We start from the raw sequence: 57,314 nt of genomic DNA, 5'->3' as shown, positions 1-57,314 counted from the left end.
GCGCGCATTCCGACTTCTTCGCTCAGCTCGCGCTGCGCCGCCTGCAAGTAGTCTTCATTGGGCTCGGCGCCGCCCTTGGGCAGGCCGAGAATGGTTTTTTCCACACCGACCGCGTATTCGCGCACCAGCAGCACATGCTCTGGATCGGGCATCGCCACCAGCATCACCGAGCGATAACCGGTGCCGCGCAGGCGTTCGTAGACCCGCTGCTGGCCGTTGCTGAATTGCAGGTGCAGGGCTTCGATCTGAAAGTGGCCGCTTTGCGCCAGCAGTTCAGTCTTGAGGATGGTTGGGCAGTTGCGCATGGGGCAGTCCCCTGTTTGGGATAAAGACACTGTGCGCTGTGCAACGGGAGCCGCCATCGTCCGAGCGGACGAGGGCGGCAATGAGGGCTAGCCGAGGGTCGCCACGCTGCGCAGGATCAGGCGCACCAGCATGGTCTGGCGGGTCACGCCGGTCTTGGAGAAGGTCGAGCGCAGGTGTGCCCGCGAGGTGTTGCGGCTGATGCCCAGCTCCTCCGAGGCTTCGTCGAGGGTCAAGCCGTTGGCCAGCAACATCGCCAGCTGGGTTTCCGCCGGGGTGAAGTCGAACAGCGCGCGAACGATTTCCTGCGGTGCGGTGGATTGTTGCTCCGGGTCGCTGATGAAAATCACCACGGTCGGGCACTGCTTGCCTTCGCTCCAGTCGGTCAATGGCACCGAGCGCACGATGATCCCCAGGTCCGCTTTGCCGGACGGCCGCTGCACGCGCAGGGCTTCGACCACCGATGGGTTGCTGCTTTTTTGCGACAGCAGCGACTGCTTGACCAGGCGACGGAACTCCTGGGTGTCCCGGGCCGTACCGACCTGCAGGCCATCGTTGACCAGTTTGATGCCGTCCTTTTCCTGGATCAGTCGGTCGGCGACCTGGTTGGTCTGCAGTACCTTGCCGGCCTCATCGAGGATGATCGTGCCGACCGCCATCTGGTTCACCGCACCGGCGTACAGATTGCGTTCGGCTTCGATGCGGTTGAGCTGCATGTGGATCTTGATCGAACGCTCCAGGTGCGCAATGAAATGCGTGAGCATGGCCTTTTCTTCGTTACCGAAAGGCTTGTCGTCACGCCCGCGACTGATGCGAATGCGGCACTGGGCGCCGTCGACGGTGTTGATGTCGGCACCAAGGATGTGGAACACGTCCACCGGTTCAAGGAAGTTCTTGTAGAACTCGGAATTCTGCCAGTCGTCGTTGGAGACGAACTCGGCGAGGGTCACCACCTGGCGGTTGGGCAGGTCGACAAACGGATCTAGGCTGAAAAAGTGTTTGTTGTACGACGCGGTCGCCTCGGTCGAGGTGCCGGTGGTGTTGACCATCAAGCCGTCCACGTGGGCGCTGGGCGGACGCAGGATGAAGGTCACGTACTTGCTGTTCAGATGCACATTGAGCTGATTGAGAAAAGTAGCCCAGGGAATGGTTTCCAGCGGACCCTGATAGAGGTTGCCGATCAAATCACTGAACGTATCGAGGCTGAGGCTCTGCTGCATAGGGAAAAACCGTTTTTATTATTAGCGTTGGCGGTGGCCGAGAATAAGCGCCGGTATCGACTCCTTGCAACGCTCGGGCTCAGGGCCTGACCGGCGGCTGCCGAACAGGCCCATGACGGGCGAAAAACCGCTGGCGTCAGACCCGTTCGCTGGCGCGCACGACAAACTTCTTGTGTTCGGCAACGTCCGCCGACAGCGCCTCGACGTCGGTGTAGAACTGCTCGTACCAACGGCGCAGCTGATAGACCGGACCGTCGCCGTCACACAACAGCGGGTTATCGACGCGGGTCTTGCTGTGCCAGATGGCCACGTCTTCGTAGAAGGCTGCCTGCGCCTGCGCGACGTAGGCCTTGGCCATCGCCTGGTTCTGCTCTTCGCTCAAGCCCGGGATCTTCTTCACCAGCACGCCGTAGCGCAGGGTGAAACTGTCGAGGTCGACCGGCACGTGGCAGTTGAGCAGGATCGAGTGGATCGGCTGGCCGTTCATGGCACCGTTCATCTCGGTGATCTGATAGGCCGGGCCGAAATAGGTGGCTTCGGTGGTCAGCACGCTGTCACCGGACAGGCGCTCACTGCGGGCGCGCATGATCTGAGTGGCCAGGTGGCCCTGGAAAATGTTGATGAACTCGTCGACCGGCGCGCCATGGACGGTGCCGAAGTGCGCCATATCGGCGATGTTGTCGATCAGTTCGCGGCAGTTGGTGTCAATCTGCAGCTCGGCGACTTCCCACGCCGCCCATTCGTCGCTGTAGCAGGCGTCGATGCGCGGAATGCGTTGTTCCGGCAGCGGGGGGTTGCCTTCGGGGTCATTCCAGACGAACAGCAACTGGTTCTCTTCCATGATCGGCCAGCTTTTGATTTTGGCCCGTGGCGGGATGCGCTTGGCGTAGGGGATGTCATCGCACACGCCATCGGCGCCCCAACGCCAGGCGTGGAACGGGCAGCGGATCGAGTTGCCTTCAACGCAACCGGTGCTCAGGTCGGCGCCCATGTGCGGGCAGTAGCCATCAAGAATATGCAGCTCGCCGTCTTCGCCCTGGAACGCCACCAGACGGGTGCCGAACACCTCCAGGCGATGGGCCTTGCCGTCGCGGTATTGCGCGGCCAGGCCCAGGCAATGCCAGCCGCGGGCGTAGCGGTCTTCCAGCAGTTTGGCTTCGATGCGGTGCAGGGTACTCATCTTATTATTCTCCCAAGGGATCACGGGGTTGGCGCATGTAACGGATTCTGCCGCCCCTGTAAAAGCGGGCATCGTCTGAATGGACGATGGCTGCTTTAAGTAGGCCCGCTCTACTGGCGCCATTGGACCCATGGCAGGAGTTGGCGATGAGTAATGAACAAGGGCCGGTAGCGGTGATTACCGGGGCCGCCAGTGGTATTGGTCGTGGCCTGGCCGAACACGCAGCGACACTGGGCATGCGCCTGGTGCTGGCGGATCGGGATGCAGCGGGCCTGCAAGCCCTGTGCGACGAATTGAAGGCCAGCGGTGTGCAAGCGATTGCCTGCGTCACCGATGTCGGTGATGTGAAACAGGTCGAGCGCTTGCGTGACCGGGCTGTCGAGCACTTCGGCGGGGTCGACCTGCTATTCAACAATGCCGGGGTGATGCAAACCGGCTTCAGCTGGGAAATCACCGAGGCGCAATGGCAGCGCATGCTGGACGTCAACCTCAACGGCGTTATCAACGGCATTCGCAGCTTTGTGCCGTTGCTGCTCAGTCAGGGCCGGGCAGCCCATGTGATCAACACCGCGTCCCTTGCCGGGCTGGTCAGCAGTCCGCTGATGGCGCCGTACAACGTGACCAAGCAGGCGGTGGTCGCGCTCTCGGAAACCCTGCATTACGAACTCGCCATGATCGGTGCGCCGGTATCGGTTTCGGTGCTGTGCCCGGGGCCGGTGGCCAGTGAAATCATGGCGTCGAACCAGGTGGTGGACACCGCCGGATCCGACTTCAGCCAACTGCTCGATAGCACCATTCGTCAGGGCATGACCCCGGCGGAATTGGCCGCGCAAGTGTTCGCCGCCATCGCGCAAAAACGCTTCTGGATCCTGCCCCACAAGGGTTTCAAGCCGGCCCTTGAGCGCCGGGTACAAAGCATCCTGGGCGAGACCAATCCGCAGTTTCAAATGGCCGACGTAGAGGACGATGCCCATGCCGCTCGATAAGCAGATCGCTGGGGTGCTCCAGCAATTTCGCGACATCCCCGAGCCCGATTTCAGCCAGGTCGATGCCGCTCAGTACCGGCAGTTCTCCGACAACCTGCTGCCGGCCATTCCCGGCGATCCGATGAGCGAAGTACGCGACTTGCGGGTGGCCGGCGCGGACGGTGAACTGGACGCACGGCTGTACCGGCCATCGGAAGAACCCGACCTGCCGTTGCTGGTGTTTTTCCATGGCGGCGGGTTTGTCATGGGCAATCTCGATACCCACGACAATCTCTGCCGCTCGCTGGCCCGCCAGACCGAGGCGGTGGTGGTGTCGGTCGCCTACCGACTGGCGCCGGAAAGCAAGTTCCCCGCTGCGCCTCTCGATTGTTATGCGGCCACCTGCTGGCTGGTCGAGCACGCGGCTGAACTGCGCGTCGATGGCAGCCGGCTGGCTGTGGCCGGAGACAGCGCCGGGGGCAATCTGGCGCTGGCGGTCAGTCAGTTGGCGGCACGACGCCAAGGACCGAAGATCAGCTATCAGTGCCTGTTTTATCCGGTCACCGATGCGGGTTGCGACTCTCAGTCTTTCGAAGACTTTGCCGAGAGCTATCTGCTTTCCGCCGCAATGATGCGCTGGTTCTGGCAGCAGTATCTGCAAGACGTCGGGCAGGCGGATGATCCATTGGCCTCGCCGTTGCGTGCCGAGAGCCTGGCGGGATTGCCGCCAACCACCCTGATGACTGCCGAATTCGACCCGTTGCGCGATGAGGGCGAGGCAATGGCCGAATGTCTGCGCGAGGCCGGCGTGCCTGTGCGCGTACAGCGTTGTGACGGCATGATCCACGGCTTTATCAGCATGGCGCCATTTGTCGAAGGGGCGGCACATGCCTTGTCCGATGCGGCGGCCGACCTGCGCGGGGCGCTCAAATGAACGGCCTGGCTTTCAACACGGTACCGCAACTGATCGAGGCTATCGGCGCCGGTCGGATGGTGGTGATCACCGACGACGAACACAACGGCGAAGGCTCGTTGCTGATGGCCGCCGAACAGGCCGGGGCCGAAGCCGTCACTTTCATGGCGGTGCAGGCACGCGGGCTGATTTGCCTGGCCCTGACCGAGCAGCGCTGTCGAGCGCTGGGCCTGGACCTGATGGTGCCCAACTCCCGGGCGCAACATGGCGTGGGTTTTACCCGCTCGATCGAAGCCGCCACCGGGGTGTCCACGGGTATCTCGGCGGCGGACCGGGCGCGGTCGATCCAGGTGGCGGTCGACCCGGCCAGCGTTCCGACGGACCTGGTGCAACCGGGGCATATCTTCCCGGTGCAAGCCTTGCCCGGTGGCGTGATGCAGCGGGCCGGACATGTCGAGGCCGCTTGCGACCTGACGCGACTGGCGGGGCTGCAACCGGCGGCAACCCTGGTGGGCATACTCAATGAGGACGGCGAACTGGCCCGTGGTGCCGAGTTGCATGAGTTCGCCCAACGTCATGGCTTGCGGATCGGCACCATTGCCGACCTGATTCACTACCGCATCCTGCATGAAGGCACGATCGAGCGCGGCGGCGAGTATCCGCTGCATACCCGCCACGGTGAGTTCCAGGTGACCACCTATCAGGACACCTACCAGGGCTCGCTGCACCTGGCGCTGGTCAAGGGCCGGATCGACAGCACGCAACCGGTGTTGGTGCGGGTGCAAAGCATCGAGACGTTGCGTGACGTGCTGGGGTGTGAAAGCGAAGGCGGGCCGCAACAGTGGACGCTGGAGCGTTCGCTGGCCAGTATCGCGGCGGCCGGTAGCGGTGTGCTGGTGCTGCTGGCGCAAAAGGAATCCGCCGAAGGCGTGCTTGAGCAACTGCGTCAGCGCAGCGGCGGCAAGCACCGGGCGCCACAGTTTCCGCAACGGACTTTGGGCATCGGCGCGCAGATCCTGCGCGACCAGAACGTGCGCAAAATGCGCCTGATGAGTTCGCCGGTGCCGTACACCGCCGTGTCCGGGTTTGACCTGGAAGTGACGGAGTTTGCGCCGTTTCAGCCGGCAGTCTGAAGCCAACACAAAACCCAGTGGGAGCAAGCTCGCTCCCACAATGATTTTTGGATACCCGCAGATGTTGCGTACACCCGGTAACCCTGTGGGAGCGAGCTTGCTCGCGATAGCTATCGATTGGTCACATCCGGTCAAAGGTTGACCCAACGCCCAAGCATCCACCGGTCTAGCCTTGCTCCTGAATTCACCATGGAGAGGGCAAAGGAATGCCTGATTTACCTGCTTCATTTCGTCTGCGCATCGGCCGCTATGCCGAGCCCAACCGGGTTTACCTGTTGACGAGCAATACGCTGGATCGAGAACCGGTTTTCAAGGATTTCGGTTTGGGCAGGCTGGTCGTCAAGCAATTTCAGTATGCACAGGAACAATACTGGGCGAACTCTTTAGCGTGGGTCGTCATGCCCGATCATTTTCATTGGTTGATCGAGTTGCAGCAGTGCTCACTCAGTCAGCTGATGCAAAAAACCAAATCATTGAGTACGCGGGCCGTGAACATGTCCGTCGGACGTAAAGGCAGTCTATGGCAGCAGGGCTATCACGATCGGGCGTTGAGGCGGGATGAGGACCTGGTCAAGCTTGCTCGATATGTTGTCGCGAACCCGTTGCGGGCTGGGTTGGTTGAGAAGCTTGGCGACTATCCGTTGTGGGATGCGATCTGGGTTTGATCCGTAACCGCGTAGCCACCATCGCGAGCAAGCTCGCTCCCACACTGGTTTTTGGTTAGCCGCAGATGTTGCGCACACCCGGTACCCCTGTGGGAGCGAGCTTGCTCGCGATGGCGGTCTGTCAGGCGAGTTTGATGTGGACTGGGCCGACCTCATCGCGAGCAAGCTCGCTCCCACAATGATTTTTGGATAGCCGCAGATGTTGCGCACACCCGGTACCCCTGTGGGAGCGAGCTTGCTCGCGATGGCGGACAGTCAGGCGAGTTTGATGTTGACTGGGCCGGCCTCATCGCGAGCAAGCTCGCTCCCACAATGATTTTTGGATAACCGCAGATGTTGTGCACACCCGGTAACCCTGTGGGAGCGAGCTTGCTCGCGATGGCGGTCTGTCAGGCGAGTTTGATGTGGACTGGGCCGGCCTCATCGCGAGCAAGCTCGCTCCCACACTGGTTTTTGGATAGCCGCAGATGTTGCGTACAACCGCTAACCCTGTGGGAGCGAGCTTGCTCGCGATGGCGGTCTGTCAGACGAGTTTGATGTGGACTGGGCCGACCTCATCGCAAGCAAGCTCGCTCCCACAATGATTTTTGGATAACCGCAGATGTTGCGTACAACCGGTAACCCTGTGGGAGCGAGCTTGCTCGCGATGGCGGTCTGTCAGGCGAGATTGATGTGGACTGGGCCGGCCTCATCGCGAGCAATGGCTTTGTGATTAACACCGCTCCGTGCTTGCTTAAGGCCTGACCCCGCGCAATATCTTCTTCGCCTGATCTTGCATCGCCTGCGGCGCGGTCATGTTGCCGTCGATCACGGTGATCACCGCGTGGCCTTGCCACAGTTGATAGGCATCGGCCTTTTGCTGGGTTTCGGTCGGTGTCGACGGGGCGGCCAGGTTGACGTGGACCACGCCGTCGGCGCCGCGCTGGGAGGTGAAGTTGACCCGATCCCAATTGCCGATCGGCGCAAAGCTCACGCCTTTGACTTCATCGGGTTTGAGGGGCGGGTAGTTGAGGTTCAGGCCGCTGACACCGGGCAGGCCGAGCACGTTCAGATCACACTGATGTTTGTTCCTTGCGCAGGCCTGTTTGGCGTCTGTACCGGCCAGGCCCGCCTGTTCGATGACCTTCACGGCAAAGCGCGCCGTGTCGTCCATGGCGCCGAGGGTCTTGCGGTAGCCGGCCTGCTGGTCGCGGATGATCAGGTCCATGTCGATACCCGTGGACACCGCCACCGCCGGAATTCCCTTGAACATCGCGCGAACGGCGGCGTTGAGGGTGCCGGACATCTGCGTCAGCGGGCCGACGTTTTCGCCGAAGTTGCTGCCTGACACCACCAGGTCTGGCGGCGAATCCTTGAGGATCACGTCGAGGCCGACGTTGACAGCATCCACCGGCGTGCCGATGGCGGAGGTCTTGCCGGCGGGCGGAGTGTAGTCCTGCGGCGGCCCGACGCAAAATTTGCCTGGCGCCAGTTCGGTCACCGCCAGGGCCTGGCCGGGTACGACCACGCTGGCGGCGCTGATGCCGCTGCTGTCGTTCAACGGGCCGACCAGGGTGACCTTGTGCCCGGCGGCGGTCAGCGCCCGGTACATCGCATCGATGCCGGGCGCGCGGCAGCCATCGTCGTTGGTCAGGAGGATGTTCAGGGCGTTGGCTTGCATCGACAGGCCAACGCTGGCCATGGCGATGATGCCGGTGAGGAGTTTTTTCATGGCGAAGTCTTCCGTGGGCGCAGCGGATTTTACAAAGCACAACGCCCCGACCGAATGATTCGGTCGGGGCGCGGTGAGTTTAGCGGGTGCCGAGTTTGCGCAGGTTGCCAGGGGTGAATTCGTCTTCAGTGAAGGCGGTGGCGTTGAGCTTGGCCGGCTTTTGATCGATCAGCATGCGGTCAACCAGGTAAGAGCCGGCGATCAGGTCGTGGTAGATGCCAAGGCGAGCGTGGTAGCGCTGCATCTCATAGGCGTAGATCGAGGTCTGCATGTTGGTGCGCCACAACTGGCCACGGCTGTCGTAGTTGTCGGCCATGGTCGCGGACCAGGTGTCCTCGTCCAGGTACAGCACGCGCTTGGCGTATACGTGGCGGGCACCTTCCTTGAGGTTGGCCTGCAACACCCAGACGCGGTGTTTCTCGTAGCGCATGTACTGCGGATCGACGTGGCCGGTGGTGTCCAGGATCTGGTCGGCCGTTACGCTCGGGTCGTCGATCTTGTAGTTGTGGTACGGAATGTAGATTTCCTTCTTACCGACGATGGTCCAGTTGTAGCGGTCTGGCGCACCGTTGAACAGGCGGTCTTCGTCGTACACCCGAAAGCCTCCCGCGCCGGTCGGCGAGTCATAACCCACGGTCGGCGCGCGACGTACCCGGCGTTGGCCGGGGCTGTACTGCCAGGCCTGGCGCGGGGAGGCGGTCGGATTGATGAACTCGTGACCGACCACGATCTCGCCTTTCTTGCGCACCGGTTCCAGGGTGGTGAGCAGGAAGTGGGTGGATACACCGTTCGCGGCCTCCAGGGTTTTGTCCGGGCTCGACCAGATCGAGAAGATCTTGTAGTTGACCTCTTCCAGCACCTTTTCCTTGTTGGAGTACACCACCGCCTGGCCGTAGTTGGCCTCTTCAGTGTTGGCGCGCCCCTGCAAGGTATGGTTGAACATCAACTCGCTGCCGTTCTTCGGGATCGGGAACGGCGAGGCACCCCAGGCGTTTTTGGTGTCGTTGTTGTCATTCTCGAGTTCGGCAGTGACGGCGTTTTTCTTGATCTGGTCTTCCAGGCGCTGATCAAGGCGGAAGTCGCGGTGGCTCGGGTAGACCGGGATCTTGAAGGTATCCGGATATCGCTTGAACAGCGCCTTCTGGCCATCGGTCAGGTTGTCGGCGTACTTGTCCATGTTCTTCGAATCGATCACGAACAGCGGTTTTTCCGCGGCGTACGGGTCCGGGTACGGCGTGCCGGGGCCGGCGTATTTGAGTCCTGGCGGCAGGCCGCGCCATTTGCCGGACCAGGCCGGGATGCTGCCGTCGGCGTTGCCGGCTTTTTCGGCGCCCATCGGGGTCAGGTCCTGGCCCAGGCGGGCGGCTTCTTCGGGGCTGACCTTGGCGTAGGCCAGGCCACTGCCGAGCAGGCCGACGGTCAGCGCAGTGCTCAATAATGTTTGGGTGAATCTGGACATGCTGTGCTCCTCCGACAGGGGAATCAGAACCGGTACTTGAAGTTGAGCGCGACGTTGTCGCGGTCGGCCAACGGGCTGTTGTTGGCGCTGCCGAGGTAGGCGTTGTAGCGGGCCTCGACGGTGAAGTTGCCCAGGTAGCGCCACGAACTGCCGATGCTGGCGCGGTTATCGTTCTGGCCGGCGTTGATCGAGCCGACCATCGAGCTGTCGCCGTGGGCGGCGGCGCTGAAGGTGACAGGCACCGACATGTCCCATCCGCTGAACACGTCGTTGTAGTCAAAGTTCGCCTGCACCGTGTAGCCCCAGGCATCGCGGTCATAGACCAGGCTGTCGGTGCCCGGCAGCGCAAAACCAGGGGCCAGGGTCACTGGCTGCGACTCGTCGTTGCTGACCACGGTGTTGTAGACCAGCTCGCCGGTCAGGCTGGTGTTGTCGGCGAAGGAGGTCGGGCCGAGCACGTAGATCATCGACGTTTGTGCTTGTATGGTCTTGCCGCGCACGGGGCTGGAGAAACCGTTGTCGACCATCACTGGCGTGCCGTCTCGGTAGCTGACTTCACCGGCCCAGCTGACATCGCCCAGCACCGTGGCGAAACTCGCACCGAACAGGTCGATATTGTCGAAGTAGCGCACCTGGTAGCGGCCCAGGTTCGTCGCAAAATCCAGCGACGGCGTCTTGTCGTGATAGCGCGAGTAGAAGAGGCCGAACTCGGTGTTGTTCAGCGACTCGGCGGCGTAGGTGAAGGCCACACCGTACTGGCCGCTGTCGCTCGGCTTGTCGTCCTTGAGGCGGGTGACGAAACCGGAGGCGTCGTTGAAGCCGCCCTCGTCGATGAAGTCGGTGGTGGAGAAGTAACTACCCACGCCGAACAGCTCGGTTTTCTCCCACTTGTATTGGTAGTAGGCCTGGATACCCAGGCTTTCGGTCAGGGCGAACTGGGTGAACAGTTGGCCGACCGGCAGCAGGATTTCCTTGACCTCGACGCCCGGGGTGGTCGCCTTGGTCGCGTCCACCGGGCTCTGGGCCGCGGAAATACCCGGATAGAACAGACTTTCACCCCAGCTCACCACCTGATTACCCAGGCGCGCGTTGAGGGCATGGCCGCTCACGTCCCAGGTGCCATAGGCGTAGTAGTCGAGCATGCGCAACTCATTGCGATGCTGGTCGATGGTGTCCTGGGAGAAACGGTCGGGTTTGCTGCAATGGCCGCCGGCGAAGCAGTTGGAAGTGCCGGTGGTGTTGTCGTTGTCCTGATCGTAGACGTTGTCGTAGAAGCCCGTCGCCCGGACGAACACGCCGTAGTCGTCTTGCCACTTGATGTTGGCTTCGGTGAGAAAGCCGCTGCGGTTGTTGATCAGGCTGCCTTTGTCGAACGCGTTGTCGCCGTCGTTGCCGTTGGCATTGGCGGTCAGCTTGTGATCGCGAGACTCGGTCCGCCAGGCGAGGCTGTAGGTCAGAGTGGTGTCCCAGTCGATGCTCAAGTCTTCGCTTGGCTGAAAGCTCATGGCGTTAACGTGAGCGCTAAGTCCACCAGCCAGCATCAATAGAACAAGCTGTGTGCGAGGGTGCTGTGTTGGTGGGGCGATTATTGTTTTTATCATGTCGTCCTCATGGCCCAGGTCAGACCTGCCCGACCTGCATTTCAGGGGAGTGATTGGTGCTGTGGGCGACTATGGAGTCACGACTTGCGCGCAACATCGTCCAAGCGGACTAAGCGATTTGTACGGGGCGGGCGCAGTCCTGGCCTTAGTCTTATCGGACGATGAACACCCGGCGCACGGGGCGAACAATCCCGAGACCGACTGCACCGGGCGAAGATCCGGCGGTGGCGGTTTCTGCCTGATGGGCGCTGAACAAGGGTGATCGCATGAACGCTGCCGGGATCAAATGGGACGAGTGCTGTGATGTGTTGGTGATTGGCTCGGGAGCCGGGGGCATGACCGCAGCGCTGCGCGCCCACGACCTGGGCCTGAATGCGTTGCTGATCGAAAAGAGCGGCGAGTACGGCGGCACCTCGGCGGTGTCCGGCGGCGGCATCTGGATCCCCAACAATCACCGGATCAACGCCATCGGCGGCAGTGATTCGGCGGCCGAAGCGATTGCCTACATCCGCGCCGTGACCCATGGCGAGATCGACGATGGGCGCATCGAAGCCTATGTCGAACACGGCCGGGAGATGGTCGAGTACCTGGAAAAACACACCCGCGTGCGCTTCGAGGCGCAACCGCGCTACGCCGATTACTACCCGGAAGTCGAGGGCGGAAAACCGGGCTATCGTTCGATGGATCCGCAACCGTTCGATGCCGCCGAACTCGGCGAAGAATTTTTGCGTATGCGCACACCGTCCCCCGGCACCCTGATGATGGGGCGCATGGCGATGACCATGAAAGAGGCGCAAGTGCTGCTGTGCCGTGGCCCCGGCTGGTTGCGCCTGACCCTGCGGGTGATGTGGCGCTACTGGCGTGATCGCGAGGGGCGGCGTTTATCCCGTCGCGACCGTTTCCTGACCCTGGGCAATGCCTTGATCGGTGCCTTGCGCTGTTCGTTGCAGGATCGCGGCAAGTCGCTGTGGCTCAATTGTGCACTCGAAGAGCTGCTGCTGGTCGGCGACCGGGTCGGCGGGGCACGGGTCAATCGCAATGGTCAGTTGCTCAACGTCAAGGCGCGCTACGGGGTGATCATCGCCGCCGGTGGTTTCGAGCGTAACCAGGAAATGCGCGAGCAGTACCTGCCGCAGCCATCCCGGGCCAACTGGAGTGCCACGCCACCCAACAATACCGGCGACGGTATTCGCGCCGGCCAGGCCATCGGTGCTCGGACCGCGTTGATGGAGCACAGCTGGTGGGCGCCGACCACTTACGTCAAGGGCGAAGAAAAACAGCGGGCGCTGTTCGTTGAACGCACCTTGCCGGGGTGTGTGATGGTCAACGCGGCGGGGGAGCGTTTCGTCAACGAGGCCGCGCCTTACACCGATATTGTTTACGCGATGTACGCCAACAACCGCGAAGGCGCCGCGAGCGTGCCGTGCTGGATGGTGTTCGACGCCGAGTTCCGCCGCAAATACCCGTGCGGCGCCTTGCTGCCGGGCTATGCCCAGCGCGATTGGCAATTGCCCGAGCATTTGCGTGATTACTTCCACAAGGCGTCGAGCCTGGAAGAACTGGCGACGAAAATCGGCGTCGACGCTGGCGGGCTGGTGCGCACCGTGCAGCGTTTCAACGGCATGGCCGTGCAGGGCGTCGACGAGGATTTCCACAAGGGCGAATCACTGTTCGATCGCTACTACGGCGACCCGAACGTGCAACCCAATCCGTGCCTGGCGCCGTTGCTCAAAGGGCCGTTCTACGCCGTGCGCATCGACGCCGGCGACATCGGCACCAAGGGTGGCCTGCTGACCGACGTGCACGCCCGCGTGTTGCATGAAGACGGCGAACCGATCAACGGTCTGTACGCCATCGGCAACAGCGCCGCCTCGATGATGGGCCGCACCTATCCGGGTGCCGGTTCGACCATCGGCCCGGCCATGACCTTCGGTTACCTGGCCGCCAATCACATCAAGCGCCAGAGCGAAACCGCTTCGGCGAAAACCTTGTCCGGGAGTGTCGAATGAACAACCAGCGTCCACAGATCGCCGTAGTGACCGGCGCCAGTCGCGGAGTCGGGCAGGGTATTGCCCTGGCCCTTGGGGCGGCGGGCATGACGGTGTATGTCACCGGTCGCGCCCCGGCGCAGGGCGGGTCGAATTTGTACGGGCATGCCTTGCGCGGCTCGCTGGAGGACACCGCCGCCGCGATCACCGACGCCGGTGGGCGCGGTATCGCGGTGGTCTGTGATCACGCCGATGACGCGCAGGTTCAGGCGCTGTTTACCCGTGTGGAACATGAGTGCGGGCATCTGGATCTGCTAGTGAACAACGCCGCGTTCATCCATGACCAGTTGATCGAACCAGGGCCGTTCTGGACTAAACCGCTGGACCTGGTGCGCATTCTCGACGTCGGCCTGCGCTCGGCCTACATCGCCAGCTTCTATGCCGCGCCGCTGTTGCTCAAAAGTGCCCAAGGGCTGATTTGCTTCACTTCGTCGTTCGGTGCCGGGTGCTACATGCATGGCCCGGCGTACGGCGCGCAAAAGGCCGGCGTCGACAAGCTGGCGGCGGACATGGCGATCGATTTCGAAGGGCAGGGCGTGGCGGCATTGTCGCTGTGGCTCGGCCCGCAACTGACCGAACGCACGAAGATTGCCGGCGAACAGCATGGCGAGCAGTACCAGGCGTTTCTGGCCCACGCCGAAACCCCGCAATTCAACGGGCGGGTGATTCATGCCTTGCTCAATGATCCGCAGTTGATGGCGTTGTCCGGGCAGACCCTGATCACCGCCGAAATTGCCCCTGGCTACGGCATCAGCGAAGCCGAAGGCCGCCAGCCGCCGTCCCACCGCGCCATGCTCGGCGACCCGCGTAAGCAGCATCCGGCGCGGGTGGTTTAACTACGTCATCTCGGCACACACAAAACCTGTGGGAGCGGGCTTGCTCGCGATGACGGAGTGTCAGCCAACATCTATGTCGACTGACCTGACGCTATCGCGAGCAAGCTCGCTCCCACAGTTGAGCTGTGTCGGACTCGAAACCTGTGTACACCCTCGAACATTGTGGGAGCGAGCTTGCTCGCGATGACGGAGTGTCAGCCAACATCCATGTCGATTGACCTGACGCTATCGCGAGCAAGCTCGCTCCCACAGTTGAGCTGTGTCGGACACGAAATCTGTGTACACCCTCGAACATTGTGGGAGCGAGCTTGCTCGCGATGACGGAGTGTCAGCCAACATCTATGTCGATTGACTTGACGCTATCGCGAGCAAGCTCGCTCCCACAGTTGAGCTGTGTCGGACGCGAAATTTGTGTACACCCTCGAACATTGTGGGAGCGAGCTTGCTCGCGATGGTCTATCAGTTGCATTGATGTCGACTGACACACCATCGCGAGCAGGTTCGCTCCTACAGGGATTGTGTTTAGTCGACTGGCTGCAATGCCCACTCGCGCAACACATTCTTGGTCACTTTCCCCGCCGCATTGATCGGCATCTTCTGCAGCACCTGCACCCGACGCGGAACCTTGTAGTTGGCCATCTGCTCACGGCACCAGGCGAGGAATCGGGTCTGCTCGATTTCCATACCCGGAGCAGGCAGCAGAAACGCCATCGCCACTTCGCCCAAGCGTTCGTCGGGAATCCCGATTACCGCTGCCTGGGCCACGCCCGGATAGGTCAGCAAACACTGTTCGATCTCCGCCGGGTACACATTGAAGCCACCGGTGATGAACATGTCCTTGAGGCGGTCGGTGATGCGCAGGTAACCCTGTTCGTCGAGCATGCCGATGTCGCCGGTGTGCAGCCAGCCGTCGGCGTCGAGTATTTCCTGGCTGGCTTCGGGGTTGTTGAGATAGCCCTGCATCAGGTTGTAGCCGCGAATCTGCACTTCACCGGGAATGTTGGCCGGCTGGCTGCGACCGCTGTTGCCGACACAGCGCACTTGCACCCCCGGCATCGCCCGACCACTGGTGTTGGCGACCAGTTCTGCCGAGTCGCCGGACCGGCAGATCGTGGCGAACCCGCAGACTTCCGTCAGGCCATACGCGGTGACGATGGTGGCAAAGCCCAGTTCGTCGCGCATGCGGTGGATCATCTCCACCGGAATTGCTGCCGCCCCGGTCACCGCCACGCGCAAGGAGCTCAGGTCGAATTCGTTGCGTTGCGGATGGGCAAGCAACGACTGATACAACGTCGGTGGCCCGGGCAACACGGTGATGCGTTCGCGCTGCACGCATTCGAGCACGGCCTGCACGTCGAACACCTGCTGCGGCAGGAGGGTGCAGCCACGCATCAGCGCTGCCAGCCAGCCGGCCTTGTAGCCGAAGGAGTGGAAGAACGGATTGACGATCAGGTAGCGATCGCTTTCGCGCAAACCGACGATATCGCTCCAGTCCCGCACGATTCGCAGGTTCTGGCCGTGGCTGGTCATCACGCCTTTGGGTTTACCAGTGGTGCCCGAGGTGAACAACACGTCGGACAAGGCCTGCGGGCCAACGCTCTGTTCGCGGGTGCGCAAGGCCAGTTGCGGCACATCGGCCGCCAGATCCATAAACCGATTCCACGCCAGGGTGCCCGAATTGGCACCACGCACGCTGACGATGTGGCGCAGGGCTGGCAGGTCTTCCGACGTCAGCATGCCGGGGTAGTCCGCGCCGAGGAATTCGCCGATGGCAAACAGTACGCAGGCGCCGCTTTCGCGCAGGATGTAGCCGGCCTCGCTGCCCTTCATCCGGGTATTGAGCGGCACCAGGGCGGCACCGACACTTTGCAGGGCGCCAGCCGCAACGATCCACTCCCACACGTTCGGCGCCCAGATCGCCACGCGGTCCCCGACCTGTACGTCGAGGGCCAGCAGTGCGCGGGCAGCCTGGCGGCGCAGTTGGTCCAGTTGTCGGTAGCTGATGGTGTGGCCCGCGTCCTCGATGGCCGGGCGGTCGCCGTAGGCCTGGGCCGCGTTGGCGAACAGTTGAGCAATGGTCAGTGCGGTGGCGACAGGCGGCATGGGGCCTCCCCGGTTAGAAGACAAGTACGAAAAAGGGAGTAGGCCGGGCAGGGCGCCCGGCCGGATTGCGAATTACTGGGCGGGCGGGGCGAAACGGCGACCGGCGGAGAAACCACCGTCCACGGCGATCATCTGGCCGCTGACAAAGGATGCTTCGTCGGACGCCAGGAACAGCGCAACGTTGGCCACTTCTTCCGGTTGCCCGGAGCGGCTGAGCATGTGCTGCGAGGCGAAGAAGGCGTGGAACGCGTCATTGTCACGGACCATGCTGGTCATCGGCGTTTCGATCAGGCCGGGGCACAGACCGTTGACGCGAATGTTGGCGTAGCCGTAGTCGATGGCCATCGAGCGGGTCAGCTGGTTGATGCCGCCCTTGGACACGTTATAGGCCACGTTGCCGTCGCAGCCTTGCAGGCCGAAGATCGAACCGACGTTGATGATCGAGCCATTACGTTGTTCAACCATCGACGCCAGCGCGTATTTGCTGGTGAGCATGCTGCCGGTCAGGTTGATGTCCATCACCCGTTGCCAGTTGGCGGTGGTGGTCTGGGTCACGCTGCCCTGGTCGGCGACGCCGGCGGCGTTGACCAGTACGTCGATGCGCCCGAAGCGGCTGATGACTTCTTGCATGACCTGCTGCACCTGCGCTTCGTCGCGCACGTCCAGGGCCATGAACAGGCCGGGAAAGTCTGCCGGTGCGCTGCCGATGTCCAGCCCGACCACTTGCGCACCTTCGGCCGCGAAACGGCGCACGCAGGCCAGACCGATACCCGAAGCGCCGCCGGTGACCACCGCGACCTTATTCTGCAAACGAGCCATAACTGCACCTCTTTATTTTTGTGGGCTAATGCTGTGGTCGAGTCTAACCGCAGACCCGGCCTGGGTGATCGTCCATTGGGACTAAGGCGACAGAGCGCCTTTGATCATGCCTTCCTGTAGGAGCGAGCATGCTCGCGAAAAATGCCCTGACAACGCGGGTATTCAGATACCCCGCGTTATCGTTGACGACCATCGCGAGCATGCTCGCTCCTACAGGGGGGAGGGTCTCAGTCGGGGAATTTAAGGCGTACCCGGGCACCGGTCGGTCGGCTCTGGCAGGCCAGTGTCCAGCCGTCGGCGAGTTCCTTCGGGGTCAAGACGTCGTTGCGCGCCAACTGGACTTCACCTTCCCTGACCATGCACATGCAGGCCCCGCAAAAACCTTCTTCACAGGACGACGGCACGTCCAGACCGGCGACCTTGCAACTTTGCAGCAGGGTGTCGCCGGGTTTGCAGGCAATTTCGTGTTGCTGACCATCGAGCTCGACGATCAGCGCTTCGCATTGCGAATCCATGGCCGCAGCTCGTGCCACGGCCTCTTCGGCCAGCAGTTCATCGGGGTCCGGCGGCGAGACGAAGCGTTCGACATGGATCCTCTCGGCCGCTTCGCCCACTGCCAGCAGCGTGCGCTCCACGGTGTCCATGAACGGTCCAGGCCCACAGATGAAGTAGTCGCCGCCGGCCGATCCGCGCAGCAGATGACGGACCTGATGGTCCGTCAGGAAACCCTGCACCGAATCGAGGACGTGCACCACGTGCAGTTGATCAGGATGCGCCTTGATCAACTGGCACAGCTCGTCCTTGAAAATCACCGACGCCTCATCGCGGTTGGCGTAGATCAATTTGATCGGTCGCCGACTGCTGTGCAGCACCGATTTGAGAATGGAAAACACCGGGGTGATGCCCGAGCCGCCCCCGAACAAGACCAGGGGCTTTTCGGTGTCCGCCTGCGGGTCCAGGCAGAAATGCCCGGCCGGTGGCAGCACTTCCAGCCAGTCGCCGACCTGCACTTCGTTCATCCAGTTCGACACCCGACCACCGTCGACCCGTTTCACCGTGACCTTGGGCAGCGCGTCCGCGAGGGGCGAGCTGGCCATGGAGTAGCAGCGGGTCAACAGTTTGCCGGCCAAGGGCACGCGAAAACTCAGGAACTGGCCCGGTTTGTAGCGAAAGCGCTCACGCAGGGCTGGCGGTACGTCCAGCACCAGCGAGCGCGCATCCAGGGTTTCGTCGATCACCGCGCACACTTGCAATGAGACGCTTGCCGTCGTGTGTTCGGCCGGGGTCAGGTTCTGTTGTTGCGTGCCCATGTTCACCTCGACCTCAGAGACTGCTGATCAGTTGGGCGTTGTCGACGCGAATCTCGGCACCGTTGACGAATCGCGACTCGTCGGTGGCCAGGAACAGCACCACGTTGGCAATGTCCCGTGGCGCGGCCATGCGGTTCATCGGGTCCTGGTCCAGCGCTTCCTGCGGGATCGGCTGACCACCGGCCAGGGCCTGGGTCATCGGCGTGTTCACGCCATCGGGGTGCACGCTGTTGCAGCGGATGCGGTAACCCTGCTGTTTGCAGTGCAGGGCAATCGAACGGGTCATCGCCGCCACCGCGCCTTTGGACGCCGAATAAGCGCAGAACATCGGCATCGCGCCCAACGCGGCCACCGACGACATGTTGATGATCGACCCGCCGCCGGTTTCCTTCATCGCCTGGATCGCGTACTTGCAGCCGAGGAAGTAGCCTTCGCCGTTGATCTTCTGCACCTTCTGCCACAGCTCCAGCGTGGTGTCTTCGATGCTGCCCAGGGCCAGGATCGCGGCGTTGTTGACCAGTACGTCGAGACGGCCGAAGTGTTCGACGGTGGTCTTGATCACCTGTTGCCAATCGCTTTCGCTGGCGATGTCGTGGCGTATGAACAGCGCGTTGGCGCCGATTTCTGCAGCCACCTGGCGACCGGCCTCTTCGTTGAGGTCGGTCAGTACTACTTTGGCGCCTTCGCGGGCCAGCAGCAGGGCGTCTTCGCGACCGATGCCGCTGGCGGCGCCGGTGATGATGCAGACTTTGCCTTCTACACGTTGCATTGTTGTTCTCCTGATCGTGCGGTTTGAAGTGCGAATTGGTCGGCCACGTGGGCGGCAGCCCGGCGACCGGAGTAAATGCAGTCGGCCAGGGACAGGCCGGAGACATACAGGTTGGAAGCGACCCCGACCGCATTGCGGCCGGCGCTGTACAGGCCCTGGATAGGTTGGCCGGCATGGTCCAGCACCCGACCGCTGCCCTCGCAGACCTTCAACCCGCCAAGGGTGATGACCGGGCAGGGGAACAGGCGGCTGGTGAAGGACAGGTCGAGGGCGTACCACGGGCCTTGTTCGAGATTGGCGAGCATCGCCGAGGACTTGCCGAACTCGTCGGCGACCTCACCGCGTGCCGCCCGGGAATAGCGTTCGACACTCTGGCGCAGCAGTTCCGGCGGCAGGTTGCAGCGTTTGGCCAACCCGGCCAGGCTGCTACTGCGTTTGGCGTTGAACAGCAGATTGAGCAGCACCGGCAGGCGCTGGAAATTCCACACCTTACCCGGGCCCACCTGACGCAACGCTTCGCGCATCAGCTCACGGTTGAGCACCAGGATCGCGCGACCGTCTTGTTCTTCGACCATGGCGTGGCCGAGGGTCGCACCGTAGATTTCTTCGTTGGCGTAACGCTGTCCACGGGCATTGACGATCAGCCCGCGGGCCCAGGCCAGTGGCGGATTGATGAAGCGCCAAGCGCTGATCTTGTCCATCCGCGCCACGCTGCCACCGGCGCTCTGGCCCAGGGCGATGCCGCTGCCATTGCACCCGGTGGCGCCCAGGGGCAACCCGGCCAGGTACTGCGGCGCGTGTTGGCGCACCAGGTCGCGATTGAAGATAAAACCGCCGCTGCTCAATAGCACCGCCTGTTCGGCGCGAATCAATTGCCGAATGGCGCTGGTCTGCTCGATGCGACGCTGACGGGCGCGCAAGCGGTCAGCCAATGCGGGGGCGTACATATGAATGGCGGCGGCCCAGCGCGACAGCCGCGCATGTTGTCGGGCTGCGCGACTGCCGGAAGGCAACTGCCAGGCTTCGACGCCGATGACCTTGTCGTCGAGGTCGAGCACCAGTCGCCGCACTTCGCACTGGCTGCGCAGGCGCGCACCGTGACGCAAGGCGCTGGCCTTGAGCGGGGCGAACAGGCTGGCGCCGGACATGCCCGGACCTTTGGTGCGGTGGCCACGGGGTGCCGGTTTGGCGCTGGCGGCATAGGCCGGCACGGCTTCGTTGCCGGAGTAATAGAGGTAGTACTGGTCACTCGGGTACGAGGTTTTATGCGGCGGCACGCTGGCCTCGAACGCCGCGCCCTGTCGCTCCAGCCAGGCCAGTTGTTCGCGGCTGCCGTCGCAGAAATTGCGCAATGTCGCGTGGCTGACGGCTTCGCCGACTTCCTGACGCAGGTAATTGAACATGGCTTCGCTGGTGTCTTCATAGCCAGCCTGACGCTGATACGGCGTGCCACCACCGGCGTACACCACGCCACCACTGAGCGCCGTGGCGCCGCCGCCTTCGAAGCGATCCAGTGCGAGCACTGACAGGCCGCGAGTGCTGGCTTCGATGGCGGCACAGGCGCCGGCACCGCCAAACCCGACGATCAGCAAGTCGCAACGGTCATCCCATGGCAACTGGTCGGCGCTGTTCACTCGCAACGCCGTCAACCCGTTCAGGCTGTCCATGTTCGGGCCTCAGCCAGCAGCAGCGAGAGAGGGTGCGGGTTTGGCGGTGGTGGTGTAGCTGCCGTCGAGGTAGACCAGCGGGGTGATTTCGGCGGTGGTGTGGATCTGCAGGATGCGCCCGATGAAAACGGTGTGGGTGCCGTAGCTGAAGTGGCCGTCCTGGCGGCAGAGGATCGCCGACTGTGCGTCACCCAGGTAAGGAATGCCGCCGGGGCTGGTCAGCCAGTTGCCGCGGTCGAAACGTGCTTCGCCCTTGATCGCGCCGCTGCACAGGTTGGCCAGGTCTTGTTGTTCGACGCCGAGGATGTTGACGCAGAAGTCGGCGCCGGTCGCCAGTGCGGCGTGGGGCGAGGCGGTCTTGTTGACGCAGATCAGCAGCGAGGGTGGCTCGGTGCTCAGCGAGTCGACGGCCGTGGCGGCCATGGCGAAGCGTTCGGTGCCGTTGCTGGTGCTGATAATGGTGACTGACTTGGCCAGGCGGCGCATGGCCTGGAGCATGTCGGCTTTGAGATTGACGTCGTTCATCGCACTGGGCCTTTTTTGTTGGGTGGGGAGTGCGATGGATTCTTGCTCTGGCTCTTGTCTGGAGCATCGTCCGAGGGGACTAGGCCTTGGCTGCCTCTGGGCCGACCAGGTTCTTGGTTGATTGAGTACATATCCGTTTCTTCGGTAACGGCGGCTGGCGGTTTCGCCCTTACGGCGAGTCCCTTTTGTCAAACGACACAAAAGGAACCAAAAAGTCTCGCCCCGAACGTACGGCCCCTCGCCAAGGCTCGGGGTTCCTTCGCTCCGGCATTCATCCGGGGGCATCGCCCTCCGGTTGGCTTCGCTGGCACCTACATGCGATGTGTTCGACTGCGTCGAACGGCGCTGCGCGCCAATCCCCGGCTGAACACCTCCACTCAGCCTGCCGAGGGGGCGGGTGGATCAAGATCAAAAGCTGCAGGCGAGCTAACGCTCGGCCTGATGAGTGGTGAGAAGCGACGCGGTGGTGCGGGATGCTCTGCTTTTGCTCTGCTCTTCTGTGGGAGCGAGCTTGCTCGCGATGGCGGCCTGCCAGCCGACCGAAATTTTGCAGAAGTACTCGATACCTGTGGGAGCGAGCTTGCTCGCGATAGCGGCCTGCCAGCCGACGAGGTACTCCACAGACGAACGCACCCAGCAAACAGGTCGGCCGGTAGGCCGCCTCTGGCACTGCTGCGGTGTACGCCCCCTCGTGAGGCCGAGTGGAGGTTCTGCGCAGTGGGCAACCCGGCATGGATGCCGGGTTAGCCGCCCCCGGCCATGGATGGCCGATGGCGGCGGGCCCACGGAGCAGGACCGGAGCGAGGGCATGCCGAGCCTAAGCGAGGCACCGAACGAAAGGGGCAGGAGCCCTTGGTTACTTGGGGCTTTTCCAAGTGACCCGCCGTAAGGGCGGAACCCTGAGTGGCCGTTACCGCAGCAACGGATATGTACACCCACAAAACACTTATCGCCTGACACAAAGCCATCGCGAGCAAGCTCGCTCCCACAGGGATCTTCAGTGGCCACAAGTCCCGAGTAAAACCGGAGACCGGAGAGCGAGCCTGCTCGCGATGGCAGCCTGCCAAGCAACACATCCCGTCCAGATACACCGCCAAAGACCAGTTCCCCAATCCCACATGGTCCGTTTGAGGGATGTCCCCTGCGTTGCGCATTGTTTGAATGCCAGTGTAGGGGCGCTACACCCGCCCCGTTGCACGCGCGCCCCGGCGGATGGGGTGAACAAAGGAGAACAATAAAAATGCTCAACCAAGACCTGATTCGCCAGCGTCTGAGCCAACGTGCCCGCGAGTTGGTGCCGATCCTGCGTGAACGTGCCCTGAATGCCGCGCAAGCAGGCCAGTTGCCCGAAGAAACCCTGAAGGATTTCCAGGACGCCGGGTTCTTTCGCATCCTGCAACCGTCCCGTTGGGAAGGCTATGAGCTGGAGCCCAAGGATTTCTTCGACGTACAGATGACCCTTGCCGAAGGCTGCATGTCCTCGGCTTGGGTACTGGGGGTGGTAGCGATACACAACTGGCAACTGGCGCTGTTCGACGACCGCGCCGCGCAGGATGTCTGGGGTAGGGATTCCAGCGTGCTGATCTCCTCTTCCTATATGCCGGTGGGCAAGGTCGAGCGGGTCGAGGGTGGTTTCAAATTGAGCGGTCGCTGGGGCTTTTCCTCCGGCAGCAAGCATTGCGAGTGGGCGTTCCTCGGTGCGTTGGTGCCGCCGGCAGAGGCGGGCGGGGCGCCGGATTACCGAACGTTCCTGGTGCCGCGCAGCGATTACCAGATTCTCGACAACTGGAACGTCATGGGCCTGGAAGCCACCGGCTCCCACGACATTCTGGTGGAGAACGCCTTCGTTCCCGAGTACCGCACCCATCGCGCCCTCGATGGTTTCATGCAGAACAGTCCGGGCAATGCGGTCAACACCGCGCCGTTGTTCCGCCTGCCATTCGGGCAGATCTTCGTGCGTGCGGTTTCGTCCTCGGCCATCGGTGCCCTGCAAGGCGCGGTGGATCAGTTTGTCGAGCACAACCGCGCCCGGGTCGGGGTCAATGACGGTCGCAAGATGGTCCAGGACCCGGCCGCGCAATCGGCGCTGGCCAACGCCATGGTCTGCGTCGATGAGTGCAAGACCGTGCTGCATCGCAACTTCGCCCTGATGCTGGAGCGCGCGCAAAAGGGTGAGCCGTTGAGTATGCCCGAGCGGGTGAAGATGCGTTACGACTCGGCGCTGGTGGCCGACAAGTGCGCCAAGGCCGCTGGTGACCTGATGTTCAACAGCGGTGCTTCGACGATCTTCCGCAGCCATCCGATCAACCGAGCGTTCCGTGATATTCACACCGGTCGCGCCCACGTCGCCAACAGCCCGGCCAAGTACGCCTGGAACCTCGGCGGGGTCAGCATGGGGCAGGACAGCAGCGACTTTTTCCTCTGACGCTGGCGTACAGCTCTTTTCTATGAATCGGGCTAGTCCGTTTGCGTGATTCGAGCGCCCCGCCGATGCCCGAGCATTGGCGGTAAGGCGAAGGTCTACGGCGCCGACTGCGCATCCAAATAAGCACAAGGATCAACCATGAAATTTTCCCTGATTTACGAAGCCCAGACGGTGGACTCCAGCCGCGAAGGCGACCGCAAGATTTTCGAAGACACCGTCGAGCAGGCCGTGCTGGCCGACAAGCTGGGTTTTGACACTTTCTGGTGCGTGGAACACACGGCGCTGAGCAACTACTCGCACATGTCCGCGCCGGAAACCATGCTGGCTTTCGTGGCCGGTAAAACCGAGCGCATCGGTATCGGCCACGGCGTGGTCTGCCTGCCTCCGGCGATGAACCACCCGGTCAAGGTCGCCGAGCGCATCGCCACCCTCGACCTGCTGTCCAAGGGGCGTGTGCACTTTGGCGTGGGCAAGGGCGGTACCCAGCAGGAAGCCGGCACCTTCGGCTACGACCTGGCGACCTTGCAGCCGCAGATCGACGAGATGATGTACCTGATTCCGAAAATGTTCGTGCAGGACGAGATCGAGCACAACGGCGACTTCGTGCAGATCCCCAAGCGTCCGATCCATCCAAAGCCGTATCAGGACCCGCACCCGCCGATGTACCTGGCGTGCACCAACACCGAGTCGCTGAAAAATGCCGGCGGTCGTGGCATGGGCGCGCTGGTGCTGGGTTTCGGTGGCCCGGAAGAGATCGCCAAGAAGGTTGAGGTGTATCACACGGCCTACGACAACCGCGATGAAAAGAAGCAAGTGGGCTTCCGCCCTAACCGTCACATTGCCGCGCTGTGCCCGGCCATCGTGCTGGACGACAACGCAGAAGCGCGCCGCATCGGTATCCGTGGCCAGCGTTACTTCATGGAGTCGTTGGGCTACTGGTACGGCGGTGGCGAGCGTCCGGATCCGGAGAAGTGGAAGGACGACACCTTCGTCGATGGCAATGGCCAGAGCGTGATCAAGTCGCGCTTCGCCTCTGAAGAAGTCAGTGTCGACTTCTCCGACCCGACCATGGCCATGATGAACCCGAACCACGCCTACGGCACCGTCGAGGATTGTATCGGCTACGTGCAGCGCCTGATCGATGCCGGCGCCGACGAAATCCTGTTCATCTGCCAGATGGGCACCGTGCCGCAGTGGGCGCAGCTGGAGACCTTGAAGAACATTGGCGAGAAGGTGATTCCGCATTTCCGCAAGGCGTGATAGTTGACGCTAAACGCATGAACACCGCATACCCCTTGTAGGAGCGAGCCTGCTCGCGATAAACCGGAGAACGCCGCGGGGTGCCAGGCTTGCAGCGTTATCGTTGGCGACCATCGCGAGCAGGTTCGCTCCTACAGTTGAACGCATTTCAGGCCTGGCACGGACGTCAGGCCCACTTTCCAACGGGTCCCCAAGGCCCGTTTTTTTATGCTTGCACTAACTTGACCATCACATGCCCCTCTGTTGGAGCGAGCTTGCTCGCGATGGCGGTCTTGCATTCAACATCGATGTTGAGTGGTATGACCCCATCGCGAGCAAGCTCGCTCCCACAGGTTTTTGGGTTGTTAAACGAAGCCTGTTTAACGGCTGTCAGTGTTACTTGATGAAAGCTACACCGCCTTGCGTCGTTGCCTACAGGTACGCCAGAATCCGCCGGCTTGTGCGCCTTGGGGCCGCTCGGTAACTTGATTCGCGTCACTGCCCATCAGTGATCGGGTTTAGTCGCCCGTGGTCAATCGAAGCGCATCTGCATCCAGACAGTCAGGTCATTTCATACCTGCACTTTATGGTAGCTGTGCGCAGGGCGCCTTTGGGCGCGCCGGTTTCGATTCTCCCCGGTCGACTAACCTGCGTACAGCTGCCACCTCTCGTTTAGTCGCAAGTCGGTGACGGCTCCAAATTATTGGAGAGTCGTAAATGTTCAAGGTAACGCCAAACCCGCCGGACACCGATCCGGCATCCCCGTACGAGCCCGATTCCAAAAAACTCAACGAGGCCGCCGAGCCTGCCCTCGCTTACCACTTCCCCTCGACAGCCGACATCAAAGCCACTCCTCGAACAATCAGCACACTGTTTACCGTCGACCCTGACGCTACGACCGAAACCCTGGTGGTCTATCTCGTCGAGACGTTGGCCTCGGTGGATGTGATGGTGCATCAACTGGTGGATCATCTGGAGGGCGGTGACCGTAATGCACTGCTGGGTATTTCCAATAGCGTAATGCTCGCCGAAATCACCGCGAATCGCGTGCTCGATCAAATCGAACCAGCTGCATAACCCCGCACCCCCCCCCCTGTGGGAGCGAGCTTGCTCGCGATGAGGCCCTGTCATCCAGCATCTCTGTTGACTGACACACCGCCATCGCGAGCAAGCTCGCTCCCACAGGTTTTTCAGGTTCCGCGCCATCATTTCCGCTAGTCCCATTGGACGATGTTGCCCCTCCCCGAACCCGTTTGAATAGGCCCTACATAAAGTCTCCCCCGGCAGTCGCCGAAGGGCGGCACCGCCTGAGAAAAACGAGGAGTGCATCCATGGATATCCGTGGTCTGGGTTACGTCACCCTGTTATCCAGCGACCTGGCGCAATGGCGCCACTACGCAAGCCAGGTGCTGGGCATGATGGTCATCGGATCTGATGACGACGCGCACCTGTACCTGAAGATGGACGAGCGCCACTACCGCATCCTGGTGCAGAAGAACGCCGAGAACGGCTTCGGTGCCTGCGGCTGGGAAGTGGCCGGAAAGGCGGCGCTGGAACAGGCGGTCAGCGAGTTGCAACAGGCCGACGTGCAAGTGACCCGTGGCACCGCGGCCGAGGCCGAGCTGCGCAAGGTCCAGGAGTTGGTGCACTTCAGCGACCCGGATGGCAACCGTCACGAAATCTTCTGGGGCCCGTTGCAGGACTTCGCCCGTTTCGTCTCGCCGGTAGGCGTCAAAGGGTTCGTTACCAACGAACTGGGCATGGGCCACGTAGTGCTGCCGGCACCTGCTTTCGAGCGCTGCCGCGACTTCTACGAACAGGTGCTGGGTTTTGGCCTGTCGGACCTGATGAAAGTCCGCTTCACCCCGGACCCGGCCGAGCCGCAAAAGCGTATTCACTTCCTGCACTGCAACAACGGCCGCCACCACTCGCTGGCGATTTTCGAGTGCCCGATGCCCCACGGCTGCGTGCACATGATGGTCGAGGTCAACGCGTTGGACGAAGTCGGCCGCGCCCTGGACCGCGTCCACGCCAATGGCGTGAAGCTGTCGGCCACCCTCGGTCAGCACACCAACGACCAGATGATTTCTTTCTATATCAAGACCCCGTCCGGGTTTGACCTGGAATACGGCTGCGATGGCCTGGTGGTCGACTGGGACCGCCACACGCCGTTCGAAAGCACCGTGGTCAGCCACTGGGGCCACGACTTCAGTGTCGGTCGCCAATGAGGAACATGACGATGGACAAGCAAATGACCACCGCCGAGATCGTCGGCCAACTGCGTGACGGCATGACCATCGGTATCGGTGGCTGGGGCCCGCGGCGCAAGCCGATGGCGCTGGTGCGCGAGATTCTGCGCTCGGACCTCAAGGACCTGACCGTGGTTGCCTACGGCGGTGCCGATGTCGGCATGCTCTGCGCGGCCGGCAAGATCAAGAAACTGGTGTTCGCCTTCGTTTCCCTGGACTTTATTCCGCTGGAACCGTACTTCCGCAAGGCGCGCCAGGAAGCGGCGCTGGAAGTGATGGAGATCGATGAAGGCATGCTGCTGCTCGGTCTGCGCGCGGCGGCGATGAATGTGCCGTTCATTCCGACGGCGGTGGGCCTGGGCACCGATGTGCTGCGCCACAACCGCCAGATCAAGTTGATCGCCTCGCCTTATGCCGATGGCAAGGACTGGGTGGCGATGCCGGCGCTCAAGCTCGACGCGGCGCTGGTGCACGTCGACCGTGCCGATAAACGCGGGGTGTGCCAGATCAGCGGTCCGGATCACTACATGGACGACCTGTTCGTACGGGCCGCGACCCATAGCTACGTAACCTGCGATGAGCTGGTCGACAGCGACTACTTCCATCAGGACAGCGCCCACGCCCATCAAGTGTTCTGGGAACGCAACCTGACCACCGCCGTGGCCCATGTGCCGGGCGGGGCGCATCCGTCTTCGTGCGCGCCGCTGTACGGTTTCGACGTCGCGCACTTCAAGGCCTACAACGCCACGGTCCAGGCGGCCGATGGCTGGCAGGGCTATGTCCGCGACTACGTCGACTGCACCCACGAACAGTATCTGGAAAAGGTCGGCGGCCTGGCTGCGATCCGTGAACTGCCGTTGCCGATTTTCTAAGGGAACCTTCCGATGAGCACTACTGATTACAGCCTCGCCGAACTGATGATCTGCGCGGCCTCCGAAGCCTGGCGCGAAGACGGCGAAGTATTGGCCTCCGGCATCGGCGTGATTCCGCGTCTGGCCGCTTCGCTGGCCATGCTGACCAGCAACCCGCAACTGCTGATGACCGACTCCGAAGCCTACATGGTTGCCGAGCCGGTGCCGTTGGGCGCGCGCAAAGGCTATGAACCCAAGCGCGACAGCTGGATGGGTTTCTCGCGGATTTTCGACAACGTCTGGGGCGGCAAGCGCCATGCCCTGGTGGGCCCGACCCAGATCGACCGCTTTGGCCAGGCCAACATTTCCTGCATCGGCGACTACGTCAAACCCAAGGCGCAGATGCTCGGTGTACGCGGTTTTCCCGGCAACTCGATCAGCCACGCCAACTCGTTTTGCGTGCCGAGCCACAACCGCCGGGTATTCGTCGAAGGCGAGGTCGATATGGTCGCCTCGGTCGGCTACAACCCGGCCCGACTGGCACGGGGCTGGTCGCTGAACGACATCGACATCCGCCTGATCATCACCGACCTCTGCGTGCTGGATTTCCAGGGCCCGCAACGGCAGATGCGCATCCGTTCGCTGCACCCCGGCGTGACGGCGGCGCAAGTCCAGGACAACACCGGCTTCGAGCTGCACGTGCCGGACGATTGCCCGACCACTGCCGCGCCGACGGCCGAGCAGTTGCAGCTGATCCAGCGTCTGGACCCGCACAACCTGCGCGCCCTGCAACTCAAAGACAACCCGCCAGGCCAACGCTGAGCAACGCGTTGCGGAGAAAAGTGATGGCTGAACATAACGATAACAATCAGGCCGAGGTGGTGCTGTACGAGGTGCGTGGCGCGGTGGCCCTTGTCACCATGAACCGCCCCGAGTTCCACAACGCGCAGAACTCGCAGATGACCTATGCGCTGGACGCGGCGTTTCGCCGGGCCTGCGATGACGATGAAGTGAAGGTCATTGTGTTGCGTGGCGCCGGCAAGCATTTCTCCGCCGGGCATGACATCGGCACCCCGGGCCGCGACGTCGACAAGACGTTCGACCGCGCCAGCCTGTGGTACGACCATGTGAACAAACCGGGCGGCGAGTTTTTGTATGCCCGTGAGCAGGAAGTCTATCTGGGCATGTGCCGCCGTTGGCGCGAGATGCCCAAGCCGACCATCGCCATGGTCCAGGGCGCGTGCATTGCCGGTGGGTTGATGCTGGCCTGGGTCTGCGACCTGATCGTCGCCAGCGAGGATGCTTACTTCGCCGATCCGGTGGTGCGAATGGGCATTCCCGGGGTCGAGTATTTCGCCCACGTGCATGAACTCAATCCGCGCATCGCCAAGGAGTTCCTGTTCCTCGGCGAGCGCATGCCGGCACCGCGTGCCTATCAGATGGGCATGCTCAATCGGGTGGTTGCTCGCGACGAGCTGGAACAACAGACCCTCGACATCGCCGGGCGCATCGCACAGATGCCGCGCCTGGGCCTGCAGCTGAGCAAGCAAGCGGTGAACAATGCCGAAGACCTGATGGGCAAGCGCGCGACCATGGACATGGTGTTCGGTCTGCATCACTTCGCTCATGCCCACAACGAACTGGTGTCCGGCGACCGCCTCGGCGGCTACGACGCCAAGGCCATGGCCAGTTCCCAGCGCAAAACGGGCGAGGCGTGAGCATGGCGATCTCGTTGAATACCCGTTTGACACAACTGCTCGGGTGCCGTTATCCGATCATCCAGACCGCCATGGGCTGGGTCGCCGACCCGAAACTGGTGGCGGCCACGGGCAATGCCGGTGGTTTCGGTTTCCTGGCCGGGGCGACCATCGAACCGCAGCAGATGGAAGAGGCGATTATCGAAACCCGGCGCCTGACCGATCAGCCGTTCGGGGTGAATTTCCACATGTACCAGGCCAACGCCGGCGAGATCGTCGAGTTGGTGTTGCGTCACAAAGTCCGGGCGGTCAGCTACAGCCGTTCGCCGGGCAAGCAAATGATCAGTCGCCTGAAGGACGCCGGCGTGGTGTGCATTCCCACGGTGGGCGCGCTCAAGCATGCGCAGAAAGCCGTGGAAATGGGCGCCGATGCGGTGACCGTACAGGGCGGCGAGGGCGGTGGGCATACCGGCTCCGTGCCGACCTCGATGCTGCTGGATCAAGTGGTCAATGCGGTGTCGGTGCCCGTGGTGGCGGCCGGCGGTTTCAAGGACGGCAGGGGCCTGGTTTCGGCCCTGGCCTACGGCGCCGAAGGCATCGCCATGGGTACGCGCTTCCTGATGTGCGCCGACAGCCCGGTGCCCCAGGCGACGCTTGCGCGTTACCTGGCGGTCAAGGACCCGGCGGCGATCATCATCAGCCGCGCCATCGACGGCATGCCGCAACGGATGATCCGCAACGAATTGCTTAACCAACTGGAAAACAGCGGCGGCCTCAAGCGCCTGTTGCTGGCATTGCGCAGTGGCCTGGCCTACCGCCGCCACACCGGCATGAGCCTGACCCAGTTGCTCGGCAGTGCCTTGAAGATGCGCGGCGCCGGGGAGCTGACCGCCGCGCAAAGCATCATGGCCGCCAACGCGCCGATGGTGATCCAGAAAGCCATGGTCGACGGGCAACCGGCCGCGGGCGTCTTGCCCGCCGGGCAAATCGCCGCCTCCATCGACAGCTTGCCCAGCTGCGCCCAATTGATTGAACAGATCGTCCGCGACGCCGAAGCGCGCCTGGGTGAACTGTGCCGCCGTGTGTCGTGAAGGGGCCATGTATTGTGAAGGAAGGAAACCATGAAACCATTTAGCGTCAGCATCGATAACGGCATTGCCGAACTGGTCTTCAACCGGCCACCGGTCAACGCCTTCAACTGCCAGGGCTGGGCCGACATCGCCAGCGAAATCGAAAGCCTGGGGCGCAATGCCGAGGTGCGGGTGATCCTGATCCGGGCCGAAGGGCGCGGCTTCTGCGCCGGGGTCGACATCAAGGAACTGGCCGCCGACGGCAACCTGATCGTCGCGGTGAACAAGGGCAACTACGACAGTTTCAAGGCGATCCACCGCAATCCGAAACCGGTGATTGTCGCCGTGCACGGCTTCGTGCTCGGTGGCGGCATCGGTATCTGCGGCGCCGCCGACATCATTGTCGCGTCCGATTGCGCCACCTTCGGCGTGCCGGAAGTGGATCGCGGGGCCATGGGCGGCGGTGCGCATTTGCAGCGGTTGTTCCCGGTGCAGAAAGTCCGCCACATGTACTTCACCGGCGAGGCCATCGACGCCGCCGAAGCGTACCGTCTGGGCGCGGTGGAGCGGGTGGTCAAGCACGAAGACTTGCGCGAAGCCGCGTTGCAGATCGCCCGCACCATCGCCGCCAAGAGCCCCGGCATGATCAGCCTGGCCAAGGAAGCGCTGAGCGGCATCGAAGACGGCAATCTGGAAGACAAATACCGCTGGGAGCAGGGCTTCACCCTCGAAGCCTACCGCTCACTGGACTCTCAGGAAGCACGCGACTCGTTCGTCGAGAAACGCGATGCCCGATTCAACGGCTGAAGGCATATCCATGGACCTGACCTATACCCCGGCCCAGCAGGCCTTTCGCTTTGATGCGCGGACCTGGCTGGCGGCCAATGTACCGAGTGAACCGCTGCAATCGTTCGACACCGAGCAAGGTTTTGCCGAGCACCGCGCTTGGGAAGCCAAGCTCAATGAAGGCCGTTGGGGCATGGTCACCTGGCCGACCGAACTCGGTGGCCGTGGTTGCGACCTGATCGAGTGGCTGATTTTCGAAGAGGAATACTACCGTTCCGGGGCGCCGGCACGGGTCAACCAGAACGGCATCTTCCTGCTCGGCCCGACCCTGATGGAGTACGGCAGCGAAGAGCAGAAAGCGCGATTCCTGCCGCGCATGGCCACCGGCGAAGACATCTGGGCCCAGGCCTGGTCCGAGCCGGGTGCCGGTTCCGACATGGCGGCGATCCGCTCCAAGGCTGAGCGGGTGGGCGACCACTACGTGATCAACGGCCAGAAAACCTGGTCGACCCGCGCGGTGTGGGCTGACTGGGCGTTCGGTATTTTCCGCACCGACCCGCAGTCTCAGCGCCATCACGGCCTGACGTTCATCCTGCTGCCGCTGAACACGCCGGGGATCACCGTGCGGCCGATTCCGCAGCTCAATGGCTTGCCGGGTTTCGCCGAGATTTTCTTCGACGACGTCAAGGTGCCGGTGGAGAACGCCCTCGGTGGCGAAGGCATGGGCTGGCACGTCGCGATGTCCACCGCCGGTTTCGAGCGCGGCCTGTTGCTGCGCTCGCCTGCGCGTTTCCAGGAAACCGCCAAGCGCCTGGTGCAGTTGTACCTGGCCAACCGCGAGCAGGCCGACCGCGACCCGGCCATTGGCGAAGCAGTGATGCGCGCCTGGCTCGATGCCGAGGCCTACACCCTGGGCACCTACATGACCGCCTCGCAGCTGGTGCAGGGCGGCAAGATCGGGCCGGAATCGTCGACCAACAAGATCTTCTGGTCCGAACTCGACCAGCGCATGCACGACACCGCCATGAGCATTCTCGGTTTGCGTGGCGAACTGCTGCCCCAAGCTCCGGCCGCCGGTGACGTCGGCCATTGGCTGGAAGGTTTCCTGTTTGCCCAGGCCGGGCCGATCTACGCCGGCACCAACGAGATCCAGCGCAACATCATTGCCGAACGCATGCTCGGCATGCCGCGTGCCTGAGGAATAGACCATGGACTTTAGTTTCAGCCGCGACCAACTGCTGTTTCAGGACAACGTCCGCAGCTTTCTGATCAACGAAGTCACCCCGGAACGCATTCGCGAACTGTGGCAGAGCGACAGCGGGCGCAGTGAGCAACTCTGGGCGCAATTGGTGGAACTGGGCCTGACCGCCCTGACCGTGCCCGAGGCACAGGACGGCATGGGCATGAATGAGCTGGACTTCGTGCTGATTGCCCAGGAGTGCGGTTACGCCGGTCTGCCTGAGCCGCTGGTGGACACCATGCTGGTCGGCGTGCCGTTGCTCGCCGCCCTGAATGAGCAACACGCCCCGCTCAAACAAAAATGGCTGTCGCGAGTGGCCGAGGGCCGCGCGCGTCTCGCGGTTTCCGAGCCAGGTAATCCGCTGGTCAGCGATGCCCATGTCGCCGATCTGCTGTTGCTGGCCCGTGGCGATGAAGTGCACGCCCTGGAGCGTGATGCCGTGCGCCTGACCCGCAACGAGTCGGTCGACCCGAGCCGTCAGTTGTTCCAGGTCGAATGGACGCCAACGCCGGACACCTGTGTTGCCAGCGGTGAACAGGGCCGACGTTTGTGGGCCGCTGCCTTCAACCGTGGCGCCCTCGCCAGTGCCGCGCAATTGCTCGGACTGGCCAAGCGCATGGTCGACCTGGCGGTGGACTACACCTTCGAGCGCAAGCAGTTCGGCAAACCGGTGGGGTCGTTCCAGGCGGTCAAGCATTTGATGGCTAACGTCGCGGTGCAGATCGAGTTCGCTAAAGGCCCGCTGTATCGCGCCGCCTATGCGCTCGCAGAGCAGCAGGCAGATCAGGACGTATTCGTCTCCCACGCCAAGCTGGCAACGGCGGAAGCGGCCATGCTTGCGGCGAAGAACACCATCCAGGCCCACGGCGCCATGGGGTACACCTGGGAAGTCGACTTGCATCTGTTCATGAAGCGCGCCTGGGCGCTGGACAAGGTCTGGGGCGATCGCGGTGTGCACAAGGGGCGGATTCGCGCTGTGTTGCTGGACGGCAAGCCTGCGCTGGGTGCGGGCAGTACGTTCTAACCCGTCAGTAAGGGTGACTACATCCCTGTGGGAGCGAGCTTGCTCGCGATGGCGGTGCGTCAGCTGGCATCAATGTTGGATGTGCCGGCCTCATCGCGAGCAAGCTCGCTCCCACAGGTTATCGGCGCCTGATCATAATTTTTTCACCGAGGTAGACCATGCCTGAAGCCTACATAGTCGACGCCCTGCGTACGCCCACCGGGCGGCGCAAGGGTGGTCTGAGCCAGATCCACGCCGCCGACCTGGGCGCCCACGTATTGCGCGCGCTGGTCGAGCGCAATGCCATTCCCGACGAGGATTACGACGACGTGATCTTCGGCTGTGTCGACACCATCGGCCCGCTGGCCGGTGACATCGCCCGCACCAGTTGGCTGGCGGCCGGCCTGTCGCAATCGGTGCCGGGCACCACCATCGATCGCCAGTGCGGCTCGTCCCAGCAAGCGGTGCACTTCGCCGCCCAGGCGGTGATGAGCGGGACTCAGGACGTGGTCATCGCCGGTGGCGTGCAGACCATGACCCAGATCCCGATTTCCTCGGCGATGATCGCCGCCGAGCCCTTGGGTTTCACTGATCCGTTCAGCGGTTCCGAAGGCTGGGTGCGGCGCTATGGCGCGCAACCACCGACGCAGTTCCGTTCGGCGCAGATGATCGCCGAAAAGTGGGACCTGTCCCGGGCACAACTTGAAGCCTATTCGCTTGAGTCCCATCGACGTGCCTTGCAGGCCATCGAGCAAGGCCGCTTCAACCGCGAGATCGTGCCGCTGGCCGGTGTGCTGCATGACGAAACCCCGCGCCAGACCAGCCTGGAAAAAATGGCCGAGCTGGAATTCCTGTTTGGCTGTGACCGGGTCACCGCCGCGGTGTCGAGCCAGACCTGCGACGCGGCCAGCGCGATGCTGATCGTCTCGGAGGCGGCGCTCAAGCGTTACGGCCTGACGCCACGGGCACGCATCCATCACCTGAGCGTGCGCGCCGAAGACCCGATCTGGATGCTCACCGCGCCGATCCCGGCCACCGCTTACGCACTCAAGCGCGCCGGCATGAAGCTCGAAGACATTGACCGTGTGGAGATCAACGAAGCCTTCGCCTCGGTGGCCATGGCCTGGTTGAAAGAGACTGGCTACCCCCACGAACAGACCAACGTCAATGGCGGCGCGATTGCCCTCGGACATCCATTGGGCGCCACCGGCACTCGCTTGATGTGCACCTTGCTGCATGAACTGGAGCGCAGCGGCGGACGCTTCGGCATGCAGACCATGTGCGAAGGCGGCGGTCAGGCCAACGTGACGATCATCGAACGCTTGTAAACCAGGATGTACACCGATCCTGTAGGAGCGAGCCTGCTCGCGATGGACTCAAGAACGACGCGGGCATTCAGATACCCCGCGTTTTCGTTAACGACCATCGCGAGCGGGCTCGCTCCTACAGGGAATTGTGTCGACCCGTGATGAATTTGAAGGATGTAGAACATGAAAATCTGTGAAAACCGTGTGGTGATCATCACCGGTGCCGGCGGTGGTCTGGGCCGTGCCTACGCGTTGGCCTTCGCCGCCGAAGGCGCAAAAGTAGTGGTCAACGACATCAATCGTGAAGCGGCGTTGGCCGTGGTCGGCGAAATCCTCGGCCAGGGCGGCAGTGCCGTGGCCAACAGCGACGACATCACCCGCTATGACTCGGCGGGCTTGATCGTGCGCCAGGCCATCGAAACCTTCGGCGACCTGAACGTGGTGGTCAACAACGCCGGCATCTGCCGCGACCGCATGTTCGCCAGCCTCAGTGAAGCCGATTGGGATGCCGTGGTGGCCGTGCACCTCAAGGGCCATTTCTGCATTTCCAGCCACGCCGTGAAGTACTGGCGTGAGCAGGCCAAGGGCGGCGCCAAGGTCGATGCGCGGATCATCAACACCAGCTCCGGCGCCGGTTTGCAGGGTTCCATCGGTCAGTCCAACTACGCGGCGGCCAAGGGCGGCATTGCTTCGCTGACGCTGGTGCAGGCGGCTGAGCTGCGCCGCTACGGGATCACCGCCAACGCCCTGGCGCCGGCCGCGCGCACCGGGATGACCGAGCAAGTGTTCGCCGACACCATGAAAAAGCCTGAAGAGGGCTTCGATTACTTCGCCCCGGAAAACGTCGCGCCGCTGGTGGTGTGGCTCGGCTCCGAGGCTTCCGCCGAGGTGACCGGGCAGATGTTCGAAGTCGAGGGCGGCAAGTTGTCGATCGCCGACGGCTGGCGCCGTGGTCCGCAACTGGATCGCCAGGGCCGCTGGGCGGTCGGCGAGATGGGCGATGCCGTCGCTCAACTGATGACGCAGGCGGTTCCTGCGGCCAAAGTTTACGGCAGCTGAAAAAGACCGGTCTCGGGAGGCGTGTGCATGGCTATAATCGGCCCACGTTCCAACGCTGATCACCTGTAGGAGCGAGCTCGCTCGCGATGGACTCCAGCGCTACGCGTTTATTCAGACAGAACGCGTTATCGTTCACGTCCATCGCGAGCAAGCTCGCTCCCACAGGTTACCTGCGATCCCTCCAGTCACCACACGAGACCTGCCATGACCATTTCCCTGTACGACGCTTCCGTGCCTGTTTTCCAGCAAATGCTCAACGCCCTGAGCGATGTACTGAAAAAGGCCGAGGCTCACGCCACCGAAAAAAACATCGACCCTAACGCGTTCCTGCAAGCGCGCCTGTTCCCGGACATGTTCCCTCTGGTGCGTCAGGTGCAGATCGCCGTTGATTTCAGCAAGGGTGTTACCGGTCGTCTGGCTGAAGTCGAGCTGCCGAAGTACGACGACAGCGAAACCACCTTCGCCGAACTGCAAGCGTTGATTGCCAAGGCACTGGCCTTCATCGGCTCGATCAAGCCGGAGCAGATCAACGGCAAGGAAGGCATCGAGATCGTCACCCGTCCGGGCACGCCTAAAGAGAAGCGCTTCAGCGGCCAGTCCTACCTGCTGACCTACGGCCTGCCGCAGTTCTTCTTCCACATCACCACCACTTACGCACTGCTGCGCCATAACGGCGTGGAAGTGGGCAAGCGCGACTACATGGGCGCGTTCTAAACCGTCCGGGTACAAAAAAGCCCCCGGAGCCTGAGGCTGCGGGGGCTTTTTCATGGGGCCGCATTTTTCATTTACACCGCAGACCCCTGTGGGGTCAGGCCAGGCGTTCGGCTTTTTGCTCTTCACCCAGGCAAGCCGCCGCGGTGAACAGCACATCGGTGGACGAGTTGAGCGCGGTTTCCGCCGAGTCCTGCAACACGCCGATGATGAAACCGACCGCCACCACCTGCATGGCGATTTCGCTCGGAATGCCGAACAGGCTGCACGCCAGTGGAATCAGCAACAGCGAACCACCGGCTACACCGGAAGCACCGCAGGCGCAGATCGCCGCGACGACGCTCAGCAGGATCGCCGTCGGAACGTCCACGGTGATGCCGAGGGTGTGCACGGCCGCCAGGGTCAGTACGGTGATGGTGATCGCAGCCCCCGCCATGTTGATGGTCGCGCCCAGCGGGATCGATACCGAGTAGGTGTCTTCGTGCAGGCCCAGACGCTTGCTCAACTCCAGGTTGACCGGAATGTTCGCCGCCGAGCTGCGGGTGAAGAACGCCGTGATGCCGCTCTCGCGCAGGCAGGTCAGCACCAGCGGATACGGGTTGCGGCGCAGTTTCCAGAACACGATGAGCGGGTTCATCACCAGCGCCACGAACAGCATGCAGCCCAACAGCACGGCCAGCAGCTGCGCGTAGCCGATCAGCGCACCGAAGCCGGAAGTGGCGAGGGTCGAGGCCACCAGGCCGAAGATGCCCAGCGGGGCGAAGCTGATCACCAGGCGCACGATCACTGTCACGCCATTGGACAGGTCGCCCAGCACTTCACGGGTGGTGTCGCCGGCGTGGCGGATGGCAATACCCATACCGATGGCCCACGCCAGGATGCCGATGAAATTGGCATTCATCAGGGCGCTGACCGGATTATCGACCACGCTCAGCAACAGGCTTTGCAACACTTCGCCAATCCCGCCAGGCGCTGTGACCGCGACGTCCTGGGTCGACAGCACCAGGCTCGACGGGAACGTCATGCTGGCAACCACCGCCACAACGGCCGCGGCGAAAGTGCCCAGCAGATACAGGAACAGAATCGGCCGGATGTGGGTTTCCTGGCCGTGCTTGTGGTTGGCAATCGACGCCATGACCAGCACGAACACCAGGATCGGCGCGACGGCTTTGAGCGCCGAGACAAACACTTTGCCGATGAACGCCGTGGACTTCGCCATGTCGGGGGCGATCAGCGCCAGGGCAATACCGGCGATCAGGCCGATCACGATCTGTGTGACCAGGCTCAGGCGTTTAAGGCGTTGCAATAGAGAAGGGGATGAAGCTGTCATAAAACGGCATCTCTGAATTTTTATAAGTGCATGGTTTCGTCGCAGTTGCAGCAACAAGCAGGGCAGGCCGCAGACCGGAAACCGGGAGGGGAATACAGGGTGTAGAACACCGCATTCCTTGTGGGAGCGAGCTTGCTCGCGATGACGCTGGCACAGTCGACACTTGCGTTGTCTGACGGTCCGCCATCGCGAGCAAGTTCGCTCCCACAGGTTTTGCCCCTTAAATGATCGGCATTGATCACAGGGTGTACGTTTTTCAGGGCGCGGACTTTATCACAGCGCAGGAACGATCTTTCAGACCTGTGACGAACTGCCACCCTGGTCTTCAACGCGAATTGCAGGTTCGTGCAACCGCATCCGAAAACACTCTGTTAAGATTCGCCATCCTCATTTTCATGTCTGCCAGTGGGCCTTCGGGCTATCGCTGGTGTTTTCGTTTTCTGGAGTTTTGCATGCTGCTGCCCATTCTTCTGTTGTCCGCCGCCGGCTTCACGGTGCTGACCACGGAATTCATCATTGTTGGCCTGTTGCCGGCTATCGCCAGGGACCTGGAGGTCAGCATCCCGCAGGCCGGTTTGCTGGTGACCCTGTTCGCCTTCACCGTGGCCGCGTTCGGGCCGTTCCTGACGGCGTATTTCGCCCGCTTCGAGCGTCGCAAGTTGTTCATCTCGGTGCTGATCATGTTTGGTCTGGCCAACACGGTCGCGGCGCTGGCGCCGAACATCTGGGTGATGGCGTTTGCCCGCTTGATCCCGGCGCTGGGGTTGCCAGTGTTCTGGGCTTTGGCCAGCGAAACGGCGGTGGACATCGTCGGGCCGGATTACGCCGGTCGCGCCATCGCCAAGATCGGCTTCGGCATCGTTTGCGCCACGGTGTTCGGCATTCCCGTGGGCACGCTGATTTCCGATGCGTTCGGCTGGCGCAGTGCCTTCGCGATTCTGGCGGTCATCGCCTTTGCCAAGGCATTGCTGCTGTTTATCTATCTGCCCAGGACCAACCTGCACCAGCATCAGGTGAGCTTTCGCTCGCAGTTCAAGATCCTGCGCAGCCCGCTGATGCTCGGTCACGTGCTGCTGTCAGTGATTGTGTTCAGCGGCATGTTCACCGCGTACACCTATCTGGCGGACATCCTTGAGCGCCTGGCCGGCTTCAACGGCACCGTGGTCGGCTGGTGCCTGATGGGCTTTGGTGCGGTCGGGCTGATCGGTAACTCCCTGGGTGGCCGTGCGGTGGATCGTCATCCGTTGATGGCGTCGATGATGTTCTGTGCGTTCATGATTGCCGGCCTGGTGGCGCTGGTGCCGAACATCCACTCGCCGCTGGGTCTGGCAGCAGCGATGGGCATCTGGGGCGTGACCCAGGCAGCGTTGTTCCTGGTCAGCCATGTGCGCCTGATGAAAGCTGCGCCCGAAGCGCCAGCGTTCGCCGCGTCGCTGAACATCGCCGGGGCCAACCTCGGTATCGGTCTGGGCGCGATGATCGGTGGCCGGGTAATCGACAGCGTCGGCCTGCAAGGCCTTGGCTTCGCTGCTGCGGCGTTCATCCTCGCCTCGATCCTGCTGGCCATTGCGCTGATGACCTTCAAACCCCGGGAAGTCTGCGCCTGAGTGTCCTAAAACTCGGTAAACAGCTCGCGTCGGGCACCTTCGGTAATGGCGACAATGCCGGGGTGCTTGACCTTGCGTTCCACTGAGATGGCATAGAACGACTCGCTCACCGCGTCGGTCTGGCCGATCACCTGCACGCCATATTGGCGTCGCACCTCATCGGCAATCACGCTCGGGCCGATGAAGATCCCGCTGCCGGATTGGCCGAAGGCCTGCATCAGGGCGCTGTCGTCGAACTCGCCGACAATTTGCGGCTGGATCTGCTGCTCGGCAAACCACCGTTGCAAACGGCTGCGCACCACGGTTTCCGGCCCGGGAATCAGTAGCGGCGCACCGTGCAGGTTGCGCGGAAAGTCGTGACCGTAACGGGCCGCCAGCTCTGGGGTGGCGAAGAAGCTGATCCCGCACTCACCAAGTTTCTGGCTGTAGCCCTTGATGTCCAGGTGCGATGGCATGGGGCTGTCGGATATCACCAGGTCCAGGCGCTGGATCGCCAGGTCGGCCAACAAACGTTCAAGCTTGTCCTCGCGACAAGTGATGCGCAGCGGTTCGCTCAGCTCCATGGTCGGTGCAATCAGGCGATAGACGATGGACTTGGGCACCACGTCGGCCACGCCGACGCGAAACAGGATCTGCTGCTCATTGGGTTGTGCCCGCAGCATCAGTTCCAGTTCGCCACCCAGCTGAAACATTTGTTCGGCGTAGGGCAGTGCCTGCCGGCCGGCCTCGGTGAGTTCGAGTTGCCGTCCGACACGCCGAAACAACTCGATGCCAAAGGTCTGTTCCAGTAATGAAATCTGCCCACTGATGGTTTGTGGCGTGAGATTGAGCTGCTCACAGGCGCGCACGATGCTGCCGGTCTTGGCCACCACCCAGAAGTAATGCAATTGCCGATAGTTGAGCATGGCGATCTACAGTTCGTAAAAACCGAAGTATAGCCGCTGAAAATACGAATTTTCCTGAAGTATTCACTTCCCTAGAATGCATCGCTATCAACGGGCCATCGTTTAGGTCCCGTTCGTTCTATCGAGGAAAGCATCATGAAGCTTAAAGCCACGGCATTGCTGATCACGTCTTTACTGGTACTGGCCGGTTGCGACCAGGCCGAGAAAAGCGCGCAACAATTGATGGGCAAGGCTGCCGAAAGCGCCAAACAGGCGATTGACGATACCCACAAGGCCGCCGAGCAAGCACTCAATGACGCCACCAGCGGATTGATCAGCAAAAAAGAATCATCGGAAAAAGACTCGGAAAAAACCGAATCTTCCTCCCAGGAAATCTAAACCGTATTACAACGAGTCAGGACTGACCCATGGACTACCTTTTACAACTTGCCGCCAGCCCCACCGCCTGGGTCGCCCTTGCCACCCTGATCGTGATGGAGATCGTGCTCGGCATCGACAACCTGATCTTCATCTCGATCCTGACCAACAAGCTGCCCTTGCACAATCGACAGCGGGCACGACGCATCGGTATCGGCATGGCGTTGATCCTGCGTCTGGGCTTGCTGAGCACCATCGCGTTCATCGTCCAGTTGACCAATCCGGTGATCGAGATCCTCGGCCACGCGTTTTCCTGGAAAGACATGATCCTGATTGCCGGTGGCCTGTTCCTGTTGTGGAAGGCGACCACCGAGATCCATCACAGCATGGACCCGGCACCGGAAGATCCGAAGTCGGCGACCTCGACCGTGACCCTGGGCTTCGCGGCCGCGATCGGTCAGATCCTGATGCTGGATATGGTGTTCTCCATCGACAGCATCATTACCGCTGTCGGCATGACCGAGCATTTGCCGATCATGGTCATCGCGGTGGTGGTGTCGGTACTGGTGATGTTGCTGGCGGCTGATCCGCTGGCCAAGTTCATCAACGACAACCCGACAGTGGTGATGCTGGCCCTGGGCTTCCTGATCATGATCGGCATGACGCTGATTGCCGAAGGCTTTGGCGCCCATGTACCGAAAGGCTACGTCTATGCGGCCATGGCATTCTCGGCTGCGATCGAGGTGTTGAACATGATGTCCCGTCGCTCCAGGCAGAAGCGTGCAGCCACTGAGGCCTGACCCACGCTAAAGGAAACGGCCGCCTGAACTCGAAGGAGTGCAGGCGGCCGTTTTTGTTGGTCTCGGATAAAGGTGGTGTCAGTGAGCGTTGGCGTGCTGGCTCGGTGCCTTGTCCGCTTCTTGCGCAGGCGCCGGCTGGACAGGGTGATGGTGGCGGCGAGTAATGCGCAGCACGCCCCACAGCATGGCGGCGGCTACCGCCAGCCAGCCGCAAACCAACATTACAATGATCATGGTCAGGCTCATCGGTGCCTCCTCTTTGCCCTTCAATGGGCACTCACGCTTCGCTGTCGTCTCTTCAAGGAACAGTCTAGCCGTTGCTGTATTTCAGGCTATTGACCGAAAGTCGGCAGTCACCAACCAGTTCGCTCTATCGAATGCAAACAACTGCCGGTTAAGGCTATACCGCTGTCGCGCGGCGTCCTATGATCAACGGCCTTGCCGGGAATATTGTTGCCTGGCGCCTGAACAAGAGAGTGATGATGGTGCGGGTATTTTCTCGAATGCTGTCGGCGGCGCTGATGGCGGGATGTGTGGTGGCGCTGGCCGGTTGCGCCGGGAGTGTTGCACCTGAGATCAAGCGTCTGCCGGAGCGGGTCGAACTCAGTGGCCGCTTCTACAAGGGCGTGGCCAATCAAAGCGGACCGCAGGTGCTGGCCAGCATGCTGTCCCAGCAGAACATCGTGATTACGCCAGGTTTGCTCGACAAACCGCTGCATTTGCCGGGCGCCGAAGCCCAGCTGCAACAGAACATGGTGAACCTCGCGCGTGAGTACGGGATGGTGGTCTATCCCCTTGACGCGACCTTGCCAGCCTTGTTGACCCAGGTCGCGGCCGGTTATCCGGTGATGGTGCGTTTCACCGAAGGCTCGGCGATGTGGGCCGAACCGCGTTATGCGATTCTCACCGGGTACAACCGTCAGAAGCAGACCGTGCTGCTGCGCGCAGGCATGAGTCAGCGGACGTTGATGAGCTTCGGTTCTTTTGAATCGGCGTTCAAGGATGCCGGCGGTTGGGCAGTGTTGATCCAGAGTCCGACGCAGATTCCCGCCCAGGTCGATCAGCAACGCTGGCTCAAGGCAGCCAATGATCTGGCGCAGGCAGGCCAGGAGCCGGCGGCTGCAAAAGCTAAAAAAGCCCTGGCCGCACAGTAAGTCCGTTCGTCACCCTCCGGGCACCAGCGCCCGATGCCAGCCTCTAATCTGCAAAGGCCCGGATCTTTCCGGGCCTTGATACAGGAGGCGCCCATGGCTCATTCAACTACGCCCGTCGGTCCACACTCATCCGAGCATTCGTCTGGCAATGAGCTGGGTTTCGATCCCGATTCCCCGGACCTTGCCGATCCTCAGGTCGACCCGATCGGGCCCGCCAAGGCACCGAGGGACGTGAAACCGGGTGACAACCCCAAGGCTCCGGCCAAGCCCTACGATCCACTGGGTGATCTGAAGCCTTAGGTCCAATGGAGGTGTGTATGTCTACCGATTCCAGTTTCGACGACAAACGTCCGGAAACTGTCCCCACAACCCCCGAGCAAAGCACCGATCCGGTGATGGATCCCGACAGCCCGTTGAGGGATCCCCTAGCACGGCCAACGGTGGCGCCCACTGAAAAGCCGAAGGGTTGGAGAGATCCAAGTACCGGCGACGGTATCCCGGATGACGACCAGATGCCGCTGCCTAACGACTAACTTTGCGACGAAAAAAAGCCCCGGATGTCCGGGGCTTTTTCATGCGTTTGCAGCAAGGTTACTTCGATGCTTCTACCACGCCGCTCTGCCGCTGCTTGAGGTTCTTGTCTGCCTTGTACTGCAAGGCTACGGAAGGCACGTCCGCGCTCTTTCCGCTCTCTACCCAATTACGCATGCGCGTGGCATCGGCAAAGTGGGTGTACTTGCCGTAGGCATCAAGGATCACCAAGGCCACCGGGCGGTTAGCCATCCGGGTCACCAGCACCAGGCAGTGGCCGGCCTCGTTGGTGAAGCCGGTTTTTGTCAGCTGGATGTCCCAATCCGGCTTGCGGACCAAATGGTCGGTGTTGCGGAAACCCAGGCTGTAGTTCGGCTTGCGAAACGAAACGGTCTTTTCCTTGGTTGTACTCAGCTCGGTCAGCAGCGGGTACTTGTGCGCGGCGATCAACAGTTTGCTTAAATCGCGAGCGGTCGAAACGTTGCGCGGCGAGAGACCGGTCGGCTCGACGAAATGGGTATTGGTCATGCCCAAGGCCCGGGCCTTGGCGTTCATTGCAGCAATGAACGCGGCATAGCCACCCGGATAGTGGTGGGCCAGGCTTGCAGCGGCTCGGTTTTCAGATGACATCAGGGCGATCAGCAGCATTTCCCGGCGCGGCAGTTCGCTCTTGAGCTTGACCCGGGAGTACACACCTTTCATTTCCGGTGTGTCGCTGATGTTGATGTTGATGTATTCGTCCATGTTCTGCCGAGACTCGACCACGACCAGGCCGGTCATCAACTTGCTGACGGAAGCGATCGGCACCACCACGTCAGGATTGCTGGCGTAGATGACTTTGTTGGTCTGCATGTCCAGCAGCAAGGAGCTGCCGGAAGCGAGCTTGAGTGTCTTCGTGTCTCGCGGTGCTGCGGTGGTTTCGCCAGCGCTGGCGAAGGGCGTGATGAGAGTCCCTGCAACTGCAAAAAATAGGTTCAGGATGGAAAGACGGATATTCACGCTGGCAGACTCATAAAGTGTTGATAAGCCGTTCTGTAACGGACTGTTTCCTGAAAAGCGCGTCATTCTGGAGTATGGCTGAATAACTGTCGATGGTTGTTCAAGTAACAGGTGAAAGTCCTGAGAAACATGAAAAAAAAGTCATTTTCCGGCGGGCGGTCGGTGTTTCTCGCAGGCAAAAAAAACCCCGCCAGGGCGGGGTTCCTTGTCACGCTGACAGCGTGCGCGTTGAAACTCAGCTGTGCAGGGTTTCGGCGGCGTACAGGGTGTTTTCCAGCAGGCAGGCACGGGTCATCGGGCCTACGCCGCCCGGTACCGGGGTGATCCAGCCAGCGCGGGGCAGGGCGGTTTCGTAGATCACGTCACCTACCAGCTTGCCGTCGTCCTGGCGGTTGATGCCGACATCGATCACGATCGCGCCTTCCTTGATCCATTCGCCCTTGACCAGGCCCGGCTTGCCGGCGGCGACGACGACCAGATCCGCACGGCCGACATGGCCGGCCAGGTCCTTGGTAAAGCGGTGGGTGACCGTCACGGTGCAGCCGGCCAGCAGCAATTCCATCGCCATCGGGCGGCCAACGATATTGGATGCGCCGACAACCACGGCATCCATCCCGTAAAGGTCGACACCGGTGCTTTCCAGCAGGGTCATGATGCCTTTGGGGGTGCATGGGCGCAGAAGTGGAATGCGCTGGGCCAGGCGACCGACGTTATAAGGATGGAAACCGTCGACGTCTTTATCCGGACGAATGCGCTCCAGCAGCCTGGAGGCGTCCAGGTGTTCGGGAAGCGGAAGTTGAAGCAGAACGCCGTCGATTGCAGGGTCGCCGTTCAGGCGATCGATCAGCTCGGTCAGCGCTTCTTGAGTGGTTTCGGAAGGCAGGTCATAGGCTTGGGATAGAAAGCCGACCTCTTCACAGTCTTTACGCTTGTGCGAGACATAAACCTGAGAGGCAGGATCGCTGCCGACCAGGATCACCGCAAGGCCGGGCGTGCGCAGGCCTTGCTGGCGACGCTCGGTGACACGTTGGGCGATCTGCTGGCGCAGGCTGGCGGCGATCGATTTGCCGTCGATAAGTTGTGCAGTCATTGCGCGTGATTAACCATCGAGAGGGGAAAAAAAGAGAACGCATTCTCGCATGTCATGCGGTGAGGGCAAAGGCGCTTGGTCTGCAAATTCCCCTAACTCCTTTAATTAAATGAATTTTTTTTAAAAAGGATTTGACGACCTTCGGGGGGCTCTATACTATTCGTCGCACTTGTCGGGCACAGCCTAGCACTGGTTAGGAAGGTTGAGCAGGATTACGATTCTGCAAGACTGGAAAGCACTTAGTTTGTAGTCCTCCAAGGTTACAGCTAACAAGGCGCCCGTAGCTCAGCTGGATAGAGCATCCGCCTTCTAAGCGGATGGTCGCAGGTTCGAGTCCTGCCGGGTGCGCCATTAGGCAGCTTTGGCACAAGTAGCGCGATATGGTGGGCGTAGCTCAGTTGGTAGAGCACGGGATTGTGACTCCCGTTGTCGTGGGTTCGATCCCCATCGTCCACCCCATATTTCGAAAGGCGCCAGATTAACAGTCTGGCGCCTTTGCTTTAAAGGCTTCATCCGCGGATGTGGTGGAATTGGTAGACACACTGGATTTAGGTTCCAGCGCCGCGAGGCGTAAGAGTTCGAGTCTCTTCATCCGCACCAAATAAAGCTTCATTCAGGCACTTGGCCTGGCTGGAGCTTGATAAAGAAGTTGTTTGGCTTCTTTAACAGGCAATATGGTGGGCGTAGCTCAGTTGGTAGAGCACGGGATTGTGACTCCCGTTGTCGTGGGTTCGATCCCCATCGTCCACCCCATATTTCGAAAGGCGCCAGATTGAAAAGTCTGGCGCCTTTTTTGTTTCGGCGGCCGCAGGTTCCGGGTCGCAGGGGTGGGCGTTTCGTCGTATTTATGTTTCTCGATGATGCTGTCCTGCCCGCCGGCCTTGCTTGCGAGATCGGCTGTCAGGGAGATGATTGGCGACCTTCTCTATATAGGGAAAGGTTGGCGCAGAGCCCTGGCGTGATTGGTTGTATTTGCCATCGGGGCGAGGTGCATTCGTGCATTCGCACCTATAAATTGCCTGCTGCGTTTTTACCCGTTTTCAGTAGGGTGACTTCTTGAGTTTGACCCACTAGAATGCATGCCCTTGATTCTGGGGTCGGAAACGGCCGGCTAACGTCTGTGCAACGAGGAATATCCATGCAAGTTTCTGTTGAAAATACTACTGCTCTTGAGCGCCGCATGAGCGTCACCGTGCCGGCTGAGCGCATCGAGAGCCAGGTCAACAAGCGTCTGCAGCAGACCGCCCAAAAGGCCAAGATTGCTGGCTTCCGTCCAGGCAAAGTGCCAATGAGCGAAATCAAGCGCCGTTTCGGTGCTGACGCTCGCCAGGAAGCTGTAGGCGACGTGATCCAGTCTTCTTTCTACGAAGCTGTGGTTGAGCAGAAGCTGAACCCGGCTGGTCAGCCTTCGATCGAGCCAAAATCCCTGGAGGCGGGCAAGGACCTGGAATACGTAGCCGTATTCGAAGTGTTCCCTGAGTTCACCGTTGCCGGTTTCGAAGGTATCACCGTAGAGCGCCTGAGCGCTGACGTGTCTGATGCCGATCTGGACAAGATGCTGGACATCCTGCGCAAGCAGAACACCCGTTTCGAAGTGGCCGATCGCGCTGCTCAAAACGAAGACCAGCTGAACATCGATTTCGTCGGCAAGGTCGACGGTGAAGTGTTCGCTGGCGGTTCCGCCAAGGGTACCCAGCTGGTTCTGGGTTCCGGCCGCATGATCCCTGGTTTCGAAGATGGCCTGGTTGGCGCCAAAGCCGGTGAAGAACGCGTTCTGAACCTGACTTTCCCAGAGGACTATCAGAACCTGGACCTGGCTGGCAAAACCGCCGAGTTCACCGTGACCGTCAACACCGTTTCCGAGCCAAAGCTGCCAGAACTGACCGAAGAATTCTTCGCTCAATTCGGCATCAAGGAAACCGGTCTGGAAGGCTTCCGCGCCGAAGTTCGCAAGAACATGGAGCGTGAACTGCGTCAGGCGATCAAATCCAAGGTCAAGAATCAGGTAATGGACGGTCTGCTGGCCACCAACCCGATCGAAGTGCCAAAGGCTCTGCTGTCCAACGAAGTTGACCGTCTGCGCGTGCAGGCTGTTCAGCAGTTCGGCGGCAACATCAAGCCTGACCAACTGCCGGCCGAGCTGTTCGAAGAGCAGGCCAAGCGCCGCGTAGTACTGGGTCTGATCGTGGCTGAAGTGGTCAAGCAATTCGACCTCAAGCCTGACGAAACCCGCGTTCGCGAGATGATTCAGGAAATGGCTTCGGCCTACCAGGAACCTGAGCAAGTTGTGTCCTGGTACTACAAGAACGACCAGCAACTGAACGAAGTTCGCTCGGTTGTGCTGGAAGAGCAAGTTGTGGATACTGTTCTGCAGAAAGCTAGCGTGACCGACAAATCGGTCTCTTACGAAGAAGCAGTCAAGCCGGTAGAAGCACCACAAGCCGACTGATCACTTTTGCGGTAAGAAGCAAACACCATAAGCCAGCCTTCGAGCTGGCTTATGCGTATTCAAGACATAACTATTTGGGAGTGACTGCAGAGCATGTTCCGTAATTCGTATATTCAGCAGAACTCTGATATCCAGGCCGCCGGCGGCCTGGTCCCGATGGTTGTCGAGCAGTCCGCTCGTGGCGAGCGCGCCTACGACATCTACTCGCGTCTCCTCAAGGAGCGGGTGATCTTTCTGGTGGGCCCCGTAGAGGACTACATGGCCAACCTGATCTGTGCGCAACTGCTGTTCCTTGAAGCGGAAAACCCGGACAAGGACATCCATCTCTATATCAACTCCCCGGGCGGTTCGGTGACGGCGGGCATGTCGATCTACGACACCATGCAGTTCATCAAACCCAACGTGTCGACCACCTGTATCGGTCAGGCGTGCAGCATGGGCGCGTTCCTGCTGACGGCCGGTGCACCTGGCAAGCGTTATTGCCTGCCGAACTCGCGTGTGATGATTCACCAACCACTGGGCGGTTTCCAGGGTCAGGCGTCGGATATCGAAATCCATGCCAAGGAAATCCTCTTCATTCGTGAGCGTCTCAACACGCTGATGGCCAAGCACAGCGGGCGCACTCTCGAAGAAATCGAGCGCGATACCAATCGCGACAACTTCATGAGTGCAGACGCCGCGCGTGAGTACGGCTTGATCGATGAAGTGATCACCCAGCGCCCCGCTTAAAATAAGCAGCTCAAAATAAGGTTGGTCGGCGGGTCCGATCACCGGCGGGCTTGAAAAAGCCCGCAATAGCCTTCATCTTGTGTTGCAAGCCTATCGGATTTGGATCGAACGAATGACTGACACCCGCAACGGCGAGGACAACGGCAAGCTGCTCTATTGCTCCTTCTGTGGCAAAAGCCAGCATGAAGTACGCAAATTGATTGCCGGCCCCTCGGTCTTTATCTGCGACGAGTGCGTCGACCTGTGCAACGACATCATCCGCGAGGAGGTGCAGGAAGCACAGGCCGAAAGCAGCGCGCATAAATTGCCTTCGCCTAAAGAAATCAGCGGCATCCTTGATCAGTATGTGATTGGTCAGGAGCGTGCGAAAAAGGTTCTGGCCGTAGCGGTGTACAACCACTACAAGCGCCTGAATCAGCGTGACAAAAAGAATGACGACGTCGAACTCGGCAAGAGCAACATCCTGCTGATCGGCCCGACAGGCTCGGGTAAGACCCTGCTTGCCGAAACACTGGCCCGCTTGCTGAACGTTCCGTTCACCATCGCCGACGCAACCACCCTCACCGAGGCGGGTTACGTGGGTGAAGATGTCGAGAACATCATTCAGAAGCTGCTGCAGAAATGCGATTACGACGTGGAAAAGGCCCAGATGGGCATTGTCTACATCGATGAAATCGACAAGATTTCGCGCAAGTCTGACAACCCGTCGATCACCCGGGACGTTTCCGGTGAAGGCGTGCAGCAGGCCCTGCTCAAGTTGATCGAAGGCACGGTCGCTTCCGTTCCGCCTCAAGGTGGTCGCAAGCATCCGCAGCAGGAATTCCTGCAGGTCGACACCCGTAACATCCTGTTCATCTGCGGTGGCGCGTTCTCTGGTCTTGAGAAGGTCATTCAAAACCGTTCCACCAAGGGTGGCATCGGTTTCAATGCAGAAGTGCGCAGCAAGGAAGAAGGCAAGAAAGTCGGTGAGTCCCTGCGTGAAGTCGAGCCTGACGATCTGGTCAAGTTCGGTCTGATCCCGGAATTCGTCGGTCGTCTGCCGGTACTTGCCACGCTGGACGAGCTCGACGAGGCTGCATTGATGCAGATCCTCACCGAGCCGAAAAATGCTCTGACCAAGCAGTATGCCAAGCTGTTCGAGATGGAAGGCGTGGATCTGGAATTCCGGACCGACGCTCTGAAATCGGTCGCCAAGCGTGCCCTGGAGCGTAAAACCGGTGCCCGTGGCCTGCGTTCGATTCTCGAAGGTGTATTGCTCGACACTATGTATGAAATCCCCTCGCAATCGGAGGTGAGCAAAGTAGTGATCGATGAAAGCGTGATAGAAGGCAAGTCCAAGCCACTGTATATCTATGAAAACAGTGAGCCGACCGCCAAGGCTGCGCCAGACGCATAAGCGTCACGCAGCTTGAATAAAGAAGGGGCCTTCGGGCCCCTTTGCTATTTCGGGATCTGGCCTGCAGGAGCCGGCTTGCCAGCGAAGGCGGTCTTTGAAGGCTTATCCGGCCCGTCGCAGCAGCTTCCGTATGCTGCAATCTTTCAAGTGGTTCTTTTATCCGCTTGTTTTTTTCCTGGGCAGCCCCCATCTTGGTTTCAAGCTTACTTCCATCTGTTTACGGCCTTATGGCCGCCGTAGAGGCGAAATCATGAAGACAACCATCGAATTGCCTCTCCTGCCATTGCGTGATGTCGTGGTTTATCCGCACATGGTTATCCCGCTGTTCGTGGGGCGCGAGAAATCCATCGAAGCCCTCGAGGCTGCGATGACGGGTGACAAGCAGATCCTTCTGCTGGCCCAGAGAAACCCGGCTGACGACGATCCCGGTGAAGATGCCCTGTATCGCGTTGGTACGATTGCCACCGTTCTGCAGCTGCTCAAGCTGCCTGACGGAACGGTCAAGGTTCTGGTCGAAGGCGAGCAGCGGGGCGCTGTCGAGCGCTTCAGCGAAGTGGACGGCCACTGCCGTGCCGAAGTCTCCCTGATCGACGAAGTTGAAGCACCAGAGCGCGAATCGGAAGTGTTCGTTCGCAGCTTGCTGTCCCAGTTCGAGCAATACGTGCAGTTGGGCAAGAAAGTCCCGGCTGAAGTCCTGTCGTCGCTCAACAGCATCGATGAGCCAGGCCGCCTGGTGGACACCATGGCCGCGCACATGGCGCTGAAGATCGAACAGAAGCAGGAAATCCTCGAAATCATCGATTTGTCGGCCCGGGTCGAGCACGTTCTGGCGTTGCTGGATGCCGAGATCGATCTGCTGCAAGTCGAAAAACGCATTCGCGGCCGCGTCAAGAAACAAATGGAGCGCAGTCAGCGCGAGTACTACCTGAATGAGCAGATGAAGGCCATTCAGAAAGAGCTCGGCGACAGTGACGAAGGCCACAACGAAGTCGAAGAGCTGAAAAAGCGTATCGATGCCGCCGGCCTGCCGAAAGACGCGCTGGCCAAGGCGACGGCCGAGCTGAACAAGCTCAAGCAGATGTCGCCGATGTCCGCGGAAGCGACCGTGGTGCGTTCGTACATCGACTGGCTGGTTCAAGTGCCGTGGAAGGCCCAGAGCAAGGTGCGCCTGGACCTGGCGCGCGCGGAAGACATTCTGGATGCCGACCACTATGGCCTCGAAGAGGTCAAGGAACGCATCCTCGAATACCTCGCCGTGCAAAAGCGCGTGAAGAAAATTCGTGGTCCGGTGCTATGCCTGGTCGGTCCTCCCGGGGTGGGTAAAACGTCCCTGGCGGAGTCGATTGCTCACGCCACCAACCGCAAATTCGTGCGCATGGCCCTCGGTGGCGTGCGTGACGAGGCGGAAATTCGTGGCCATCGCCGTACTTACATCGGTTCGATGCCAGGAAGATTGATTCAAAAGATGACAAAAGTGGGTGTCCGCAACCCGCTGTTCCTGCTCGATGAAATCGACAAGATGGGCAGCGACATGCGTGGCGATCCGGCATCGGCGTTGCTGGAGGTGCTCGATCCCGAGCAGAACCACAACTTCAACGATCACTATCTGGAAGTCGATTACGACCTGTCCGATGTGATGTTCCTGTGCACGTCGAACTCGATGAACATCCCGCCGGCGTTGCTGGACCGGATGGAAGTGATCCGTCTGCCGGGCTACACCGAGGACGAGAAGATCAACATCGCCGTCAAATACCTTTCGCCTAAGCAGATTACGGCCAACGGCCTGAAGAAAGGCGAGCTGGAGTTTGACGCAGAAGCGATCCGCGACATCATCCGCTACTACACCCGTGAAGCCGGTGTGCGTGGGCTGGAGCGCCAGATTGCCAAGGTCTGCCGCAAGGCCGTCAAGGAACATGCGCTGGAGAAACGCTTCTCGGTGAAGGTCACCGCAGACATGCTGGAGCACTTCCTGGGCGTGCGTAAATTCCGCTACGGCCTGGCCGAGCAGCAGGATCAGATTGGCCAGGTGACCGGGTTGGCGTGGACTCAGGTGGGTGGCGAGCTGCTGACCATCGAAGCGGCCGTCGTACCGGGCAAGGGCCAGTTGATCAAGACCGGTTCCTTGGGTGACGTGATGGTCGAATCGATCACCGCGGCCTTGACCGTTGTCCGCAGCAGGGCGAAGAGCCTGGGGATCCCTCTGGACTTCCATGAGAAGCGCGACACACACATCCATATGCCGGAAGGGGCGACTCCAAAGGATGGCCCTAGCGCCGGTGTAGGCATGTGCACGGCCCTGGTATCGGCATTGACCGGCATTCCGGTACGCGCGGATGTCGCCATGACCGGCGAGATCACGTTGCGTGGCCAGGTCTTGGCCATTGGCGGCTTGAAAGAAAAACTGTTGGCTGCCCACCGTGGCGGAATCAAGACCGTGATCATTCCTGAAGAGAATGTGCGCGATCTCAAAGAGATTCCGGACAATATCAAGCAGGATCTACAGATTAAACCGGTTAAATGGATTGACGAGGTCCTGCAAATTGCGTTGCAATACGCGCCGGAGCCCTTGCCGGACGTGGCTCCGGAGATAGTCGCGAAGGATGAGAAACGCGACGCAGATTCTAAGGAAAGAATTAGCACGCATTAGTACGTATTTGCCTGGGGGGCTTTCTTGACAGCTTTTTAGAGCCCTTGTTATAAAGCGGCTCTTAAGTGTCTGTAGGCCATTCAGCACTCGTTTTTGCTTTCACCAAAAAAACTTAGAATCATACTCAAATAGATATAAGGGGACTTAGAGTGAACAAGTCGGAACTGATTGATGCTATCGCTGCATCCGCTGATATCCCGAAAGCTGCTGCTGGCCGTGCGCTGGACGCTGTAATCGAATCCGTCACTGGCGCTCTCAAGGCTGGCGACTCTGTTGTTCTGGTTGGTTTCGGTACCTTCTCCGTAACTGATCGTCCGGCTCGCATTGGTCGTAACCCACAGACCGGTAAGACGCTGGAAATCGCAGCAGCCAAAAAACCAGGTTTCAAAGCCGGTAAAGCACTGAAAGAAGCTGTCAACTAAGTTCGATTCAGGTTTTTACCCATCCGGGTCGGGGTCATGCCTGACTTGGCAGCGGAGCGGCAGTCCTGACTGCAGGTCGCCGGTTCAAGACACCGAGGGTCGCCAGTTCGAGCCCCTCGATCCGCTCCGCCAGTTACGAGAAGGCGCATCCTCGGATGCGCCTTTCTTCTATCCGGATTCTACCCACGCTCCACGGTTGCCTAATTTTTGAAGTTCAACCGTTTCTGGGGGACGCATGCTGCAGAATATCAGGGACAATTCACAAGGCTGGATTGCCAAGACTATTATCGGGGTCATCGTTGCACTGATGGCTTTGACCGGTTTCGACGCCATTTTTCAGGCCACGACGAACACGAATGAAGCGGCGAAGGTCAATGGCGAAGAAATCAGCCAGAACGAACTGAGCCAGGCGGTCGATATGCAACGCCGTCAGCTCATGCAACAGCTGGGCAAGGATTTCGATGCTTCCTTGCTCGATGAAAAAATGCTGCGCGAGTCGGCTCTCAAGGGCCTGATCGATCGCAAACTGCTGCTGCAAGGCGCAGAAGACTCGAAATTCGCCTTTTCCGAAGCGGCTCTGGATCAGGTCATCCTGCAAACGCCTGAGTTTCAGGTGGATGGCAAGTTCAGCTCCGAGCGTTTCGACCAGGTGATTCGCCAACTCGGCTATACCCGCATGCAATTCCGCCAGATGCTGGCTCAGGAAATGCTGATTGGTCAGCTGCGTGCCGGTCTCGCCGGTAGCGGTTTCGTGACCGATGCACAGGTACTGGCGTTTGCCCGTCTGGAAAAACAGACCCGCGATTTCGCCTCGCTGAACATCAAGGCCGACCCGGCAGCGGTGAAGCTGACCGACGATGAGGTCAAGGCCTACTACGACGAGCATGCCAAGGAATTCATGACGCCGGATCAGGTGGTCATCGATTACCTCGAGCTGAAGAAGGCTTCCTTCTTCGATCAGGTCAGCGTCAATGACGAAGACCTGCAGGCGGCCTATCAGAAAGAAATCGCGAACCTGTCCGAGCAACGCCAGGCGGCGCACATTCTGATTGAAGTGAATGACAAGACCACCGAGGCGCAAGCCAAGGCGAAGATCGAAGAGATTCAGGCTCGTCTGGCCAAGGGCGAGAAATTCGAGGCGCTGGCCAAGGAATTCTCCCAGGATCCGGGTTCGGCGAACAACGGCGGTGACCTGGGTTATGCCGGTCCTGGCGTCTACGACCCGGCGTTCGAGAAAGCCCTGTATTCGTTGGCCAAGGACCAGGTTTCCGCGCCGGTTCGCACCGATTTCGGGTTCCACCTGATCAAGCTGTTGGGCGTGGAAGCGCCTGAAGTTCCGACATTCGCCAGCCTGAAAGACAAGCTGACCCGCGAATTGAAGGCCCAGCAGGTCGAACAGCGTTTTGTCGAGGCGACCAAGCAACTGGAAGACGCTTCATTCGAAGCGTCGGACCTGGCGCAACCGGCACAAGACCTGAAACTGAACGTCCACACGTCCAAGCCGTTCGGCCGTGAAGGCGGTGAGGGTATTGCAGCCAACCGTGCCGTGATCACTGCCGCGTTCAGCCCGGAGGTCCTGGATGAGGGTGCGAACAGCACTGCCATCGAGCTCGATCCGGAAACCGTGGTCGTGTTGCGTGCCAAGGAGCACCTGAAGCCTTCGCAATTGCCGCTGGAAAGCGTCTCTGCTGCGATCCGTGTGCAATTGGCCAAGGAACACGCCAGCGCCGATGCCAAGACCAAGGCTGACGCCCTGATTGCCAGCCTGCGCGATGGCAAGACCCCGTTGGATCAGGCAGTCGACGGCCAGGCCTGGAAAGTCACGGAAGCGGCGACTCGTGCTCAGGAAGGGGTCGACCCTGCGGTGCTGCAAGCGCTGTTCCGCATGGCGAAGCCTGCGTCCAAGGACAAGCCGACCTTCACCAGCGTGACGCTGTCGGATGGCAGCCTGATGATCGTGCGCCTCAATGGCGTGAACGAAGCAGCGGCGCCGACCGAAGAAGAGAAAGCACAGTATCGTCGCTACCTCGCTTCCCGCATCGGCCAGCAAGACTTCGCGGCTTACCGCAAGCAGCTGGAAAGCCAGGCGGAAATCAAGCGTTACTGATGCCTGATCGGGTTTAGCGCTGCACAAAAGACCCCGGCCGGAAGGCTGGGGTCTTTTTGTTTGGCCGTACGTCACTTGCCGCGGTGACTTTTGCGCAAAACCGGGGTCAATCAGCCTGTAACCGTTTTAAGACATGATCGATGCTCCGCTAAGCATCGATCTGTTGCACAATATGCCCCGAACCGTTTTCTTCAGGATGTTCAATGTTTAAATCACTTCCCATGCGGGTTGTCGGACTGGCAGCCGTGCTTGCTACTGCGGCCGGTTGTTCATCGAACAAGACCGCCATCTATGAGCATGAGAATTTCGACGACTCCGGTACCTTTTCCCGAAACTATCCGGTCAGCGATACCCAGAGCTGTGAAGCCGCTCGTCGTGCCTTGCTCAGCCAGGGTTACATCATCACCAGCAACGATTCGAAGCTGGTCAGCGGTCACAAGAGCTTCCAGCAGACCGGCGAGAACCACATGGAGATCAGCTTCAGCGTGGTCTGTGCCGATGACGGCAGCGAAGGGCACCACGCGACCGTATTCGCCAACGCCCTGCAGGATCGTTATGCGCTGAAGAAGACCAACAACTCCGCCAGTCTCGGTGTGGGTGTGTTGGGCTCGGTGTCGATGCCGATCGGCTCCTCCGATGACTCGATGGTCAAGGTCGCCAGCGAAACCGTATCGTCTGCCAAGTTCTACGAGCGTTTCTTCGCACTGGTCGAGCTGTTCCTGCCGCCGGAAGCGAAAAAGGCTGCGCACATCCCCGAAAAGCCGAAAACGGACCTGGGCGTGCCTGAAGCCCAGGCAGCGCCGGCACCACTGGCACCTGCCCCGGCAGCGGCTCCCGCTGTAGAGCCTGCTGCACCAGCGCCTGCACCTGCACCTGCATCCATTGAAGCGGCTCCAGCGGTCTCCGAGCCGGTTGCCCCGCCTCCTGAAGCGGCGCCGATCACGCCGACCGAGCGTGTAGAGCCTGCATCGTTCCAGGAAATCGTCACTCCACCGTCGAACCCGAGTGACTTGCCTGCGCCGAGCGAACCCATCCCGGCGATGCCTGCCTCAGGCCAGTGATGGATATGCCAGGGGATCGGGTCGGATGACCCGATCCCGTGGCCAGCCAAAAGATTGACCCTCGTCAACCAAGACCACTGTTCTGTGGCCTCCCGCGAAAAAATCCGATGATAAATTCCTGACCAGCTGCTACGTTTTATTCAGTAGCGACAGAGTGTCGTGTCCGCGTCATTTTTCTTTCATGCGGGCACTTTATGCTCTGGGAATTGGTCATTTATTCAGACGTTTTTAATATGGGTTGGGGGATTCAAAAATGGACGATTATCAAGAAGAGTTGCTCGAGTACCAGGCTTTCGAACTGGACCCACTGGAGCCGGCGGAAGACGCTACCGAGTTGTAGGCATCAGGCGGATTGGCGATGACTGCGGCGAAATTCGCCGGGGGTCTGTCCGTTCCAGCGTTTGTATGCGCGTTGAAACGCTTCGGCTGAGGCAAAACCCAGCAGGTAGGCGATCTCTCCGAACGCCAGTTCGGTGTCGCGTATGTAGGTCATGGCCAGGTCGCGACGGGTGTCGTTGAGAATTGCACGAAACTGCGTGCCTTCTTCGGCGAGCTTGCGGCGCAGGGTCCAGGTGGGCAGCTTCAGGCGTGCCGCCACCTCTTGCAGGTCGGGTTCCCGGCCACCATTGAGCAGGGGGCCCAGCAGCGCGATGATGCGTTCGCGCAGGCTGCGGGTGCGTGTCAGTTGTTCCAGTTCTCGCTCACACAGTTGCAGCAAATGCCGCCAGGTACTCGGGCAATGCTCGGGGTTGCGCTGGGCGAGACTTTCCAGGCTCAAGCGCAGTTGATTGCGCTCGCCACCAAACTGAATCGGACAGTCACCCAACACGTCATAGGCCGCGCGGTAGCCGGGCTCCTCGAATTCG

The 57,314-nt window shown here is 60.9% G+C and carries 51 protein-coding genes and 4 tRNA genes (2 of these 55 cut by a window edge); 37 read left to right on the top strand and 18 right to left on the bottom strand.

The features are described 5' to 3' along the window. The 3 genes from nudE to ABIE16_RS17635 all read right to left on the bottom strand — a co-directional run. A protein-coding gene (nudE, locus tag ABIE16_RS17645; protein ID WP_150814210.1) for an ADP compounds hydrolase NudE crosses the window boundary here: on the bottom strand, positions 1-305 show its 5' portion. Its footprint begins 244 nt before the window's first position; only the first 305 of its 549 coding nucleotides appear in the window; the start codon lies at positions 303-305; its stop codon lies beyond the left edge, outside the window. 87 nt (positions 306-392) lie between these two features. Continuing rightward, a complete protein-coding gene (locus ABIE16_RS17640) occupies positions 393-1,523 on the bottom strand; it encodes a helix-turn-helix transcriptional regulator (protein WP_057714053.1) in 1,131 nt (376 codons plus the stop codon). 136 nt (positions 1,524-1,659) lie between these two features. Continuing rightward, positions 1,660-2,703: a Rieske 2Fe-2S domain-containing protein gene (locus tag ABIE16_RS17635; RefSeq protein WP_057714054.1), complete on the bottom strand. Its 1,044-nt coding sequence runs from the start codon at positions 2,701-2,703 to the stop codon at positions 1,660-1,662. 146 nt (positions 2,704-2,849) lie between these two features. On the opposite strand from ABIE16_RS17635, the gene ABIE16_RS17630 reads away from it, so the two are divergent. From ABIE16_RS17630 to ABIE16_RS17615, 4 genes are all read left to right on the top strand, one after another. Next, a complete protein-coding gene (locus tag ABIE16_RS17630) occupies positions 2,850-3,689 on the top strand; it encodes an SDR family NAD(P)-dependent oxidoreductase (protein ID WP_429521660.1) in 840 nt (279 codons plus the stop codon). Further along, the gene (locus ABIE16_RS17625) at positions 3,676-4,602 is read left to right on the top strand and encodes an alpha/beta hydrolase (protein ID WP_223531817.1); all 927 of its coding nucleotides are present in this window, start codon (positions 3,676-3,678) and stop codon (positions 4,600-4,602) included. Before ABIE16_RS17630 ends, ABIE16_RS17625 begins: the two co-directional genes overlap by 14 nt. After that, entirely contained in the window at positions 4,599-5,714 is a 1,116-nt protein-coding gene (locus ABIE16_RS17620; protein WP_429521659.1) for a 3,4-dihydroxy-2-butanone-4-phosphate synthase, read from the top strand. Before ABIE16_RS17625 ends, ABIE16_RS17620 begins: the two co-directional genes overlap by 4 nt. Positions 5,715-5,920: 206 nt before the next feature. Then, the gene (locus ABIE16_RS17615) at positions 5,921-6,379 is read left to right on the top strand and encodes an REP-associated tyrosine transposase (RefSeq protein WP_057714058.1); all 459 of its coding nucleotides are present in this window, start codon (positions 5,921-5,923) and stop codon (positions 6,377-6,379) included. A 733-nt stretch (positions 6,380-7,112) separates the two neighbouring features. Here the strand turns inward: ABIE16_RS17615 and surE are convergent. The 3 genes from surE to ABIE16_RS17600 form a co-directional block, all read right to left on the bottom strand. Next, entirely contained in the window at positions 7,113-8,090 is a 978-nt protein-coding gene (gene surE, locus ABIE16_RS17610) for a 5'/3'-nucleotidase SurE (RefSeq protein WP_407515699.1), read from the bottom strand. Between the two features lie 79 nt (positions 8,091-8,169). After that, positions 8,170-9,549 (bottom strand): DUF1329 domain-containing protein, encoded by a 1,380-nt coding sequence (locus ABIE16_RS17605; RefSeq protein WP_057714060.1) that lies wholly within the window; start codon positions 9,547-9,549, stop codon positions 8,170-8,172. A 23-nt stretch (positions 9,550-9,572) separates the two neighbouring features. Further along, positions 9,573-11,090, bottom strand: coding sequence for a DUF1302 domain-containing protein (locus ABIE16_RS17600; RefSeq protein ID WP_306345028.1), 1,518 nt, complete (start codon positions 11,088-11,090; stop codon positions 9,573-9,575). Between the two features lie 326 nt (positions 11,091-11,416). Between ABIE16_RS17600 and ABIE16_RS17595 the strand changes: the two genes are divergently transcribed. Both ABIE16_RS17595 and ABIE16_RS17590 read left to right on the top strand, forming a co-directional pair. After that, a complete protein-coding gene (locus ABIE16_RS17595) occupies positions 11,417-13,159 on the top strand; it encodes an FAD-binding protein (RefSeq protein WP_429521658.1) in 1,743 nt (580 codons plus the stop codon). Beyond that, positions 13,156-14,034 (top strand): SDR family NAD(P)-dependent oxidoreductase, encoded by an 879-nt coding sequence (locus ABIE16_RS17590; RefSeq protein WP_429521657.1) that lies wholly within the window; start codon positions 13,156-13,158, stop codon positions 14,032-14,034. Before ABIE16_RS17595 ends, ABIE16_RS17590 begins: the two co-directional genes overlap by 4 nt. A 522-nt stretch (positions 14,035-14,556) precedes the next feature. Here the strand turns inward: ABIE16_RS17590 and ABIE16_RS17585 are convergent. The 6 genes from ABIE16_RS17585 to ABIE16_RS17560 all read right to left on the bottom strand — a co-directional run bounded on the left by ABIE16_RS17585 (position 14,557) and on the right by ABIE16_RS17560 (position 21,227). After that, on the bottom strand, positions 14,557-16,137 hold the full coding sequence (locus tag ABIE16_RS17585) for a FadD3 family acyl-CoA ligase (RefSeq protein ID WP_429521656.1): 1,581 nt from the start codon (positions 16,135-16,137) through the stop codon (positions 14,557-14,559). A gap of 72 nt (positions 16,138-16,209) precedes the next feature. Continuing rightward, the gene (locus tag ABIE16_RS17580) at positions 16,210-16,956 is read right to left on the bottom strand and encodes an SDR family NAD(P)-dependent oxidoreductase (protein WP_349735485.1); all 747 of its coding nucleotides are present in this window, start codon (positions 16,954-16,956) and stop codon (positions 16,210-16,212) included. Between the two features lie 227 nt (positions 16,957-17,183). Beyond that, positions 17,184-18,266: a 2Fe-2S iron-sulfur cluster-binding protein gene (locus ABIE16_RS17575; RefSeq protein ID WP_429521655.1), complete on the bottom strand. Its 1,083-nt coding sequence runs from the start codon at positions 18,264-18,266 to the stop codon at positions 17,184-17,186. A 13-nt stretch (positions 18,267-18,279) separates the two neighbouring features. After that, the gene (locus ABIE16_RS17570; RefSeq protein ID WP_090456735.1) at positions 18,280-19,035 is read right to left on the bottom strand and encodes a glucose 1-dehydrogenase; all 756 of its coding nucleotides are present in this window, start codon (positions 19,033-19,035) and stop codon (positions 18,280-18,282) included. Continuing rightward, the gene (locus ABIE16_RS17565; RefSeq protein ID WP_429521654.1) at positions 19,023-20,702 is read right to left on the bottom strand and encodes an FAD-binding protein; all 1,680 of its coding nucleotides are present in this window, start codon (positions 20,700-20,702) and stop codon (positions 19,023-19,025) included. The genes ABIE16_RS17570 and ABIE16_RS17565 overlap by 13 nt, the downstream gene beginning before the upstream one ends. A gap of 9 nt (positions 20,703-20,711) precedes the next feature. Next, positions 20,712-21,227: a flavin reductase family protein gene (locus tag ABIE16_RS17560; RefSeq protein ID WP_057714069.1), complete on the bottom strand. Its 516-nt coding sequence runs from the start codon at positions 21,225-21,227 to the stop codon at positions 20,712-20,714. A 1,240-nt stretch (positions 21,228-22,467) separates the two neighbouring features. Between ABIE16_RS17560 and ABIE16_RS17555 the strand changes: the two genes are divergently transcribed. The 14 genes from ABIE16_RS17555 (at position 22,468) to ABIE16_RS17490 (ending at position 36,867) form a co-directional block, all read left to right on the top strand. Then, positions 22,468-23,652: a flavin-dependent monooxygenase gene (locus tag ABIE16_RS17555; protein ID WP_150812557.1), complete on the top strand. Its 1,185-nt coding sequence runs from the start codon at positions 22,468-22,470 to the stop codon at positions 23,650-23,652. 138 nt (positions 23,653-23,790) lie between these two features. Then, a complete protein-coding gene (locus ABIE16_RS17550; protein WP_102672755.1) occupies positions 23,791-24,912 on the top strand; it encodes an LLM class flavin-dependent oxidoreductase in 1,122 nt (373 codons plus the stop codon). 696 nt (positions 24,913-25,608) lie between these two features. Next, a complete protein-coding gene (locus tag ABIE16_RS17545; RefSeq protein ID WP_154861394.1) occupies positions 25,609-25,968 on the top strand; it encodes a DUF6124 family protein in 360 nt (119 codons plus the stop codon). A 254-nt stretch (positions 25,969-26,222) separates the two neighbouring features. Continuing rightward, positions 26,223-27,119, top strand: coding sequence for a VOC family protein (locus ABIE16_RS17540; RefSeq protein ID WP_223503380.1), 897 nt, complete (start codon positions 26,223-26,225; stop codon positions 27,117-27,119). A gap of 11 nt (positions 27,120-27,130) precedes the next feature. Further along, positions 27,131-28,012 carry a CoA transferase subunit A gene (locus ABIE16_RS17535; protein WP_429521653.1) on the top strand — a complete coding sequence of 294 codons (882 nt, stop codon included), beginning with the start codon at positions 27,131-27,133 and terminating at the stop codon, positions 28,010-28,012. 12 nt (positions 28,013-28,024) lie between these two features. Then, positions 28,025-28,813: a CoA-transferase subunit beta gene (locus tag ABIE16_RS17530; RefSeq protein WP_218496128.1), complete on the top strand. Its 789-nt coding sequence runs from the start codon at positions 28,025-28,027 to the stop codon at positions 28,811-28,813. Positions 28,814-28,836: 23 nt separating this feature from the next. Beyond that, complete coding sequence (locus ABIE16_RS17525) at positions 28,837-29,709, top strand: enoyl-CoA hydratase (protein WP_046043072.1); 873 nt, start codon at positions 28,837-28,839, stop codon at positions 29,707-29,709. Positions 29,710-29,711: 2 nt separating this feature from the next. Next, on the top strand, positions 29,712-30,779 hold the full coding sequence (locus ABIE16_RS17520) for an NAD(P)H-dependent flavin oxidoreductase (protein ID WP_429521652.1): 1,068 nt from the start codon (positions 29,712-29,714) through the stop codon (positions 30,777-30,779). A 30-nt stretch (positions 30,780-30,809) separates the two neighbouring features. Continuing rightward, positions 30,810-31,565: an enoyl-CoA hydratase family protein gene (locus ABIE16_RS17515; protein ID WP_429521651.1), complete on the top strand. Its 756-nt coding sequence runs from the start codon at positions 30,810-30,812 to the stop codon at positions 31,563-31,565. Between the two features lie 10 nt (positions 31,566-31,575). Further along, positions 31,576-32,742 (top strand): acyl-CoA dehydrogenase family protein, encoded by a 1,167-nt coding sequence (locus ABIE16_RS17510; protein ID WP_057714078.1) that lies wholly within the window; start codon positions 31,576-31,578, stop codon positions 32,740-32,742. A gap of 10 nt (positions 32,743-32,752) precedes the next feature. Further along, entirely contained in the window at positions 32,753-33,808 is a 1,056-nt protein-coding gene (locus tag ABIE16_RS17505) for an acyl-CoA dehydrogenase family protein (RefSeq protein WP_429521650.1), read from the top strand. A gap of 158 nt (positions 33,809-33,966) precedes the next feature. Continuing rightward, a complete protein-coding gene (locus tag ABIE16_RS17500) occupies positions 33,967-35,115 on the top strand; it encodes an acetyl-CoA C-acetyltransferase (RefSeq protein ID WP_057714080.1) in 1,149 nt (382 codons plus the stop codon). A 162-nt stretch (positions 35,116-35,277) separates the two neighbouring features. Next, complete coding sequence (locus tag ABIE16_RS17495) at positions 35,278-36,153, top strand: SDR family oxidoreductase (protein ID WP_057714081.1); 876 nt, start codon at positions 35,278-35,280, stop codon at positions 36,151-36,153. 204 nt (positions 36,154-36,357) lie between these two features. Further along, positions 36,358-36,867: a DUF1993 domain-containing protein gene (locus tag ABIE16_RS17490; protein ID WP_057714082.1), complete on the top strand. Its 510-nt coding sequence runs from the start codon at positions 36,358-36,360 to the stop codon at positions 36,865-36,867. Positions 36,868-36,961: 94 nt separating this feature from the next. Here ABIE16_RS17490 and sstT read toward each other — a convergent pair whose 3' ends face one another. After that, a complete protein-coding gene (gene sstT / locus ABIE16_RS17485) occupies positions 36,962-38,194 on the bottom strand; it encodes a serine/threonine transporter SstT (protein ID WP_223503368.1) in 1,233 nt (410 codons plus the stop codon). 452 nt (positions 38,195-38,646) lie between these two features. Between sstT and ABIE16_RS17480 the strand changes: the two genes are divergently transcribed. Then, positions 38,647-39,801 (top strand): MFS transporter, encoded by a 1,155-nt coding sequence (locus ABIE16_RS17480; RefSeq protein ID WP_090456711.1) that lies wholly within the window; start codon positions 38,647-38,649, stop codon positions 39,799-39,801. Between the two features lie 5 nt (positions 39,802-39,806). On the opposite strand, the gene nhaR is transcribed toward ABIE16_RS17480, so the two are convergent. After that, positions 39,807-40,706: a transcriptional activator NhaR gene (nhaR, locus tag ABIE16_RS17475; protein ID WP_057714085.1), complete on the bottom strand. Its 900-nt coding sequence runs from the start codon at positions 40,704-40,706 to the stop codon at positions 39,807-39,809. Between the two features lie 135 nt (positions 40,707-40,841). Here nhaR and ABIE16_RS17470 point away from each other — a divergent pair, with 135 nt between their 5' ends. After that, positions 40,842-41,084, top strand: a complete 243-nt coding sequence (locus ABIE16_RS17470) for a hypothetical protein (RefSeq protein WP_150812569.1) — start codon at positions 40,842-40,844, stop codon at positions 41,082-41,084. 29 nt (positions 41,085-41,113) lie between these two features. Then, positions 41,114-41,863, top strand: coding sequence for a TerC family protein (locus ABIE16_RS17465; protein ID WP_150812570.1), 750 nt, complete (start codon positions 41,114-41,116; stop codon positions 41,861-41,863). A gap of 78 nt (positions 41,864-41,941) precedes the next feature. On the opposite strand, the gene ABIE16_RS17460 is transcribed toward ABIE16_RS17465, so the two are convergent. Further along, a complete protein-coding gene (locus ABIE16_RS17460; RefSeq protein ID WP_167362872.1) occupies positions 41,942-42,109 on the bottom strand; it encodes a hypothetical protein in 168 nt (55 codons plus the stop codon). 179 nt (positions 42,110-42,288) lie between these two features. Between ABIE16_RS17460 and ABIE16_RS17455 the strand changes: the two genes are divergently transcribed. The 3 genes from ABIE16_RS17455 (at position 42,289) to ABIE16_RS17445 (ending at position 43,550) form a co-directional block, all read left to right on the top strand. Continuing rightward, positions 42,289-43,017 carry a peptidase C39 family protein gene (locus ABIE16_RS17455; protein WP_223504055.1) on the top strand — a complete coding sequence of 243 codons (729 nt, stop codon included), beginning with the start codon at positions 42,289-42,291 and terminating at the stop codon, positions 43,015-43,017. Between the two features lie 93 nt (positions 43,018-43,110). Next, a complete protein-coding gene (locus ABIE16_RS17450) occupies positions 43,111-43,317 on the top strand; it encodes a DUF6021 family protein (RefSeq protein WP_057714089.1) in 207 nt (68 codons plus the stop codon). 17 nt (positions 43,318-43,334) lie between these two features. Continuing rightward, positions 43,335-43,550 (top strand): hypothetical protein, encoded by a 216-nt coding sequence (locus tag ABIE16_RS17445; RefSeq protein WP_057714090.1) that lies wholly within the window; start codon positions 43,335-43,337, stop codon positions 43,548-43,550. Positions 43,551-43,608: 58 nt separating this feature from the next. On the opposite strand, the gene pbpG is transcribed toward ABIE16_RS17445, so the two are convergent. Both pbpG and folD read right to left on the bottom strand, forming a co-directional pair. Further along, positions 43,609-44,547 carry a D-alanyl-D-alanine endopeptidase gene (pbpG, locus tag ABIE16_RS17440; RefSeq protein ID WP_429521649.1) on the bottom strand — a complete coding sequence of 313 codons (939 nt, stop codon included), beginning with the start codon at positions 44,545-44,547 and terminating at the stop codon, positions 43,609-43,611. A 235-nt stretch (positions 44,548-44,782) separates the two neighbouring features. Then, positions 44,783-45,637, bottom strand: a complete 855-nt coding sequence (gene folD / locus ABIE16_RS17435; RefSeq protein WP_429521648.1) for a bifunctional methylenetetrahydrofolate dehydrogenase/methenyltetrahydrofolate cyclohydrolase FolD — start codon at positions 45,635-45,637, stop codon at positions 44,783-44,785. Between the two features lie 274 nt (positions 45,638-45,911). On the opposite strand from folD, the gene ABIE16_RS17430 reads away from it, so the two are divergent. From ABIE16_RS17430 to ABIE16_RS17380, 11 genes are all read left to right on the top strand, one after another. Further along, positions 45,912-45,988, top strand: a tRNA-Arg gene (locus tag ABIE16_RS17430). 32 nt (positions 45,989-46,020) lie between these two features. Then, positions 46,021-46,096: transfer RNA gene (locus ABIE16_RS17425), tRNA-His, on the top strand. 56 nt (positions 46,097-46,152) lie between these two features. Next, a tRNA-Leu gene (locus ABIE16_RS17420) sits at positions 46,153-46,237 on the top strand. A 77-nt stretch (positions 46,238-46,314) separates the two neighbouring features. Beyond that, positions 46,315-46,390, top strand: a tRNA-His gene (locus ABIE16_RS17415). 385 nt (positions 46,391-46,775) lie between these two features. Beyond that, complete coding sequence (gene tig / locus ABIE16_RS17410; RefSeq protein WP_057714092.1) at positions 46,776-48,086, top strand: trigger factor; 1,311 nt, start codon at positions 46,776-46,778, stop codon at positions 48,084-48,086. A 93-nt stretch (positions 48,087-48,179) separates the two neighbouring features. Beyond that, a complete protein-coding gene (gene clpP / locus ABIE16_RS17405; protein ID WP_090456702.1) occupies positions 48,180-48,815 on the top strand; it encodes an ATP-dependent Clp endopeptidase proteolytic subunit ClpP in 636 nt (211 codons plus the stop codon). Positions 48,816-48,927: 112 nt separating this feature from the next. Further along, positions 48,928-50,211, top strand: coding sequence for an ATP-dependent Clp protease ATP-binding subunit ClpX (clpX, locus tag ABIE16_RS17400; RefSeq protein ID WP_008048848.1), 1,284 nt, complete (start codon positions 48,928-48,930; stop codon positions 50,209-50,211). 250 nt (positions 50,212-50,461) lie between these two features. Continuing rightward, positions 50,462-52,858, top strand: coding sequence for an endopeptidase La (gene lon, locus ABIE16_RS17395; RefSeq protein ID WP_056722330.1), 2,397 nt, complete (start codon positions 50,462-50,464; stop codon positions 52,856-52,858). 149 nt (positions 52,859-53,007) lie between these two features. Further along, the gene (locus ABIE16_RS17390; protein WP_002552737.1) at positions 53,008-53,280 is read left to right on the top strand and encodes an HU family DNA-binding protein; all 273 of its coding nucleotides are present in this window, start codon (positions 53,008-53,010) and stop codon (positions 53,278-53,280) included. A gap of 235 nt (positions 53,281-53,515) precedes the next feature. After that, positions 53,516-55,387 (top strand): SurA N-terminal domain-containing protein, encoded by a 1,872-nt coding sequence (locus tag ABIE16_RS17385; RefSeq protein WP_429521647.1) that lies wholly within the window; start codon positions 53,516-53,518, stop codon positions 55,385-55,387. Between the two features lie 203 nt (positions 55,388-55,590). After that, complete coding sequence (locus ABIE16_RS17380; protein ID WP_429521646.1) at positions 55,591-56,448, top strand: DUF2242 domain-containing protein; 858 nt, start codon at positions 55,591-55,593, stop codon at positions 56,446-56,448. Between the two features lie 343 nt (positions 56,449-56,791). Here the strand turns inward: ABIE16_RS17380 and ABIE16_RS17375 are convergent, their stop codons facing one another. Then, positions 56,792-57,314, bottom strand: the 3' portion of a protein-coding gene (locus tag ABIE16_RS17375) for an AraC family transcriptional regulator (protein WP_057714096.1). The gene runs 518 nt beyond the window's last position; the window shows 523 of its 1,041 coding nt (coding positions 519-1,041); its start codon lies beyond the right edge, outside the window; it ends in the stop codon at positions 56,792-56,794.

It is taken from the genome of Pseudomonas sp. 2725, from assembly GCF_050434585.1.
GTDB classification, from domain to species: domain Bacteria; phylum Pseudomonadota; class Gammaproteobacteria; order Pseudomonadales; family Pseudomonadaceae; genus Aquipseudomonas; species Aquipseudomonas jessenii.
The sequence above is the reverse complement of the archived record's forward strand: the minus strand, read 5'-3'. Positions and strand labels throughout refer to the sequence as shown.

Coding starts and splice junctions, on each gene's coding strand:
- ABIE16_RS17640 (WP_057714053.1), bottom strand. CDS start 1,523: ATGCAGCAGAGCCTCAGCCTCGATACGTTCAGTGATTTGATCGGCAAC.
- nhaR (WP_057714085.1), bottom strand. CDS start 40,706: ATGCTCAACTATCGGCAATTGCATTACTTCTGGGTGGTGGCCAAGACC.
- ABIE16_RS17575 (WP_429521655.1), bottom strand. CDS start 18,266: ATGGGCACGCAACAACAGAACCTGACCCCGGCCGAACACACGACGGCA.
- ABIE16_RS17460 (WP_167362872.1), bottom strand. CDS start 42,109: ATGAGCCTGACCATGATCATTGTAATGTTGGTTTGCGGCTGGCTGGCG.
- ABIE16_RS17505 (WP_429521650.1), top strand. CDS start 32,753: ATGGACTTTAGTTTCAGCCGCGACCAACTGCTGTTTCAGGACAACGTC.
- ABIE16_RS17530 (WP_218496128.1), top strand. CDS start 28,025: ATGAGCACTACTGATTACAGCCTCGCCGAACTGATGATCTGCGCGGCC.
- ABIE16_RS17380 (WP_429521646.1), top strand. CDS start 55,591: ATGTTTAAATCACTTCCCATGCGGGTTGTCGGACTGGCAGCCGTGCTT.
- ABIE16_RS17455 (WP_223504055.1), top strand. CDS start 42,289: ATGATCAACGGCCTTGCCGGGAATATTGTTGCCTGGCGCCTGAACAAG.
- sstT (WP_223503368.1), bottom strand. CDS start 38,194: ATGACAGCTTCATCCCCTTCTCTATTGCAACGCCTTAAACGCCTGAGC.
- ABIE16_RS17470 (WP_150812569.1), top strand. CDS start 40,842: ATGAAGCTTAAAGCCACGGCATTGCTGATCACGTCTTTACTGGTACTG.
- ABIE16_RS17560 (WP_057714069.1), bottom strand. CDS start 21,227: ATGAACGACGTCAATCTCAAAGCCGACATGCTCCAGGCCATGCGCCGC.
- ABIE16_RS17525 (WP_046043072.1), top strand. CDS start 28,837: ATGGCTGAACATAACGATAACAATCAGGCCGAGGTGGTGCTGTACGAG.
- ABIE16_RS17620 (WP_429521659.1), top strand. CDS start 4,599: ATGAACGGCCTGGCTTTCAACACGGTACCGCAACTGATCGAGGCTATC.
- ABIE16_RS17535 (WP_429521653.1), top strand. CDS start 27,131: ATGGACAAGCAAATGACCACCGCCGAGATCGTCGGCCAACTGCGTGAC.
- ABIE16_RS17570 (WP_090456735.1), bottom strand. CDS start 19,035: ATGCAACGTGTAGAAGGCAAAGTCTGCATCATCACCGGCGCCGCCAGC.
- ABIE16_RS17385 (WP_429521647.1), top strand. CDS start 53,516: ATGCTGCAGAATATCAGGGACAATTCACAAGGCTGGATTGCCAAGACT.
- ABIE16_RS17495 (WP_057714081.1), top strand. CDS start 35,278: ATGAAAATCTGTGAAAACCGTGTGGTGATCATCACCGGTGCCGGCGGT.
- ABIE16_RS17540 (WP_223503380.1), top strand. CDS start 26,223: ATGGATATCCGTGGTCTGGGTTACGTCACCCTGTTATCCAGCGACCTG.
- tig (WP_057714092.1), top strand. CDS start 46,776: ATGCAAGTTTCTGTTGAAAATACTACTGCTCTTGAGCGCCGCATGAGC.
- clpP (WP_090456702.1), top strand. CDS start 48,180: ATGTTCCGTAATTCGTATATTCAGCAGAACTCTGATATCCAGGCCGCC.
- ABIE16_RS17545 (WP_154861394.1), top strand. CDS start 25,609: ATGTTCAAGGTAACGCCAAACCCGCCGGACACCGATCCGGCATCCCCG.
- ABIE16_RS17480 (WP_090456711.1), top strand. CDS start 38,647: ATGCTGCTGCCCATTCTTCTGTTGTCCGCCGCCGGCTTCACGGTGCTG.
- ABIE16_RS17550 (WP_102672755.1), top strand. CDS start 23,791: ATGAAATTTTCCCTGATTTACGAAGCCCAGACGGTGGACTCCAGCCGC.
- lon (WP_056722330.1), top strand. CDS start 50,462: ATGAAGACAACCATCGAATTGCCTCTCCTGCCATTGCGTGATGTCGTG.
- ABIE16_RS17465 (WP_150812570.1), top strand. CDS start 41,114: ATGGACTACCTTTTACAACTTGCCGCCAGCCCCACCGCCTGGGTCGCC.
- ABIE16_RS17490 (WP_057714082.1), top strand. CDS start 36,358: ATGACCATTTCCCTGTACGACGCTTCCGTGCCTGTTTTCCAGCAAATG.
- ABIE16_RS17615 (WP_057714058.1), top strand. CDS start 5,921: ATGCCTGATTTACCTGCTTCATTTCGTCTGCGCATCGGCCGCTATGCC.
- ABIE16_RS17565 (WP_429521654.1), bottom strand. CDS start 20,702: ATGGACAGCCTGAACGGGTTGACGGCGTTGCGAGTGAACAGCGCCGAC.
- ABIE16_RS17585 (WP_429521656.1), bottom strand. CDS start 16,137: ATGCCGCCTGTCGCCACCGCACTGACCATTGCTCAACTGTTCGCCAAC.
- ABIE16_RS17605 (WP_057714060.1), bottom strand. CDS start 9,549: ATGTCCAGATTCACCCAAACATTATTGAGCACTGCGCTGACCGTCGGC.
- ABIE16_RS17510 (WP_057714078.1), top strand. CDS start 31,576: ATGGACCTGACCTATACCCCGGCCCAGCAGGCCTTTCGCTTTGATGCG.
- clpX (WP_008048848.1), top strand. CDS start 48,928: ATGACTGACACCCGCAACGGCGAGGACAACGGCAAGCTGCTCTATTGC.
- folD (WP_429521648.1), bottom strand. CDS start 45,637: ATGACTGCACAACTTATCGACGGCAAATCGATCGCCGCCAGCCTGCGC.
- ABIE16_RS17600 (WP_306345028.1), bottom strand. CDS start 11,090: ATGCTGGCTGGTGGACTTAGCGCTCACGTTAACGCCATGAGCTTTCAG.
- ABIE16_RS17635 (WP_057714054.1), bottom strand. CDS start 2,703: ATGAGTACCCTGCACCGCATCGAAGCCAAACTGCTGGAAGACCGCTAC.
- ABIE16_RS17625 (WP_223531817.1), top strand. CDS start 3,676: ATGCCGCTCGATAAGCAGATCGCTGGGGTGCTCCAGCAATTTCGCGAC.
- ABIE16_RS17555 (WP_150812557.1), top strand. CDS start 22,468: ATGCTCAACCAAGACCTGATTCGCCAGCGTCTGAGCCAACGTGCCCGC.
- ABIE16_RS17630 (WP_429521660.1), top strand. CDS start 2,850: ATGAGTAATGAACAAGGGCCGGTAGCGGTGATTACCGGGGCCGCCAGT.
- ABIE16_RS17450 (WP_057714089.1), top strand. CDS start 43,111: ATGGCTCATTCAACTACGCCCGTCGGTCCACACTCATCCGAGCATTCG.
- ABIE16_RS17445 (WP_057714090.1), top strand. CDS start 43,335: ATGTCTACCGATTCCAGTTTCGACGACAAACGTCCGGAAACTGTCCCC.
- ABIE16_RS17500 (WP_057714080.1), top strand. CDS start 33,967: ATGCCTGAAGCCTACATAGTCGACGCCCTGCGTACGCCCACCGGGCGG.
- ABIE16_RS17520 (WP_429521652.1), top strand. CDS start 29,712: ATGGCGATCTCGTTGAATACCCGTTTGACACAACTGCTCGGGTGCCGT.
- surE (WP_407515699.1), bottom strand. CDS start 8,090: ATGAAAAAACTCCTCACCGGCATCATCGCCATGGCCAGCGTTGGCCTG.
- ABIE16_RS17580 (WP_349735485.1), bottom strand. CDS start 16,956: ATGGCTCGTTTGCAGAATAAGGTCGCGGTGGTCACCGGCGGCGCTTCG.
- ABIE16_RS17590 (WP_429521657.1), top strand. CDS start 13,156: ATGAACAACCAGCGTCCACAGATCGCCGTAGTGACCGGCGCCAGTCGC.
- ABIE16_RS17515 (WP_429521651.1), top strand. CDS start 30,810: ATGAAACCATTTAGCGTCAGCATCGATAACGGCATTGCCGAACTGGTC.
- ABIE16_RS17595 (WP_429521658.1), top strand. CDS start 11,417: ATGAACGCTGCCGGGATCAAATGGGACGAGTGCTGTGATGTGTTGGTG.